Annotated in this window: 59 protein-coding genes and 1 pseudogene (2 of these 60 cut by a window edge); all 60 read right to left on the bottom strand. The window is 39.9% G+C overall.

The genetic code is table 11. The annotated features are described in order from the left end of the window. Positions 1-723: the 5' portion of an ATP synthase F1 subunit gamma gene (atpG, locus tag PHC29_03755; GenBank protein ID MDD5108608.1), read on the bottom strand. It extends 132 nt beyond the left edge of the window; 723 of the gene's 855 nt are visible here — the first part of the coding sequence; its start codon is at positions 721-723; the stop codon falls past the left edge of the window. A gap of 5 nt (positions 724-728) precedes the next feature. Beyond that, positions 729-2252 (bottom strand): F0F1 ATP synthase subunit alpha, encoded by a 1524-nt coding sequence (atpA, locus tag PHC29_03750; protein MDD5108607.1) that lies wholly within the window; start codon positions 2250-2252, stop codon positions 729-731. A gap of 1 nt (position 2253) precedes the next feature. Continuing rightward, positions 2254-2802, bottom strand: a complete 549-nt coding sequence (gene atpH, locus PHC29_03745) for an ATP synthase F1 subunit delta (protein MDD5108606.1) — start codon at positions 2800-2802, stop codon at positions 2254-2256. Next, a complete protein-coding gene (atpF, locus tag PHC29_03740) occupies positions 2799-3296 on the bottom strand; it encodes a F0F1 ATP synthase subunit B (GenBank protein ID MDD5108605.1) in 498 nt (165 codons plus the stop codon). The genes atpH and atpF overlap by 4 nt, the downstream gene beginning before the upstream one ends. Positions 3297-3314: 18 nt before the next feature. Then, positions 3315-3542 (bottom strand): ATP synthase F0 subunit C, encoded by a 228-nt coding sequence (gene atpE / locus PHC29_03735; protein ID MDD5108604.1) that lies wholly within the window; start codon positions 3540-3542, stop codon positions 3315-3317. A 15-nt stretch (positions 3543-3557) separates the two neighbouring features. Next, positions 3558-4316 carry a F0F1 ATP synthase subunit A gene (atpB, locus tag PHC29_03730; GenBank protein MDD5108603.1) on the bottom strand — a complete coding sequence of 253 codons (759 nt, stop codon included), beginning with the start codon at positions 4314-4316 and terminating at the stop codon, positions 3558-3560. After that, entirely contained in the window at positions 4313-4543 is a 231-nt protein-coding gene (locus PHC29_03725; GenBank protein ID MDD5108602.1) for an AtpZ/AtpI family protein, read from the bottom strand. The genes atpB and PHC29_03725 overlap by 4 nt, the downstream gene beginning before the upstream one ends. Before the next feature lie 137 nt (positions 4544-4680). Further along, positions 4681-5967: a glutamate-1-semialdehyde 2,1-aminomutase gene (hemL, locus tag PHC29_03720; GenBank protein ID MDD5108601.1), complete on the bottom strand. Its 1287-nt coding sequence runs from the start codon at positions 5965-5967 to the stop codon at positions 4681-4683. 1 nt (position 5968) lies between these two features. Then, entirely contained in the window at positions 5969-6430 is a 462-nt protein-coding gene (locus PHC29_03715) for an Lrp/AsnC family transcriptional regulator (protein MDD5108600.1), read from the bottom strand. A gap of 2 nt (positions 6431-6432) precedes the next feature. Next, positions 6433-6918 (bottom strand): Lrp/AsnC ligand binding domain-containing protein, encoded by a 486-nt coding sequence (locus PHC29_03710; protein MDD5108599.1) that lies wholly within the window; start codon positions 6916-6918, stop codon positions 6433-6435. Continuing rightward, positions 6890-7918, bottom strand: coding sequence for a radical SAM protein (locus PHC29_03705; GenBank protein MDD5108598.1), 1029 nt, complete (start codon positions 7916-7918; stop codon positions 6890-6892). Before PHC29_03705 ends, PHC29_03710 begins: the two co-directional genes overlap by 29 nt. 1 nt (position 7919) lies before the next feature. Further along, entirely contained in the window at positions 7920-8918 is a 999-nt protein-coding gene (gene hemB, locus PHC29_03700; protein ID MDD5108597.1) for a porphobilinogen synthase, read from the bottom strand. Next, positions 8915-10066, bottom strand: coding sequence for a radical SAM protein (locus PHC29_03695; protein ID MDD5108596.1), 1152 nt, complete (start codon positions 10064-10066; stop codon positions 8915-8917). Before PHC29_03695 ends, hemB begins: the two co-directional genes overlap by 4 nt. Before the next feature lie 27 nt (positions 10067-10093). Then, the gene (gene cobA / locus PHC29_03690; GenBank protein MDD5108595.1) at positions 10094-11617 is read right to left on the bottom strand and encodes a uroporphyrinogen-III C-methyltransferase; all 1524 of its coding nucleotides are present in this window, start codon (positions 11615-11617) and stop codon (positions 10094-10096) included. 4 nt (positions 11618-11621) lie between these two features. Further along, a complete protein-coding gene (hemC, locus tag PHC29_03685) occupies positions 11622-12542 on the bottom strand; it encodes a hydroxymethylbilane synthase (protein MDD5108594.1) in 921 nt (306 codons plus the stop codon). After that, positions 12502-13569, bottom strand: coding sequence for a glutamyl-tRNA reductase (hemA, locus tag PHC29_03680; GenBank protein MDD5108593.1), 1068 nt, complete (start codon positions 13567-13569; stop codon positions 12502-12504). The genes hemC and hemA overlap by 41 nt, the downstream gene beginning before the upstream one ends. Continuing rightward, entirely contained in the window at positions 13560-14246 is a 687-nt protein-coding gene (locus tag PHC29_03675; GenBank protein ID MDD5108592.1) for a bifunctional precorrin-2 dehydrogenase/sirohydrochlorin ferrochelatase, read from the bottom strand. Before PHC29_03675 ends, hemA begins: the two co-directional genes overlap by 10 nt. Positions 14247-14256: 10 nt before the next feature. After that, a complete protein-coding gene (locus PHC29_03670) occupies positions 14257-15243 on the bottom strand; it encodes an FAD:protein FMN transferase (protein ID MDD5108591.1) in 987 nt (328 codons plus the stop codon). 26 nt (positions 15244-15269) lie between these two features. Next, positions 15270-15674, bottom strand: coding sequence for a biopolymer transporter ExbD (locus PHC29_03665; protein ID MDD5108590.1), 405 nt, complete (start codon positions 15672-15674; stop codon positions 15270-15272). Beyond that, positions 15671-16288 carry a MotA/TolQ/ExbB proton channel family protein gene (locus tag PHC29_03660; GenBank protein ID MDD5108589.1) on the bottom strand — a complete coding sequence of 206 codons (618 nt, stop codon included), beginning with the start codon at positions 16286-16288 and terminating at the stop codon, positions 15671-15673. The genes PHC29_03665 and PHC29_03660 overlap by 4 nt, the downstream gene beginning before the upstream one ends. A 64-nt stretch (positions 16289-16352) precedes the next feature. Further along, positions 16353-16691 carry a hydrogenase maturation nickel metallochaperone HypA gene (locus PHC29_03655; protein MDD5108588.1) on the bottom strand — a complete coding sequence of 113 codons (339 nt, stop codon included), beginning with the start codon at positions 16689-16691 and terminating at the stop codon, positions 16353-16355. Next, positions 16684-17022, bottom strand: coding sequence for a 4Fe-4S binding protein (locus PHC29_03650; GenBank protein MDD5108587.1), 339 nt, complete (start codon positions 17020-17022; stop codon positions 16684-16686). The genes PHC29_03655 and PHC29_03650 overlap by 8 nt, the downstream gene beginning before the upstream one ends. A 2-nt stretch (positions 17023-17024) precedes the next feature. Further along, positions 17025-18110, bottom strand: coding sequence for a nickel-dependent hydrogenase large subunit (locus tag PHC29_03645; GenBank protein MDD5108586.1), 1086 nt, complete (start codon positions 18108-18110; stop codon positions 17025-17027). Further along, positions 18097-18456: an NADH-quinone oxidoreductase subunit C gene (locus PHC29_03640; protein MDD5108585.1), complete on the bottom strand. Its 360-nt coding sequence runs from the start codon at positions 18454-18456 to the stop codon at positions 18097-18099. The genes PHC29_03645 and PHC29_03640 overlap by 14 nt, the downstream gene beginning before the upstream one ends. Continuing rightward, the gene (locus PHC29_03635) at positions 18453-18839 is read right to left on the bottom strand and encodes a GNAT family N-acetyltransferase (protein MDD5108584.1); all 387 of its coding nucleotides are present in this window, start codon (positions 18837-18839) and stop codon (positions 18453-18455) included. Before PHC29_03635 ends, PHC29_03640 begins: the two co-directional genes overlap by 4 nt. Positions 18840-18953: 114 nt before the next feature. Further along, positions 18954-19367: pseudogene (locus PHC29_03630) on the bottom strand (NADH-quinone oxidoreductase subunit B family protein). A 1-nt stretch (position 19368) separates the two neighbouring features. Further along, complete coding sequence (locus PHC29_03625; GenBank protein ID MDD5108583.1) at positions 19369-20223, bottom strand: NADH-quinone oxidoreductase subunit H; 855 nt, start codon at positions 20221-20223, stop codon at positions 19369-19371. Next, positions 20220-22103, bottom strand: coding sequence for a proton-conducting transporter membrane subunit (locus PHC29_03620; GenBank protein MDD5108582.1), 1884 nt, complete (start codon positions 22101-22103; stop codon positions 20220-20222). Before PHC29_03620 ends, PHC29_03625 begins: the two co-directional genes overlap by 4 nt. Positions 22104-22160: 57 nt before the next feature. After that, positions 22161-23603 carry a glutamate synthase subunit beta gene (locus PHC29_03615; protein ID MDD5108581.1) on the bottom strand — a complete coding sequence of 481 codons (1443 nt, stop codon included), beginning with the start codon at positions 23601-23603 and terminating at the stop codon, positions 22161-22163. Then, the gene (gene gltB, locus PHC29_03610; protein MDD5108580.1) at positions 23596-28122 is read right to left on the bottom strand and encodes a glutamate synthase large subunit; all 4527 of its coding nucleotides are present in this window, start codon (positions 28120-28122) and stop codon (positions 23596-23598) included. Before gltB ends, PHC29_03615 begins: the two co-directional genes overlap by 8 nt. After that, positions 28119-28550, bottom strand: a complete 432-nt coding sequence (locus PHC29_03605; protein MDD5108579.1) for a helix-turn-helix domain-containing protein — start codon at positions 28548-28550, stop codon at positions 28119-28121. The genes gltB and PHC29_03605 overlap by 4 nt, the downstream gene beginning before the upstream one ends. 110 nt (positions 28551-28660) lie before the next feature. After that, the gene (locus PHC29_03600) at positions 28661-30856 is read right to left on the bottom strand and encodes a glutamine synthetase III (protein ID MDD5108578.1); all 2196 of its coding nucleotides are present in this window, start codon (positions 30854-30856) and stop codon (positions 28661-28663) included. Positions 30857-31053: 197 nt separating this feature from the next. Then, positions 31054-31395, bottom strand: coding sequence for a P-II family nitrogen regulator (locus tag PHC29_03595; protein MDD5108577.1), 342 nt, complete (start codon positions 31393-31395; stop codon positions 31054-31056). 90 nt (positions 31396-31485) lie between these two features. Then, positions 31486-32712: an ammonium transporter gene (locus tag PHC29_03590; GenBank protein ID MDD5108576.1), complete on the bottom strand. Its 1227-nt coding sequence runs from the start codon at positions 32710-32712 to the stop codon at positions 31486-31488. A gap of 365 nt (positions 32713-33077) precedes the next feature. Then, the gene (locus PHC29_03585) at positions 33078-33419 is read right to left on the bottom strand and encodes a P-II family nitrogen regulator (GenBank protein ID MDD5108575.1); all 342 of its coding nucleotides are present in this window, start codon (positions 33417-33419) and stop codon (positions 33078-33080) included. A gap of 90 nt (positions 33420-33509) precedes the next feature. After that, positions 33510-34736, bottom strand: coding sequence for an ammonium transporter (locus PHC29_03580; GenBank protein MDD5108574.1), 1227 nt, complete (start codon positions 34734-34736; stop codon positions 33510-33512). Positions 34737-34751: 15 nt separating this feature from the next. Continuing rightward, positions 34752-35552, bottom strand: a complete 801-nt coding sequence (locus PHC29_03575) for a hypothetical protein (GenBank protein MDD5108573.1) — start codon at positions 35550-35552, stop codon at positions 34752-34754. Positions 35553-35874: 322 nt separating this feature from the next. Beyond that, positions 35875-36423, bottom strand: coding sequence for a sigma-70 family RNA polymerase sigma factor (locus PHC29_03570; GenBank protein ID MDD5108572.1), 549 nt, complete (start codon positions 36421-36423; stop codon positions 35875-35877). Between the two features lie 208 nt (positions 36424-36631). After that, positions 36632-37279, bottom strand: coding sequence for a DedA family protein (locus PHC29_03565; protein ID MDD5108571.1), 648 nt, complete (start codon positions 37277-37279; stop codon positions 36632-36634). Between the two features lie 31 nt (positions 37280-37310). Further along, positions 37311-38033 (bottom strand): GAF domain-containing protein, encoded by a 723-nt coding sequence (locus tag PHC29_03560; protein MDD5108570.1) that lies wholly within the window; start codon positions 38031-38033, stop codon positions 37311-37313. 15 nt (positions 38034-38048) lie between these two features. Further along, positions 38049-38207, bottom strand: coding sequence for a hypothetical protein (locus PHC29_03555; GenBank protein ID MDD5108569.1), 159 nt, complete (start codon positions 38205-38207; stop codon positions 38049-38051). Continuing rightward, complete coding sequence (locus tag PHC29_03550; protein MDD5108568.1) at positions 38204-38701, bottom strand: hypothetical protein; 498 nt, start codon at positions 38699-38701, stop codon at positions 38204-38206. Before PHC29_03550 ends, PHC29_03555 begins: the two co-directional genes overlap by 4 nt. A 4-nt stretch (positions 38702-38705) precedes the next feature. Beyond that, on the bottom strand, positions 38706-39875 hold the full coding sequence (locus PHC29_03545; protein ID MDD5108567.1) for an aminotransferase class I/II-fold pyridoxal phosphate-dependent enzyme: 1170 nt from the start codon (positions 39873-39875) through the stop codon (positions 38706-38708). A gap of 85 nt (positions 39876-39960) precedes the next feature. Continuing rightward, a complete protein-coding gene (locus PHC29_03540; protein MDD5108566.1) occupies positions 39961-40446 on the bottom strand; it encodes an Lrp/AsnC family transcriptional regulator in 486 nt (161 codons plus the stop codon). Between the two features lie 14 nt (positions 40447-40460). Then, entirely contained in the window at positions 40461-41177 is a 717-nt protein-coding gene (locus tag PHC29_03535) for an NAD+ synthase (protein MDD5108565.1), read from the bottom strand. Positions 41178-41277: 100 nt separating this feature from the next. After that, a complete protein-coding gene (phoU, locus tag PHC29_03530; GenBank protein MDD5108564.1) occupies positions 41278-41946 on the bottom strand; it encodes a phosphate signaling complex protein PhoU in 669 nt (222 codons plus the stop codon). A 61-nt stretch (positions 41947-42007) separates the two neighbouring features. Next, on the bottom strand, positions 42008-42766 hold the full coding sequence (pstB, locus tag PHC29_03525; GenBank protein MDD5108563.1) for a phosphate ABC transporter ATP-binding protein PstB: 759 nt from the start codon (positions 42764-42766) through the stop codon (positions 42008-42010). Continuing rightward, on the bottom strand, positions 42763-43509 hold the full coding sequence (locus PHC29_03520) for a phosphate ABC transporter ATP-binding protein (GenBank protein MDD5108562.1): 747 nt from the start codon (positions 43507-43509) through the stop codon (positions 42763-42765). The genes pstB and PHC29_03520 overlap by 4 nt, the downstream gene beginning before the upstream one ends. Continuing rightward, on the bottom strand, positions 43503-44351 hold the full coding sequence (gene pstA / locus PHC29_03515) for a phosphate ABC transporter permease PstA (protein ID MDD5108561.1): 849 nt from the start codon (positions 44349-44351) through the stop codon (positions 43503-43505). The genes PHC29_03520 and pstA overlap by 7 nt, the downstream gene beginning before the upstream one ends. Next, the gene (gene pstC, locus PHC29_03510) at positions 44351-45214 is read right to left on the bottom strand and encodes a phosphate ABC transporter permease subunit PstC (protein ID MDD5108560.1); all 864 of its coding nucleotides are present in this window, start codon (positions 45212-45214) and stop codon (positions 44351-44353) included. The genes pstA and pstC overlap by 1 nt, the downstream gene beginning before the upstream one ends. Continuing rightward, on the bottom strand, positions 45214-46065 hold the full coding sequence (locus tag PHC29_03505) for a phosphate ABC transporter substrate-binding protein (protein MDD5108559.1): 852 nt from the start codon (positions 46063-46065) through the stop codon (positions 45214-45216). The genes pstC and PHC29_03505 overlap by 1 nt, the downstream gene beginning before the upstream one ends. Positions 46066-46203: 138 nt before the next feature. Continuing rightward, on the bottom strand, positions 46204-46860 hold the full coding sequence (locus PHC29_03500; protein MDD5108558.1) for a DUF2490 domain-containing protein: 657 nt from the start codon (positions 46858-46860) through the stop codon (positions 46204-46206). Positions 46861-47116: 256 nt separating this feature from the next. Beyond that, positions 47117-48223, bottom strand: a complete 1107-nt coding sequence (locus PHC29_03495) for an ATP-binding protein (GenBank protein MDD5108557.1) — start codon at positions 48221-48223, stop codon at positions 47117-47119. A 2-nt stretch (positions 48224-48225) separates the two neighbouring features. Then, the gene (locus PHC29_03490) at positions 48226-48918 is read right to left on the bottom strand and encodes a response regulator (protein ID MDD5108556.1); all 693 of its coding nucleotides are present in this window, start codon (positions 48916-48918) and stop codon (positions 48226-48228) included. A 149-nt stretch (positions 48919-49067) separates the two neighbouring features. After that, on the bottom strand, positions 49068-49742 hold the full coding sequence (locus PHC29_03485) for a 4Fe-4S double cluster binding domain-containing protein (protein MDD5108555.1): 675 nt from the start codon (positions 49740-49742) through the stop codon (positions 49068-49070). Between the two features lie 74 nt (positions 49743-49816). Beyond that, positions 49817-51730 (bottom strand): tRNA uridine-5-carboxymethylaminomethyl(34) synthesis enzyme MnmG, encoded by a 1914-nt coding sequence (gene mnmG / locus PHC29_03480; protein MDD5108554.1) that lies wholly within the window; start codon positions 51728-51730, stop codon positions 49817-49819. An 80-nt stretch (positions 51731-51810) separates the two neighbouring features. Then, positions 51811-54135: a vitamin B12-dependent ribonucleotide reductase gene (locus tag PHC29_03475; GenBank protein MDD5108553.1), complete on the bottom strand. Its 2325-nt coding sequence runs from the start codon at positions 54133-54135 to the stop codon at positions 51811-51813. Positions 54136-54274: 139 nt separating this feature from the next. After that, positions 54275-55300: a LacI family DNA-binding transcriptional regulator gene (locus PHC29_03470; GenBank protein MDD5108552.1), complete on the bottom strand. Its 1026-nt coding sequence runs from the start codon at positions 55298-55300 to the stop codon at positions 54275-54277. Between the two features lie 15 nt (positions 55301-55315). Continuing rightward, positions 55316-56470: a hypothetical protein gene (locus PHC29_03465; GenBank protein ID MDD5108551.1), complete on the bottom strand. Its 1155-nt coding sequence runs from the start codon at positions 56468-56470 to the stop codon at positions 55316-55318. 54 nt (positions 56471-56524) lie between these two features. Further along, on the bottom strand, positions 56525-57671 hold the 3' portion of the coding sequence (locus PHC29_03460; GenBank protein ID MDD5108550.1) for an ROK family protein. It continues 86 nt past the right edge of the window; only the last 1147 of its 1233 coding nucleotides appear in the window; the start codon falls outside the window, past its right edge — the gene reads right to left on this strand; it ends in the stop codon at positions 56525-56527.

Genomic DNA, 57671 nt, shown 5'->3' with positions numbered 1-57671 from the left:
GGAAATAGTCCTGGCGGCATGTTCAGAAGTAAACGCCTCTAAAAAAACCAGGCGCATTTTAACCAAAAGATACTGCGGGACCAAATCCTCAAGCAAGCTCTCCAAATCCGGTTCACTGATATATTCAATTGGTTTTTTTTCTTTTGCTTCGATAGCCAGAAGGCGCTCAATAGTTGCCTTCTGGACGATAGAATTCTCAAAATACGTATAGGCCAGATAAATCGAGTTGGCCTTGCCGCTTAAGAACAACTGAATGAATTCCGTGGCAATCTTATCGGAAGTACTCTGCGCAAATTTTGCGTTTTGCCCTAAGTATGAATTTATAATTTTTACCGGTTTATTCCTAAAATAACTTAACCCCTTCTGGCCCAACAGAATTAGCTTCACCTTATCTAAACCATGTTTACTCAGAAATTCTTCGACAACACGAAAAATATTCTGATTATATGCTCCGCATAAACCGCTATCGGAAGTTATCACGCAAAGCACAATATCCCCTTCCAGAGAGCTTTGATTAAAATATCGCAGTAAAGACCCCTGCGATAAAACAGCCAGGTTATGCATAAGGTTTTCAAACCTCAATGCATATGGCCTTAAAGCAAATAACGCATTCTCGCTACGGTTGAGCTTGGCAACAGAAACCAGCTGCATGGCCGCAGTTACCTTTCTGGTGTTTTCCACGCTACGAATACGATTTTTTATCTGTTTTATAGGTTGCGGCATAATCTCTAAGGATTAGTTGAAAATGTTTGTTTAAAATCAGTAATCAAGCTATCTAATTTACTCTTTAGGCTAGCATCTAAATCATTTTTAGAATCTATTTCCGCCAAAATTCCGGAATATTTCTCATCTATAAATTTATAAAGTTGGCTCTCGAATCTCTTCACTGTTTTGGCCGGCAGCCCATCCAGGTACCCATTGGTACCGGCGTAAATAATAATTATCTGTTTGGCTGTTGAAAGAGGCTCATACTGGGATTGTTTTAATGCCTCGACCATTCTTTCTCCGCGGGTTAACTGAGCGCGTGTAGTTTTATCCAAGTCAGTGCCAAATTGCGTAAAGGTTACTAGCTCCCGGTACTGCGCAAGATCAAGCCTGAGTTTCGAAGCCACCTGGCGCATAACCTTACTCTGCGCCTTGCCTCCCACGCGCGAAACTGATAGACCCACATTTACCGCAGGACGTACACCGGCATAAAATAAATCGCTTTCCAGATAAATCTGGCCGTCGGTAATTGAAATCACATTGGTTGGGATATAACTTGAAATATCTCCGGCCTGAGTTTCGATAATGGGAATAGCGGTAATGGAACCGGCGCCTAATTCATCATTCAATTTTGCGGCGCGTTCAAGCAGCCGCGAATGCAGATAGAAAATATCACCCGGGTAAGCTTCTCTTCCCGGCGGCCGCCTTAGAAGTAATGACAACTGCCGATAAGCCTGGGCATGTTTAGAGAGATCATCATAAATTACTAAGACATGTTTTCCCGTATACATAAACTCTTCAGCCATGGCACAAGCAGCATATGGGGCCAAATATTGTAAACTCGCGGAAGCACGGCTAGAAGCGCTAACAATCGTAGTATACTCCATTGCCCCGTATTTTTTAAGAACTTCGCTTACTGCCACCACGCTGGATAATTTCTGGCCGATAGCGCAATAAATACAATAAACATCTTTGCCTTTTTGATTAATAATTGTATCGATAGCAATCGCGGTTTTTCCGGTTTGCCGGTCTCCGATAATTAGTTCGCGTTGGCCGCGGCCGATAGGAGTCATAGTATCAACAGCCTTAATCCCTGTCTGTAACGGTTCCTTAACCGGCTGCCTTTCTACTACATTGGGAGCGCTAGATTCCAGAGGCCGAAATTTCTGCGTATTGATCTGGCCTTTACCGTCGATTGGCTTGCCTAAAGCATTCACCACTCTACCGACTAAAGCCTCCCCAACAGGAACTTGGACGATCTTGCCTGTGCGCTTAACAATATCCCCTTCACGGATATTTTTATCCGGATTATCCGTGCCAAAAATCACTACCCCAACACTATCCTCCTCCAGGTTTAAAACCATACCCATAATATTATCGGAAAATTGCACTAACTCCCCCATCATTACATCATCCAGCCCGTAAATACGCGCAATCGTATCCCCCACCTGAATAACTGTACCGATAGACTCGGTGCGCAGGCGAGTCTTATATTTTTCCAACTCTTTTTTAATTATTGAAGTAACTTCTTCGGGTTTTAAAACCATCTTAATTTATCCTTACTGTAGAAAGCTTCTCCCTCAAACCCTCAAGGCATTTCCTTACCGAACCATCAATAATGGTATTGCCTATAACCACCTGTACCCCACCCAACAAACTACCGTCTAAATTTATATAAAACCTTAAATCCTGTTTAAACCTCTTCTTCAAAGCAAGCTCTATCTTTTTAATCAAATCTAAATCTAACGGAAAAGCGGTTTTAAGCAAAACATCAACCTGGCCTTGATGGGCGTATTTTACGCGCAGGTATTCGGCGACATCTAAAAAGATGTCAAAACGTTTTTTATCAAGAAGAAGCTTTAAAAAATTAAGCATCTCACTGGCAATACCGTCTTTGATTACTCCATCGATAATCAGGCACTTTTCAACGTAAGAAATTTCCGGATTATCCATTAGCTGGCTAAATCCGGGATTATCGCGGATAATATTTTTTACAGCCACCAAATCCTCTAAAGCCTTCTTTTGCCCGCAATTTGCCTTAGCAAAACTAAAGAAAGCCTCAGCATATCTACTCACTACCGCTCTATCTTTTATCATTCTACTTTCTCAATTTCTTTAATAAAATTTTCCACTATTTTGCGGTCACCTTCTTCAGTTAACTTTTCCTGAATAAGGTTCCTGGCCGCGCTCAAGGCGATATCCACAATCTTATCCCTGAGCTGCTCCTCTACTTTAGAAACCTCGTATTTTACCTGATTACGCGCATCAGTAAGGATATCCTGAGCATCCTCATGTGCCTTTTTACGCATTGAAGAATTTATTTTTTTTCCTTCTTCAATAGCCTCATTAATCTTTACCTGTGCCTGGTTTTGAATTAAAACCATCTTTGATTCATAATCCGCCTTGATCTTGGCAATTTGGATTTTGGTATCTTCTATCTCTTTAAGTTCAGCGCTGATTCTTTCCTTACGCTTATCCAAAAGGCCTAGAATTTTTTTCCAGGCAAAATGCCTGAGTAAAAATAATAGCAGAAAAAAACTTAGGATCTGCGCAAAAATCTCACTTGCGCTGAGCATCTTCAATAGTTCCACTTAACTATTCCTTCCCGATTATTTCCCTGCGTACATAAAAGCGAAAACCAAAACATAGATGGTGATTGCTTCAATAAAAGCGCAACCGATAATCATGTTCATCATGATTTTATTGCTCGCTTCCGGCTGCCTGCTAATACCTCCCAAAGCCGCAGCCACAGCAATACCTAAACCGATTGCCGAACCAAATGCCGCTAGCCCCAACGCTAACGGAACACCTAAATCTAACGCTGCCTTAAAATCCATATTACTCTCCTCCCTCTACTGTATAGCTTCCTCTTCATGAGTTAATACAAGCGCAAAATATATTGTGGTTAACAAAGTAAAAACTACTGCCTGCACTATGGCCGTTAATACCGCCATAGACATATTAAAAAATAGGAGCGGCAATCCTTTAATTCCAAAACCAGAAAGTAAACCAATGAGAATCTCATCTCCCCAAATATTTCCCCGCAGACGTAAAGATAGGCTTAAAGGCCGAATCAACTCCGTAATAATATGCAAAAATAACATGAATAACGGCATAATAATTGTAACGGCTAAGATCCCGCGCGGTTTACCAGCCAAATGGTCCAGATAACCTAAAAAACCTAATTCCTTTACCGCAGTATATTGCACATAAAAAAATACGCATAATGACAAAGCCAGAGTCGTAGACCAGCTGGCAGTTGATGCCTTCATAAACGGAATCAAGCCAGTTAGATTCATAAAAAGAATATAGATAAATAATGTTCCGATAAAAGGAGTATATTTTCTACCCTTAGGCCCAAGTATCCCGCAGACAAAATCATTAAGGCCTCCTACAAATACCTCAGCGCAATTCTGCAGGCGGCTACTAGGGACTAAATTATTTTTTCTACTGGCAAAATAAGCTAAAACACCTAACAGTAGAACAACAATCAGGGAGTAACTGACATGTTCCCAAAGATAAATATATTTAAAAAATGAATTTGCGGGAAACCTCTGCGCTAATACGGCAAAGATATCCGGTAACTCCGGCATGTTAATATTGTGACTCATCTCTTAGTTGTCCTGGCTACAAGCCTTATGATCCTGATCGCTTCCATTATACCTACTACCAAACCAAAAACAACACTTACCAACACTACATGTGTAGACAAATTAAATTTCTTTTGTAAAAAATCCCCGACAAAATAACCCGAAAGCGGCCCCGCCGCCAGCATAAACGGGATAAAAGTGGCAAAACCAACTGTTTTTACCTCTTTATAAAAATCTTCCTTGCGCATAAGCTATTGATAAAAAAATTGACGTCTTCTATCCAATATCGGATTTAGGACGTCTACGTTTTATTAATTACTACTGCCTCTTTGTAGAATTGTTTTAAATTATATCACAAGTTAAATGCTTGTCAATTATTATGTTCCTAAAGTGCACGCCCCACTGCCCTTAAAGTATTTTTAATATCGCAGGCTGTATGTTTTATGGAAATAAAATTAGCTTCAAACTGCGACGGAGCCAAGTAAACCCCTTGCTTGAGCATATTCCGGAAAAAACAAGAAAACCCGGGTAAATTGCACCTAGAAACATCATCATAATTCCTAAGTAGCCTTCTATTTGTAAAAAATAAAGTAAATAAAGAACCTGCCCTTTGTACCGTTACCTGAACTCCGGCTTTAGCAATAATTTCTTTTAGCCCCAGTTCAAAACTTAAGCTCAATTGGTTTAAACTATCATAAATCTTATTTTCGCTCAATATTTTAATAGTCTTGATCCCTGCTTCTACCGCCACAGGGTTACCGGACAATGTCCCTGCCTGATATACCGGCCCGTCCGGAGAAAGAAAATCCATTATCTCTTTCCTCCCCCCGAAGGCGCCTATCGGAAAACCTCCTCCTAGGATCTTGCCCAATATCGTCAAATCCGGCCTGACTCCGGTAATCTCCTGCGCTCCTCCCAAAGCAACGCGAAAGCCGGTAATGACTTCATCAAAGATTAACACAATATTATTTACCCGTGTAATTTCCCTTAATTCTTCTAAGAAACTCTCTTGCGGCAGAATAACTCCCATATTTGCCGCAATAGGTTCAATAATCACGCAAGCAATATTATTCTTATAGCGTTTTACCGCAATTTTTACTTTATCGATATCATTAAATGGCAAAACAATAGTATCATGCACGAAACTTTTATTTACCCCTGCTGAAGAAGGAGCCCCAAAGGTGGCACAACCTGAACCAGCAGCAACCAAAAGGCTGTCAAAATGCCCGTGATAACAACCTTGAAATTTTATTATTTTCTCTCTACCCGTATAACCGCGGGCAAGGCGCAAAGCAGACATTGCGCCTTCAGTGCCGGAAGAAGTAAATCGTATCTTCTCAATAGAAGGATAAATTTTATTGATTAATTGGGCAAGCTCAGTTTCTTTCCGAGTGGGAGCTCCAAAACTTGTGCCTTTTTCAAGAGACTGCTTAACAGCTCCTATCACTCTTCTATCAGCATGGCCTAAAATCATCGGCCCCCAAGAAAGCACATAATCTATGTATTTATTATTATCGACGTCGTAAATATAGGCGCCATTGGCTTTTTTAATAAACAACGGGCCCATTCCTACCGCTTTAAAAGCACGCACGGGGCTGTTTACTCCACCGGGGATGAACTTTTTTGCTAAATTAAAACAGGCCTTTGATTTTTTAAGTATTAAATTTTTCACATTAATAATTAGCTGCAGTTTTTTTGTATTCTTCCGAAGAAAACAAAACATTATAACCTTTACAGCCTATTCTTCTATGAATACCTTTAACCACATTCAAACACTCTTTTTTAGAGCTAGCGTGAATCATTGAATAAAGGTTATAATTCCAACCAGGCGCCTTTTTTCTCTGATAACAATGGCTGATTTGTGGAAAGCTAGCCATTAAACTGCCCGCTTTATTAAGGCGTTCCGACGGAATATTCCAAACTACCATCGCATTATATCTGAGACCTATTTTTCTATGGTTAAAACTCGCACAAAATTTACGCAAGAGATTGTTTGCTTTATAAAACCTCAGCCTCCTAAGAAGAACCTTTTGTTTTATACCAAGTTTACAAGACAATTTTCTGAAAGGCTGCTTAACCAACGGAATATCCTGAGAGATTAAACTGATTATACTTTTATCGAGCTTTGAAAGCATTTTTATGAATTTTTTATCGGAAACTTTACATCAATTTTAAATATCTTTATTACCGGAAATTCCGAAATCTTCCTAATCTCACTATCTTCCTTGAGCTCAGTTATAATTTGGGCGATTCTCTTAGTATCCCGAGCAATCAAAGTAAACCAAAGGTTATACTCGCCATCCCTCTTGTAATTATGAGTAACCTCGGGATACAAATTTATCCCCTTGGCAACTTTTTCAATATATCCGGAAGTAATTTTTGCGGCTACTAAAGTAGAGACAAAACCAATCTTACGGGGGGAGAAAACCGCGCTTATTCTGCGAATTACGCCTTGTTTTTTTAATGCAGCGATTCTTTTTAAAAGATAATCCTCTTTAATATCCAATTTATCAGCTATAACTTCCCAAGGCCTCTCCATAAAAGGAATATCCTCCTGTAAACAATTCAAAAGACGCCTGTCCAGTAAACTTAATTTACTCCTTTGCCTTTGGTATATAGACACAATACGGCTCCTCTTCTAAATAATCTTTGGATACGGCATAGGCCCTGGCGCGGCATCCTGCGCAAACTGTCCTGAATTCACAGATACCGCATTTACCTTTATATTTAGAGAAATCACTTAAATTATTAAATACTTCCGATTCTGCCCAGATTTTCTTAAACTCCTTTTCCCTTACATTACCGCATTTTATATCTAAATACCCGCAAGGCTGCAAATCTCCGGTATGCGAAATAAAACAAAAACTTACTCCCGCCATACATCCCTTGCCGGTTAAAGAAACGGCAGGTTCAAGATGCTCCTGTAGTAAAATACGGTTTAGATGCGGAGCACAGGTAATCTTTATCTCTAAAGTTGATTTATCCTTCTCTTTAGCCAGCCTCTTAAGCGTCTCTTCGTATTCCGCCGCCGACAACTCTTCGCCTATCATACCCTTAGCGCGGCCTGTAGGTACAAGCAGGAAAATATGATGCGCTTTAGCACCGAGCTTCTTGGCCAAATCCATAATTTGAGAAAGTAATTTAATGTTGCGCTTGGTAACCGTGGAATTTATCTGAAATTCAAGGCCGGCTTTCTTTGCCTTGGCTAGGCCCTCACAAACCTGCTTAAAGGCCCCAAAAACCTGCCTTAAATTATCATGAGTAGCCGCATCAGAGCCGTCTAAACTTACAGAAATTCTTTTTATACCCACCTGTATAATTTCTGCGACATTCTCATAAGTAAGCAATGTTCCATTGGTCGCCAAAACCATCCTTAAACCTTTTTTCTTCCCATATTTGGCAATCTCAAAAATATCTTCTCTTAATAATGGTTCCCCTCCGGTAAGAATTATGATTGGATTATTAAAAGACGTAATCTCATCTATCAATTTAAAGCATTCATTTGTAGTCAACTCATTGTCATACGGCCCATATTTGCTAGAAGCGCGGCAATGGCTGCAGGCTAAATTACACCTACGAGTAAGCTCCCAGGCAATCATCCTTAGGGTACTTGAATTATTCATTTTAAATCATGGGGACGGTTCTCTTCGAGAACCGTCCCCATTGTTTTAGCCATCTGGCCAGATCCTGAGCATAGTAAGAAATAATTAAATCGGCGCCTGCGCGCTTAAAACCCGTCATAGTCTCAAGTAGCACTTTTTTTTCATCAAGATACCCTTTAACTGAAGCGGCTTTAATCATCGCGTACTCACCGCTTACAGAATAACAGGCAAGCGGAAATTTTAATTCCTTTTTAATCCTATAGATTATGTCCTGGTATCCTAATGCCGGCTTTACCATCAGCATATCCGCGCCCTCCTGGATATCAAGTTTGGCCTCAAGTATTGCTTCATCAGAATTATAATAATCCATCTGATAGGTTTTCCTATCGCCAAATTTAGGAGCTGACTCAACCGCGTCCCTGAAAGGGTTATAAAAACTAGAAGCGTATTTTACCGAATAAGCTAAAATCCTTACTTTCGGATAATTATTTCTTATCAACACTTCTTTTATCGCTCTGACTTGCCCATCCATCATCGCGCTAGGAGCGACAGTATCTGCGCCTGCGCACGCATATGAAAGAGCAATCCTACTTAACATTTTTACTGTTTGAACATTATCAACGTAAGAATTTTTTATAATTCCGCAATGGCCATGCGTTGTATATCCACACATACAAACATCAGCAATTACATTCAATCTCGGAACAGCTGTTTTAATTGCGCCTATTGCCTCTTGCACGATTCCTTTTTTGTCGTAAGCTACAGAACCAATTTTATCTTTATGCGCGGGTATGCCAAATAAAATTATTGATGGTATCCCTAAACTATAGATTTCTTCCGCTTGTTTAACAACTTGCTTCAAAGAAAACTGATAAATTCCCGGCATTGACTTGATTTCTTTTTTTTCTAAAATGCCTTCTTTCACAAAGATAGGCATAATCAAATCTTTTGCCGATAACTCTTGCGTTTCACGTAATTTCTTACGTGTTAGCTCATTTTTTCGTCTATCTCTCAAACTCATCTGTTTAAAACTTCTTCTTCAGTCAGATAGCAGGCAGGATCCTCTTGCCAGAGATCACCGTAAAATGCCTCAGAACGCGCCCGAAAATTTCCAGCGCATATATTCTTAAAATTACAACGGCCACATTTACCTTTTAAAAGCTGTAGGCGATTTCTTAAATTACGCAGTAATTGGTTGCTCTGGTCCATCCAGATTTCGCTAAACTTCTTCTGCTTAACATTGCCAAGAACATGCTCTCTCCAGAACTGATCCGGATGCACATTACCTAAATTATCCACATTGGAAATGCCAATTCCCGATTTATTACCACCATTAATCTTAAGCAGCTCTAAAGCTCTTTGCGCTCTTTTGAGATCATCTTTAATTAACTTCATATATAAATAAACACCATCGGCGTGATTATCCACGGTTAATATCTCCGTATTAGTTTTAGAAAGCCCTCTGCAGCGAGCAAAAATCAAATCCATGGTATCGCGCGCCTCTTGATGCGTTAGATCATCATCAATCATCGCGCTTGCTCTTCCGGAATAAACCAGATGATAAAAACAAACACGAGGAATATTCTCCGCTTCAACTAAATCAAAGATACCGGAAACATCTTTAAAATTATACTTATTGATGGTAAAACGCAACCCCACACGCACATTATTGGACAGGCAATTCCTTATGCCGGATAAAGTTTTCTTAAATGCGCCTTTTTGCCCTCTAAACTTATCATTGATTGATTCTAAACCATCCAAACTTATACCAACATAAGAAAATCCGGCGTCTTTGACTCTTTTAACAATATCATCGGTGATTAAAGTGCCATTGGTTGAAATTACCGTGCGTAGGCCACGCTCTTTGGCATATTTTCCCAGCTCAAATAAATCCTCACGGATAAATGGCTCGCCTCCAGAAAACAAAATTACCGGGACGCCAAAAGCAGCCAGGTCATCAATAAGTATTTTTGCCTCCTGCGTGGTAAGCTCACCGGCACCAGGGGATTTTTTGGCATCAATATAACAATGAATACATTTTAAGTTGCAGCGGAGTGTAGAGTTCCAAACCACAATCGGACGATTTGTATCTGCAGGCTTCCCCTTTTGGTAGCGTATCTCATCATAAAACCCAGCTTTTTCGCAAAGTAATCTCGTGCAGTTAATCATCTTATTTCTTATAACCCTATTTCCCGATTAGCCTGAAAACTGTTTCCTTTTTGTTTTTTGAATCGACTCTACTAAACCATCAATTGTATAAACCATTGCTTCTTGATTTACTTTTAAACCATATTCTCGGATAGTCGTAGATGTAACCGGGCCGATGGAAGCAAGGCAGACGCCTTTAAGCAGGCTGCGGTAATCTTTACCCAGTAACTCCATAAAATTCTTCACACTTGAGGAGCTGGTAAAGGTAACTAAACCTACTCCCTGCTTTAAACATTCTTTTAATTTTGGCGCGCTCTTTTTTTCAACAAGAGTATCATATAAATCAATTACTTTGACCTTAAATCCCAGTTTTTTAAGCCCATCCGGAAGCACATCGGGCGCCTGTTTTGTACGCAGTATCAAAGCGCTACCACTTTTTAATTTAATATCATTAAAATGTTTGACAATTGCCTTAGCGCAGAATTGTACGGGTACGTAATCTGCTCTTATCCCTATCCTAACCAATGACTTTGCTGTCTCAGAGCCAATCGCACAAACCTGAGCCCTTGCGAATATTCGGCTATCTTTACCAGTTCTCTTTAAGAATTCCGTAAATTCCGCAACACCATTTTGACTGCTAAAAAATACCCAATCGTATTCATTCTGCGAAAATGCTTTCTGTAGCTGAATATCAGCTTTAAGAGATACAATTTTAATTACTGGAATTTCAATAACTTCAGCGCCTAAGTCGATTAATTTCTCAGAAAGTAAACTTGCCTGTTCTCTGCTGCGCGTAACCAAAATTCTCTTGCCTAATAACGGCTTTTTCTCAAACCAGTTTAAATCTTTTCTGAATTTAACCACCTCGCCAACTACAATTATTGCCGGCGGAGTAATTTTGCTTTCTTTAGCCAACTGCACAATATTTTTTAGGGTCCCGGTAATAGTTTTTTGTTTTCCAGTTGTCCCCCACCTGATTATCGCAACAAGCGTTTTAGGCGGCTTTCCATTCTCAATTAATTTCCCAATTATTTTCTCTAAATTACCTACGCCCATTAAGAAAACCATTGTACCCAATCCTTGAACAAGAGCTTCCCAATTAATATTAGAATCTTTTTTTTTAGGGTCTTCATTACCAGTAATAAACCCAACAGTAGAATTTTGGCTCCTGACTGTAAGCGGAATACCGGCATATGTGGCAACTGCAATTGCGCTGGTTACTCCCGGTACAATTTCAAAATCTATTTTTCTCTTCTTCAAATAAAGCGCTTCTTCCGCTCCCCTGCCAAAAATTAATGGGTCTCCGCCCTTAAGCCTCACGACTACCTTATGCATACGCGCTTCTCTTACAAGCAGTTGATTGATTTCATCTTGCGGCAAAGTATGGGCGCCGGATTTTTTACCTACATATATTAACTTACAATTGCTTTGCGCATTTTGAAGCAGATTGGAATTAACCAAATAATCATAGATAATACAATCAGCCCGCTTGATCAACTGGAGGCCTTTAACAGTAATTAATTTCGAATCACCCGGCCCAGCTCCTGTTAGATATACTTTTGGCTTAAGCATGTTTTTAGCCTATTCTTTCAAGAATATTTTTTGCCCCGTTAACAAGTAATTTATCCGCCAGAGCCAATCCCAAACCCTCTCCATCTTTCTTGTCTCCGGAAATCTTATCTTTTATTGCAACTTTACCATCCAGGGAAAACACACCGGCATTAATAATTATTTTATCCCTCTCTATTTGCGCATACACCCCTATCGGAGCATGGCATCCGCCTCCTAATCTAGACAACACTGAGCGTTCCGCGTTAATACAAAGATGCGAGAGCTCATCATCCAACGTTTTTACTATTTCCTCTATATCCATTCTACCTTGCAAAATCTGGATTCCTAAAGCGCCCTGGGCAGCCTGGGGTAAAACTTCTTCCAGAGGAATAACCGACATCGATAACTTAAGCCCCAGCCGCTTTACTCCGGCATAAGCTAAGATAATTGCGCCGTAGAAACCATCGTTTAATTTGCGAATACGGGTGCCTATATTGCCCCGTAGATCGATTATGTTTAAATCCGGCCTAAGATGTAAAAGCTGGGCACGACGGCGCAAACTACTTGTGCCAACCTTACTATTTTTAGGAAGAAACTTAATATTATATTCATCTTTGGAAACCAAAATATCACGTAAGTCTTCTCTTGGCGTAACCGCTGCTATTTTTAAACCTGAGGTTATCTCAACGGGTAAATCCTTCATACTGTGTACTGCCAAATCAATTTCACCTGCTAATAAAACTTCTTCAATCTCCTTGGTAAATAAACCCTTATCCCCGATCTTATCCAAAGATAAATCCAAAATCTTATCACCGGTAGTCTTAATAGTTTTAATTTTTATATCCAAAAGCGGGTATTTTTCTCTTAACAGATCTTTTACGATATTTGCCTGCACCAGCGCCAGCTTACTTGCGCGCGAACCTATAATCAAACTCTTGAGCACCATATTTTATGTTTTCCTTTAACCACCAATCCATAAAGGCCTCGGTGGAATTATCAATAATCCTGTCGCAAGTATCTAATTCGTTCTTTCTTAAAGATATATTCTGCTCAATAATTTTTTGCAAGTCATCGATATTATAGAGATAAACATTATCAATTTTACTTACCTCTGCATCTACATCGCGCGGCACTGCCAAATCAATAATAAAAAGCGGCTTCTGTTTTCTCTTAGGCATGAAGCCTAGCATATCGTCTTTATGGATAATACAATACGGGGCGCCGGTAGAAGTAATAACTATATCCACATCTCCTAATCTCTCTTTAAAACTATCAAAGCTAACCGCGGTCGCGGAAAATTTATCGGTTAGAATTTTCGCTTTATCTAGCGTGCGATTGGCAACCAGTATATTTTTAATCCCGCTTTTCTTTAAATATGAAACTAATTGCTCTCCAATTAGGCCTGCACTAATAACCAAAGCAACTTTACCGTCTACCCCCCCCAATATCTTTTTTGCCAACCTTATCGCAGCTGAACTCACTGAAATAGCTCCACGTCCAACAAGAGTATCGCTGCGTATTTTTTTTGCGGTGTTCAACGCCTTCTCAAATAACCTGTTTAATATCTTGCCAGTAGAGCGGCTTTCCCTGGCATCCTGGTAAGCCTTTTTAACCTGGCCTAATATCTCCATTTCTCCGATAACCATGGAATCAAGGCCCGAGGAAACCCTAAATAGATGCTCTATTGCCTCTTTATCCCTGTAAACATAAAACATACCTTCATAATCGGCAAGGCGCAAATTATGGAACCTACTTAAAAAATCTTTGACTGGGCCGATAAAATCTTTTTTCTGGCCAACCACCACATATATCTCCATCCGGTTACAAGTAGATAGGATTAAGTTTTCCGACAAGGCCCCCTGCCCCTTAAGCATCCGGTTAACTTCAACAATCTGCTTAGACGAAAATGAAAATTTTTCCCTAATCCCCACCGGAGCCATCTTATGATTAATACCTATAACTGCTAAATCCACCCCACACCTTCTTTCTTGCTCATAACCCCCTTAGCTCCTAATAAAATCTTTAAACCTTTCTTTATTCTCTTTCTTGCTTTCTGCTCTTTATTTTTTTTAAGAAGGCTTAGTATTTCCGGTTGTAACATCCTTTTAAAAAGGAGGTTTCTGATTCGCGGGTTTTTTATTTCTTTCAAAGCCTGAGGACGGATATCCTTCATCAAACGCAATAATTTAGCATATTCAGAACCAAACCTCTGTTGGATATCCTGCCGGATTTTTTTGGCTAGCGCCGGACTTACCCCATTGGTGGATACGCTTATAGTCAAACTTCCTCTTCTTAGAACCGAAGGCAGAATAAAATTACAATCCTTAGGCGAATCTACCACATTAACTAAGATATTTTTTCTCAGGCAATAAGCGCAAATCCGAGCGTTTAATTTTCTATCGCCAGTAGCGGCAATCACCAAAAACGCGCCACACAGATCCTTTAAATCAGCTCTTTTATTCTTAAATACAATTCCCTTCTTCTCAACTAATCTTCTCAGCTGCGGCGCTATCTTTTCACCAATTACCCAAACGCGCCCCCCATATTCTAAAATTCGCTTAGCCTTACGGAACGCAACTTGCCCGGCGCCAATTACCACGCATTTTTTATTCCTTAACGCCAGATTTACAGGATAATATTTAATCATCATTTTTACGGGCTTATTTGTTAATTTTTAATTTATCTTCAGAATAGATCATCTGGCCGTCAGTAGTAATAATAACCGCCCGCAGATCCTTAATCTTATTGAGCTTCTGAATTCCTTTTTGGACCCCCAAAATAAAGGGTATCTTTGCCCAAGCCTGCGCCAAGACAGGATCCTGATGAATAACTGTTACACCGGCAACCCCCTCTGTAGGATATCCTGTTACCGGATTAAATATATGATGATACCGCTTTTTATTTTCAATAAAAAACCTTTCATAGTCTCCTGAACTGGCTACAACTTGATCCTGTGCCTCTATATACCCTAAGATATCTTTACCGCGGGGATTCTTAATCCCTATTTTCCATGGCGTAATTACATTTTTTCCTAAAACATATACATCGCCTCCCAGATCAATCAATGCAGAAGTTATCCCATTATCTTTTAAGACCTTTGCTGCCTCAGCCAACGCATAACCTTTGGCGATCCCGCCAAAATCGATTCTTACGGCCTGATCATCTTTATTCAGTTCTCCATCCTTAAATAAAAGGTGCTGGTAACCAACATGGCGCAGGCATTCTTTAATCTCTTCATCCTTGGGGATACGCAAAGACTTTGCGTAAAAACCCCAGAGCTCCGACAATGAAGCAACAGTAATATCAAAGGCGCCGCCAGAATCCTTACTTATTTCCAATGATCTCTTTATCAAACCGATAATTTCCGGATCAGTTATCGGCTGGCTTTTTCTGTTAAAAGCATAAACCGGACTTTGAGGATTAATCGGATTAAATTTTATGTTTATCTCTTGCATCCGGATAAAAGCTAAATTAATTGCTTTATTAGCGATATCCTTAGAACCTAAAGCTGTAATCGTAGCATAAGTACCCATCATCAAGCGGGTTTTTTTCTCCGTATGGAATATACGTAAGTTAACCTGCTTAATACTCCAGAACCCCAAACAAATCAAGAGTGTAACGCCAAATATCTGAAATAATTTTTTCATTATTAAAAAGGTGAGAGGGTATTAATCTATTCGGTTTTAGTGGCAATATTCAGATTTTTAATACCAAGCTCGTTGAATATGTCCAAAAGGCCCACAATATCCTTAAACCTGACCATTCTATCCGAAAATAAAATTACTTCTAGAGATGGATTAAGCTGATGAATCTTGGCGACCTCTGCCTTAAGGCTTTTGCGCAAAATAAGCTTATTATCAAGATAAATTAAGCCTTCGTTGGTCAATGTAATACTAATCTGCCGGGTTTCCTGCACTGGCCCTCCTGTGGCTGAACTAGGCAGATTAACCCGGATATTAGACTGCAGGATAAGCGGAGTTGTAATCATAAATATAATCAAAAGCACCAGGATTACATCCGTAAACGGAGTAATATTTATTTCGGCGATCAGTTTTTGTTTACCGGCAGGAGGCCTCATTTTTTTATCGCGCTAAGCAGGTCCATGGTTTCAGAAGCAGCCAACTCCATGTCCTTGATAAAAGAATCGATCTTTTTCATGAAATAATTGTAGGAGACAACAGCAGGCACAGCCACACAAAGGCCGGCTGCGGTGCAAGCCAACGCCTCCGATATTCCGCTTATTACCACGCTTATTCCTCCTGAACCGCTGGCGGATATATCATGAAAGGCGCGAATAATACCTAGAACTGTCCCAAATAAACCTATGTAAACAGCCACGCTGCCGATAGTGCCAATTATGGCGGTAAAACGCTCAAGTATTGTAGTTTCGATAATAATTTGGCGCTCCATATTATTGGAGATTTCTTTTTCGCTGCAATCAAAAAAATTTATTCCGGCATAAACCACCTTGGCAAAAGGGGCGTTTGCCTGCTCACAGCTTTCCTTAGCCGAATTCAAGTTTACTTTTTTAACCTCCTGGCGGATTTTTTGCATAAAATCCTCACGCTTGAGCCTGGATTTATTGCGGTAAAAAATAATTCTCTCCAAGATTATCGCAATTGACAATACCGAAGAAGCCAAAAGCACAACCATAGTAAAGCCACCGACCTTAATTAATCCCCATATATTCATAATAGAACCTCCTACTTACCAAAATAAGCATAAAAATAACCGTTATTGGGATAATATAGCACAACTAAGATTTAAATACCACTTTTTCGATATGTATCTGTTGGTTTACTGCAGAACGCAAAGCCACCTCAGAGCATTTCGGGCAGGAAAAATTCTTATTTATCCATTCAAAATCTAAATTACATTTGGGGCAATATAATTTTGTTTTAACCAGCCGTACAGACAATTTGGCTCCTTTTAACCGGCTATTCTTCTCCCTGACTTCCTCAAAATAAAGTTCAATTGAACCCGGATCCAGACCGCTTGAATCGCTAACAGACAAAATAATCTCAACAATTTCTTTTTCTTTGCTTGCGGCTAAGACGCCCTTAATAACCTCCTCAATAAGATGATACTCATGCACGCCTAAAAACCTCCTCTGTCCTGGTTTGAGTAGAAGCAGAATAAGTGTTTTCCATAAACAGGCATTTTACCGGACAAACATCTACACAATAGCCGCAGGAAACGCAGCGTAACCGGTCAATCTTCCATTCTTTGTTGTCCTTAGTTACCAGGATGGCCTGAGCAGGGCATTTTCTCTGGCACATACCGCAATATATACACCTATTTATATCAATAGTAATACTGCCGCGCGTAAACTTATAATAAGTTTTAGGAACAAAAGGATAGCGGAAAGTTACCGGCCTTGTGCACAAACTCTTCAAAACCTTTTTTGCCATCACGAATATCTTCATTCTTATCGCTCCGTACAGCTTATACAGGGATCAATGGTTAAAACTAAAATCGGCACATCCGCCAGCTGGCAACCCGGTAATAATTTAACCATCGCAGGCACATTGGCAAAAGTAGGAGTGCGCACTCTCAGGCGCTGGAGGAACCGCGATCCGTCTGCCTTAGCATAATAAATGACCTCCCCCCGCGGCTGCTCAGTGCGGGCAAAAAATTCACCGTTTGGCGTGCCGGTTACTTTAACCTCAATAGCCCCCGGCTCAATTTTTCCGGCTGCCTGTTTGATCATATCAATAGACTGAAAAATTTCCCTTATCCTTACCAGGCAACGGCTATAGCTATCGCCGGCTGTCTCAGTTATCGGTTCAAAATTAATCTCCTTATAAGCAACATAACCTAATTTACGCGTATCTAAACTTACTCCGCTAGCCCTGAGGGTTGGGCCGACCGCCCCTAAAAGATAAGCGTCTTCCTTGCTTAATATCCCCACCCCCACTAAACGATGCTTAACGGAACTGTCGTTTATAAAAACATCTGTAATCTCCCTGATTTCTTTGGCGTAATTTTCTAGTTTTAGGACAATTTCTACCAGTTTCTCAGGAGAAATATCTTTTCTTACTCCGCCGATTTTAGCCGACCCAAAGATTACCCTGCCGCCTGTAGTCTCTTCGATAATATCCAGGATTTTCTCTCTTAATCTCCAGGTGTGCATAAAGAGCGCTTCAAAACCAAAACCATCAGCCATTAATCCTAGCCACAAAAGATGGCTGTGAATTCGCGAGAGCTCCGACCAGATTAAGCGCAAGTAATTTGCCCTCTTAGGAACCTCTACCTGCATAAGTTCTTCAATAGCGATGCAATATGTCAAGCCGTGGATAAAACTACAGATACCACAAATCCTTTCAGCAACATAAACAAAATCAATAAAATCCCTTTTCTCAACTAATCTCTCAAGGCCGCGGTGAATAAAACCTAACGAAGGAATTGCCTCAATTACCTTTTCATCCTCAACTACTAGATCCAAATGAATAGGCTCAGGCAACACCGGATGCTGCGGTCCAAAAGGTATAATTGTCCTCTTAGGGCTGTTCATTTTGCGGATTGAATCCTCTCTTTATGGAAGTGCGATAAAAATTGCCTTTATAGTCTAAAGCAATATCCTTAAACCTTACTCCGAATAAATCATGAATTTCGTTTTCGTATAAAAAGGCACACCAATAAATACTGCTTATACTGGGAATCTCAATATCTAGGTCCGTTAATTTAACCTTAAGGTTAGTAAAATGGTAATTTTTATCAAAGGAGTAATTTAGTTCTAGGCAATCAGGCAGTTTAGTACAACCAACCTGCACCAAACGGAGCCCGGATTTACAAAGATTCTCAGCATAACTTAACAAATCCTTAATCTCAATATTAATTAATTTTTGCTCTTCAATCATTTCAGCTCTTCCTTGATTAGCTTCTCCATAAAAACCCTGTCGCGCAGTTGCGAAACATGCTCCCGCTTAAATATTTTATATCCTAACCTCTGGTGAAAATAAATATTACGTCTGCTCTTATGTCCGGTAAATACCTCAAACCTTGCAGCCTGCGCAAAATAAGCTTCAATTTTATGCATCAGTTTTCTACCCAGTCCATAATTCTGATAACTAGGATGCACAATCAAACGCCCAATATGGCAAGTATTCTCTTCCATATAAGCGCGCACAGAACCCACGGCCTTATCATGCATTACACTTTTTAGAAAAACCTTATTTTTAAAATCGCTCTTTATCTCCTCAAGGGTTTGGGTTAAGGGAGAGAGGCTAAAATCATTATAGATTTCAGCTTCGCTTTGATAAGCTAATTTTTGTAAATTCAGTATCTCCTGGGCATCTTTAATATTGGCTTCGACAATAATTAATTCTCCTTTACCGCCTGAAATCTGTTGAAACTTCTTATGTTTTTCCTCCAGAATCTTTAATCCCCGGACCACTCCGTCAATAATTGCCTCCGGCCTCACCGCGCAACCGGGAACATAAACATCTACGGGAATAATCTTATCCACTCCTCCGGATACATTATAACATTCTCTAAATACCCCTCCGGATGTAGCGCAAATACCTAAAGCAAGAACTATTTTTGGCTCAGGCATCTGGTGGTATATATTCTGAATTACTTCCTTATTTTGCTCGTTAACCGAACCGGTAACTAAGAATATATCGGCATGCTTGGGATTGCCGGTATTGATTATTCCGAAACGCTCCAGGTCATAAACCGGAGTAAGGCAAGCCAATACCTCTATATCGCAGCCATTACAGCTTGAAGCATCATAATGAATAACCCAAGGTGACCTTTTTAAATATGACATTTTATTTAGGTAGAATAAACAGCGCTAAAATGTTCCCAAAACCAAAAATTACAGTTATCAACCAACAACTTAACAAAGCCAGCTGCCATTTTACCCTGGCAAAAGTATTATCAATAAGAATAATTAAAAAATACGCAAATAAACTTAAAGCCAATCCTGCAAGCGGCCGATGAGCAAAGAATAGATAAATAAAACCTAAAATCAGCATATTTTCATACCAATGTGCCAGCTCAATCATCGCCAGCGCCTTTCCGGAAAACTCCGTGGTAATCCCTTTAACCAACTCCTGATGCGCATGATGCGAAGTAGATAAATCAAAAGGTGATTTCCTAAACTTCATTGCTAAAACGTACAACAAACCAAATAAAATTCCTGGTAAATAAAAAATTAACGGCCTCCCAAAAGAAACGATATCGGAAATATAAAAACTGCGCGTAACCATATACATACCCACGGCAGTTAAAATAATGATCGGCTCATAAGCCATCATCTGCAGTAATTCTCTCTGGGCGCCAATAAAGCTGTATGGTGAGCTGGCTTTAAACCCGGCGAGAACAAAAAATATCGCTGCCAAGGTAAAAGCAAAGATTACAAGCAATATATCTTTTCCGGTAAAGAAAATAGCTCCGGTAAAGATTGCCAGAACCAAAAAAAACCCAATGTAAAAATTCTGAGACCTTCTTACCACCAAATTTTCTTTCTGAACTAATTTTAAAATATCAAAAAACGGCTGTAGGATCGGCGGGCCGATCCTGGACTGCATGCGCGCGGTAATCTTTCTGTCTAATCCGGACAAAAGGCCTCCGATTAAAGGAGCAAAAATTAAATATAATATGATATTCAGGAATATATTCATAGCAAAGACAATCCCAGCATGGCGATTACTAAAACAATACTGATAATCACTCCGAATTTAAGTAATTTTTTCTCGTTAAAATAATCTTCTAGGTAATAGTTATTCATCGACATACTCTTGATTGCCCCGGCAGAACCGCGAAACTCGACATTACTATTGATATTTGCCCCGCCTAAATAGGCATCCACTACCTTTACCCGCTTTCCGTAATTGATAAAACTCAAAGGAAAAAGCAAAACCATCGCTAACATAATGGACATAATCTCAATATTTCCGCGGCTCATCGTAATTGTGCGCGCGTAAATCTCAAGGCAATACGGCTCAATTAAAAAAGAGGAAACCAGCGGGAAGAAACCGCAGATACTAATCGTTAATACCGATAATGCTCCCAGCGAAAACCATTGGCTTCTGCTAATTCCCTGCTCAATTTCATTCTTATGTTCGGCAACAATAATGAGTTTTCCCATCCATTTTACCCAGAAGAAAAGGGTAACTGAACTTCCGAAAACTACAAATATAACTAGCAAAGGATTGTAGTCCACCAACGCCTTAAGCGCCGCCCATTTACTGATTAACATGCCAAAAGGAGCCAAAAACATGCCTGCCATACCAATCTGCAGCATAATAGACAGCTTAGGCATAGTAATAATCAAACCTGACATATTTTCAATATTACGGCTGTGAATCTTATGCTCTACAGTCCCCACGCAAAGAAACAGAAGACACTTAGCGATAGCGTGAAATACAATCAGCAAAATTGCCGCCCACATTGCTTCATATGTGCCGATACCGGCGCATAAAACAATTAATCCCAAATTGGCAATAGTGGAATAAGCCAGAATCTTTTTGGCATCGCTCTGTGAAACAGCTGAAAATGAAGCAACCAAAAAAGTTATCCCCCCGATTAATGCCAGGACAAAACCCGCCATAGTCCCCTGTAAAACCGCAGCAAACCTTAAAATTATATATACCCCTGCTTTTACCATAGTGCTGGAATGTAACAATGCCGATACCGGAGTAGGAGCAACCATCGCTCCCAATAACCAAGAAGAAAAAGGCAGCTGCGCAGACTTAGTCAACCCGGCAAAACAAATTAACATTACCGGAATCAAAACCCAAGCCTTACCTAATAACATTACTTTATTCAACTCAATACTTCCTGTTGTCCTGTAAAAAATTATGATTGCTGCCAAAAATGCCAGGCTCCCTAAAAGATTAAATTCTAAAGCAACAAAAGCATTATTTCTTGACTCCTGCGTCTTCTTATACCCGATCAGCAAAAAAGAACAGATTGTAGTAATCTCCCAAAAAAAGTAAAGCCAAAGGAGGTTATTGGAAAAAATCACCCCAAACATCGCAGAAAGAAATACAAAAATAACAAAAAAGAAGAAGTTGCGCCTGTCTTTAATCTCTTTATGATAATCACGGTGAAAATCACCCATATACCCGATAGAATAAACACAAATTAAACTGCCAATAATCCCCACTATCAGGGACATAATAATCGAAAATTTATCTATGAACAGGTTATTCTCTACAATAACTTTGGCGCCGTAGGAATACTCGAAATAAAACATCAGGGCTGCTTGAAATAAAATAAACAGGGCCACCCAGGCGCGTTTAAATTTTAACCCTAAATATAAAATATAACCGGCCAAAACCCATTTCGTAAAAAACATAATCTTATCAACCAGATACGACTGTGCCTTAAAATATTGGATGCTTTGATGAAAGGTGCTTATCAACAAGCAAATCGCTATCGCAGAGATAGCCAGAGCAGACAATTTGACTACCGCATTCTGAAACCTTTGCCCTTTTAACAGAAGCAGAATTACAGATGTGCATAACGGAAATATGATTAAAAACGCTAATAGGTACAAACTTCTCTCCTTGTATTTTCCTGATAGTATAACTCAAAATTAGAAAAAACTCGAATTTTATAACATCGGTAGGCTTGAGTTACCCGTAAGGTATTTATCCATATAGTGGGCAGCGCGCCGGCCTTCAGCGATTGCCCAGACAATCAGGGATTGGCCGCGGCGCATATCTCCACAAGCAAATACACCTTGCTTAGAAGTCATAAAATTATTGCCGGTCTTTACGTTTTGCCTTTGATCTAGATCTAATTTAAACTCCTCAATTACGCCTTTTTTCTCAGGATGCAGAAAACCTAAAGCCAAAATTACCAAATCTGCCTCAATTTCAAACTCTGACCCCTTTACTTCATGTATAAGCGGACATCCCGAAGCGTCTTTATTCAACTCAACTCTTACACATATAAGCTTCTTAACTTTTCCATCTGCGCCGATAAATTTTTTGGTTAATATCGACCAATCCCTTTGCCCCCCTTCTTCATGGCTGGTAGAAGATTTAAACAGTAAAGGATACTTAGGCCAAGAATAATCGCTAGTTCTGCAGGTAGGCGGTTTGGGCATAATTTCAATCTGCATAACGCATGATGCACCCTGGCGATGAGCAACTCCTAAACAATCTGCTCCGGTATCCCCTCCGCCGATAACTACCACGCGCTTAGCCTTAGCATCAATCAATTTATCATCTGGAATATATTCTCCTTTTACCCTCTTATTAGACTGAATTAAATAATCCATGGCAAAATTGATTCCCGAAAGATTCCTACCCTCAATATTTAATTCCCGCGGCGTCCGTGACCCACAGGCAATACAAACGGCATCAAACTCCTGCAATAATTTTTTCGCGGATAAATCTACGCCTACAAAAACATTCGTTTTAAATTTAATCCCTTCTTTTTCTAAAATCTTTACCCTACGATCAATTATTTTCTTCTCCAATTTAAACTCGGGAATACCATAGCGCAGGATTCCTCCAATAGTATCGTCTCTTTCGAAAACTACAACCTGATGACCAGCGGAATTTAACTGGTCGGCGCAAGCAAGGCCGGCCGGGCCTGAACCAACAATGGCAACTTTTTTTCCTGTCTTTTTTTTGGGGATCCTCGGTTTGATTAATCCAGACTTAAAAGCATATTCAATGATACCCAGCTCATTTTCGCGGATCGTTACCGGGTCATCATTGATCCCTAAAACACAGGAATATTCGCAAAGCGCAGGACAGATCCTTCCGGTGACTTCAGGAAGGTTATTGGTAGCTCTCAGTAAATTAAAAGCCTTCTCCCATTGATTATGGAAAACAAGATCATTCCATTCCGGTATATAATTCCCAATAGGGCATCCGCAATGGCAAAAAGGTGTGCCGCAATCCATGCAACGCGATGCCTGCTCCTTGCTCTGAGATTCAGTACGCAGCAAATTAACCTCGGCGAAATCTTTTACCCTTTCGCAAACCGGCCGGTATATACCTGGCTGCCTTTTAACCTTTAAAAAACCCTTAACATCACCCATCAGTATATTCTCCCAAATCAGCTTTCTTAAGAACTTTTCTCTCTTCCAATATACGCTTATATTCTAAAGGCATAACCTTGATAAAAAGATTTGCATACTTATGGAAATTAGCAAGGACCTCTTTTGCTTTGGGGCTCTGCGTATATTTGTGGTGATTAAACAACAATTTTTTGATTGTTTCTATATCCTGAGCATCTATCTTTTCTAAGCCGACCATTCCCAAGTTACATCTTTTCTTAAAATCGCTACTTTCATCCAGACAATAAGCGATCCCGCCGGACATTCCGGCTCCAAAATTCCTACCGCATTTGCCCAAAATAACAACCCTTCCTCCGGTCATATATTCACAACCGTGATCACCTAATCCTTCAACAACCGCGTTTAACCCGGAATTCCTAATACAGAACCTTTCTCCGGCAACCCCTCTGATATAAGCCTCTCCGTTAATTGCACCGTAAAAAGTAGTATTACCGATAATAATATTTTCATCCGGTTTATAGTCAACCAATCTATCCGGATAAATTATAATTTTTCCTCCTGATATCCCTTTACCCACATAATCATTGGCCATACCCTCAAGAGCAAAAGTTATCCCTTTAGCTAAAAAAGCCCCGAAACTCTGTCCGGCTACACCTTTAAAATTACATTTAATCGTATCTTCGGGCAGCCCGCTTTCGCCAAACCTTTTGCAAACCTCTCCACTTAACATTGCTCCTGTGGTACGATTTACATTTTCAATCAACTGCTCTATATGAACGTTTTGTGATTTCTCTAATGCCGGCATGGATAATTCTATAAGTTTTAAATCCATAATTTTATCGATACCATGATCCTGCTCTTTACAATAATGCGTAATTACCGATTCAGGCACCTGCGGTTTAAAAAGAATTTTAGAAAAATCTATTTCCTTTGCCTTCCAAGGTAAAATCTCCTGATTTAACTCTAATAAATCAACCCTTCCCACCATATCCTCTAATTTCTTTATGCCTAAAGAGCTCATAATCTGGCGCAGCTCATTGGCAATAAAAATAAAATAATTTATAATATATTCCGGCCTGCCGGTAAATCTTTTCTCTAAAACCTCATCTTGGGTAGCAATCCCTACCGAGCAATTATTTAAGTTGCAATGCCGCAGCATTACGCACCCTAATACGATTAATACCGCAGTGCAGAAACCAAACTCCTCAGCGCCAAGTAATGCAGCAATAGCTACATCGCGTCCGGTACGCATCTGACCGTCGGTTTGCAAACGAACCCTACTTCTTAAATCATTTAACACCAAAGTCTGATGAGTTTCTGAAAGGCCTAGCTCCCAAGGAAGACCAGCATATTTAATCGAGCTCAATGGAGATGCCCCGGTACCACCGTCCTGGCCTGAAATAAGAATCATATCCGCATGCCCCTTTGCCACGCCAGCAGCTACTGTACCTACACCAATTTCAGAGACCAATTTTACGCTAATGCGCGCTCTAGGATTGGCATTCTTCAAATCAAAGATAAGTTGCGCTAAATCTTCGATTGAATAAATATCATGGTGGGGAGGAGGTGAAATTAAAGTAACTCCCGGAGTAGTATAACGAGTCTTGGCAATTATTGCGCTTACCTTATGCCCAGGAAGCTGGCCTCCCTCGCCGGGTTTTGCTCCCTGAGCAATTTTAATCTGGATTTCATCGGCATTAACTAAATAAGTTGTAGTTACGCCAAACCTACCAGAAGCAACCTGCTTAATTGCGCTTCTAGTGGAATCGCCGTTTGGTAAAGGAGTAAAACGCGATGGATCTTCTCCCCCTTCTCCGGTATTAGACTTTCCCTTCAATTTATTCATAGCAATAGCAATTGTTTCGTGTGTAGCGCGGCTAATCGAACCAAAACTCATTGCTCCGGTAGCAAATCTTTTTACAATCTCTTGGACCGGTTCAACTTCATCTAAGGAAATAGGTTTTTGTGTTTTAAATTTCAGTAAGCTTCTTAAAGTGGTAGGATTTTTTGACTGATCATTAATTAAGGCGGCAAACTCCTGATATTTCTTGGTATTATTATTGCGTACCGCATCCTGCAAAGCAGTAATACTATCCGGATTCCAGAGATGAAATTCTCCGTCGCGCCTCCACTGGTAAAGGCCGCCTGTTGCCAAGTAATCCTGCCCTTGAGGCCTTTTCGGAAATGCCCCAGTATGGCGCATAATAGTCTCTTTGGCGATTACACCTAAAGATGCACCGTTAATCCTAGAAACTGTACCAGTGAAATATTCATCAATCACACTTTCACTTAATCCCACCGCTTCAAAAATCTGGGCACCGCGATAGCTCTGTAAGGTTGATATACCCATTTTAGAAAGGACCTTTAAAATCCCCTTATCTACTGCCTTTATATAATTATGCTTGGCCTTTTTTGTATCCAGGTCAAGCTCTTTATCTTTAACCAAGCTCTCTACTGCTCTAAAGACTAAATACGGATTAACACAGTCTACTCCGTAGGCAAAAAGCAAGGCAAAATGGTTTACTTCGCGGGGCTCGGCACTTTCCAAAATAATACTGATCTGTGTACGCAAAGAACGCCGCACTAAATAATGGTGCAGCGCAGAGACTGCCAAGAGGCTTGGGAGGCTAGCATAATCTTTATTGACCCCTCTATCGCTTAAAATAATAAAACTATAACCTGCCTTTATGGCGGATTCGGCTGCCTGAAATATTTTTTTAAGCTCCTTGGAAAAATTAATTTTTTCGTCCGCTTGAAAAAGTAACGAGATAGTTTTAGTTTTAAAGCCATTCTTTTTTATTCTTCGTATTTTCTCAAGCTCGATATCGCTTAAAACCGGACGAGCCACTAATAATTTATGGCAATGATCCTCTCCGTCGCTTAAAATGTTCTTTTCCGGGCCCAGGTAGCTGGCCAAACTCATTACCAACTCCTCGCGGATAGGGTCAATCGGAGGGTTAGTTACCTGGGCAAACAATTGCTTAAAATAAGAAAACAAGAGTTGCGGCTTGGCTGAAAGCACAGCATGCGCAGTATCATTACCCATCGAGCCCACCGGCTCCTGGGAATTTTCAGCCATTGGTTTAATCAGTGTTTTTAAATCTTCACGCGTATAGCCGAAGGCTTTTAACTGCGTTAAAGTATCAGCCTTATCTTTTTTGGGGGTTTTCTCCGCCAAAGTATCTAACTCCAATATATTTTTCTTAACCCATTGCTCATATGGCCTCTCATGCGCGAGCTCTTTTTTTATCTGGCTATCTTCAATAATTCGCCCAGCTTTTGTATCGATAAAAAAGGCCTTCCCTGGTTCAAGCCGTCCCGAATGAAGAATATTAGAAGGTTTAATATTCAAAACTCCTACCTCAGAAGCCATAACCACAAAATCATCTTTAGTCACAATATAGCGGCAAGGCCGCAATCCGTTACGGTCAAGAACTGCGCCGATAGAATCGCCATCAGTAAACGCAATCGCTGCCGGTCCGTCCCATGGCTCGATAAGACAAGTATGATATTTATAAAAAACCCTCACATCCTGACTGAGCATATTATTCTGCTCCCAGGCAGCTGGTATTAACATCGAGATTGTATGCACAAGGCTTCTACCGGATAAGGTTAAAAGCTCAAAAACATTATCCAGGATCGCTGAATCACTACCGCCTGCAACGATTACCGGTAAAATCTTCTTTAAATCTTTGCTGAATAATTCACTCTTTAAAAAACTCTCTCGGGCACGCATCCAATTAATATTTCCTCTTAAAGTATTAATCTCGCCATTATGGGCAATAAATCTAAATGGCTGGGATAAATCCCAGGTAGGAAAAGTATTGGTCGAGTAACGCGAATGCACCAGGGCTAAAGCGCTTTTAATCTCCTTGGAACTTAGATCTAAAAAGAAACTTTCTACCTGATGCGGCATAAGCAGGCCCTTATAGATAAAGGTTCGGCTGGACAAACTTGGAATATAAAAAAAAGGTTTTTGTTTTATCTTAGAGGCACGGATAATATTTTCAACCTGCTTACGGATAATATAAAGTTTCCTTTCAAAAGCTAAAACGTCAACTATATTTTTATTGCGGCCAATAAAAATCTGTTCAATTTGCGGCTGAGTATCTTTTGCGGTTTTTCCAATATCCTGATTATTAACGGGAACCTTGCGCCAGCCTAAAAATATCTGGGCCTCATTATTAATAATATTCTCAAATGTTTCTTTGCAAAATTTACGCTCTAAGGCATCCTGCGGCAAAAATACTAATCCGGAAGCATACTTACCTTTTTGAGGCAGGCTAATATTTTCTTTTTTACATACAGAAACAAAAAATTCATGCGGAAATTGAATAAGCAAGCCGGCCCCGTCTCCGGTTTTAGGATCTGCCCCGGTTGCGCCGCGATGAGCAAGACGCCTTAGGACTTCCAGGCCTTGCCTGACAATATCATTGCTCTTATTCCCTTTAATATTACAAACAAACCCAACGCCGCATGAATCATGTTCAAACTGCGGGTCATATAAACCTTGTTTTTTCGGTAAATGCGTATATCTCATATATTTGTTTTCCACCTATCTGCATTAATGCTCAATTTTTTTATTTTTGCCCGCATGGTATTGCGATTTATTCCCAAAATGCGCGCTGCCTTTAGTTGATTGCCTTCACAACGTTCCAGAGTTTGTTCAAGCAAAGGCTTCTCTATTGCCTCTAAAACAGATTTATAAAGTACCCCTTTTTTTTCAATAAACAAAGAATTTTCCAGCTCTATTACTTTATCTTTAATAAAAGCCAGATCCCTTATGCAGTCTTTCTTGACTACTCGGATTACATCATTTCCAGATTCACTTCCGGATAAGGCGTAACCTTCCTGCTCTAACATTTTAGTCAAGGCCTCTTTAGCCTTTAATTCATCTTCTGTGATAAGTATAGTAATCATAAATTGCCTAAACTTTATGCATGCCTGGCGATAAAAAAAGACGTTCACTTTGGCAAAAAACAACCTTGGCCATCATGAACGTCTATGTTCTTTTTGTTATAATTTAGGCACTACAATGTGCCTAAATATACAAGTAAAAATAAGGTTATTTTGGTAACCTATTTTATAAACAACATTTCGCGATACTTAGGTAAATCCCAGGCATCATCGGAGACCACGCATTCAAGCTGATCAACATGCTTTCTAATGTGCTCCATCAAAGGCTTAAGTCCCTCAAAATAAAGCTCTGCGCGCTTCTCATTGCTTACCTTACTGGCCTTCTCAAGCAGCTTAATCATTTCACCGACATTCCTGCGTACATAATAAATCTTGGCAACTATTTCAGCCAAATGCTCCTTCTTATCCTTTAACGCCGCAACATCAACTTTTAAACCGGCATCCTTCTGTAATTTTACTAGCGCATCCAAATTTAACGCTAACAATTTTTCATATTCATAACCTGCCGGGACTACTGAGGCATTGACCATCTCATTTAAAGTATTGGCCTCGATTTCAAGGGTCAGGTTATACATGTGGATCCAGATATGGTAACGGGCGACCAGTTCTTCTTTGGAAAAAACTTTATATTTCTCAAAAAGAGCAATATTCTCTTTTTTGGTTAGAGCCTCTAGCGACTCATAAGTCGAAGCAATATTCGGCAATCCACGCTTCTTGGCTTCCTTAATCCACTCCTCTGCATAATTATTCCCCTCAAAACGAATATCTTTAGTCTCTTTAACGATCTTAGAAATTACCAAGAGTACCGCAGAATTAAAATCCTTCCCCGTAGACGTGGCCCGCTTAATGCTATCCGCAACATAATCCAGACTTTCAGCAATAATCGTGTTAATTACCGCAATAGGTGTTGAGATGTTTTGCGATGAACCGACGGCGCGGAATTCAAACTTAGCGCCGGTAAAAGCAAAAGGCGAGGTACGATTACGGTCAGTTGTATCCTTATTAAACTTAGGCAAGCGGGCTAACCCCAAATCAATAATATCGGCTTTGGAAACCTTAGATTTAACCCCTTTCTCAATCATATTCAGAATAGAGGTAAGTTGCGCGCCCAAGAAAACACTAATGATTGCCGGCGGAGCTTCATTGGCGCCCAAGCGGTGCTCATTACCGGCTAGAGCAACGGAAGCACGCAGGAGATCGGCATGCAAATAAACTGCTCTTAAAACCGCAGCCAACACTGCTAAAAACTGTAAATTATCTTCAGGAGTCTGCCCAGGATTAAGCAGATTATTACCTAAATCATCCGCCAGCGACCAATTTAGGTGTTTTCCGCTTCCGTTTATGCCGGCAAAAGGCTTCTCATGTAAAAGACAGACCATACCATGCCTTAAAGCAACTTTTTTCATCAACTCCATAAGTAGCTGATTGTGGTCAGCGGCTATATTTGACTCTTCAAATATCGGAGCAAATTCATACTGATGCGGCGCAACCTCATTATGCCGGGTCATTACAGGAATTCCCAACTTATAGGCTTCAACAGCCACTTCAAACATAAAATTAACTACACGTTCTTTAATCGTGCCAAAATATTGATCCTCTAACTGCTGCCCCTTAGGTGACGGCGCGCCAACCAAAGTACGGCCGGTCATAATCAAATCCTGGCGTAAATTATAATAGTTTTTATCAATTAGAAAATATTCCTGTTCCGGCCCACAGGTGGAAAATACTTTCTTTACATCTTTACGACCGAAAAGCTTTACCAATCCTATAGCAGCATTATTTAATGCTTCATCTGAACGTAAAAGCGGTAATTTTTTATCTAACGCCTCGCCATGGTAAGAAATAAATATCGTGGGGATACATAAAGTTTTACCAAGTGTACTTTCAATAATAAATGCCGGGCTTGAAGGATCCCAGGCAGTATAACCTCTGGCTTCAAAAGTCGCGCGAATTCCTCCTGAGGGAAAACTTGAGGCATCCGGCTCACCCTGGATTAATTTATTGCCTGAAAATTTTTCAATTACTTTTCCCGGAGCAGTAATAGAGATGAAACTATCGTGCTTCTCTGCAGTCAGGCCGGTCATCGGCTGAAACCAATGCGTATAATATGTGGCGCCTTTGGCCATCGCCCAGTCTTTCATGGCACCGGCAATCTCATTCGCCTGTTCCATGGTAATGGTCTTGCCCTCAGACATCCAAAGCTTAAAAGCTTCAAAGGTAGGCTTAGAGATATGCTTCTGCATAGTTTCGGTGTTAAAAGTATTTTCTCCAAAATAAGAAGAAACCTTTTTCGGAGAATCAATTTTTTCCAAGTCAGTGCTCTTAATTTTAAATAAAACCTTCTGTCTTATGCTCATTTTCCCCCCCTTGCACATTAAAAGAATATTGGATTTATCTTACCACAATCAGCAAAAATTAAAAGAGGCATTCTCTAATACACCAGAACGCCTCTGTTCTCTAATTACAAGTAAAAAAGAATCATTTCTGGTAACTTCAATCTTCTTAAAAACCAGGTGACGGTTCTCTTAAGAAAGAGAACCGTCACCTGGTTTTCCTACCCTATCGCCACTGCCCCGCGTTCTTCAGTGCGGATACGGATGCATTCTTTAAGATCGAGGACAAATATTTTTCCATCTCCGGTTTCACCGGTTTTGGCGCCTTTAACAATTGCCTTGATTGTCGGTTCAAGATAATTATCGTTTACGGCAATCTCAAGGCGGATTTTTCGCAGGAGATTCCCGGTTTCTTTAGAACCGCGGTAGACTTCAGTGATACCTTTCTGGCGGCCATGGCCTAAAACTTCGCTTACGGTAATCAGGTTTACTTCTACCTTATACAGCTCCTCCTTTACTTCTTCTAGCTTATACGGTTGAATTATAGCAATCACTAGTTTCATATTATCCTCCTTTGTAAACTCTAGCTCTAAGTTTTAAGTTATAAGCTGTAAGCTTAAAACTTGCCGCTTACGGCTTATGGCTTAGAGCTTTCATTCAAGTATCGTATATGCCCTCTCACGATGCTGGGTAAGGTCAAGACCGACCAGCTCATCTTTCTCACTTACACGCATCCTAAAGAAAATATCTACGAGCTTATAAATAATAAAAGTAGCAATAAAAGTATAGCTTACTGCAACCGTAACCGCCAATAATTGTATAAGTAACTGCTTAGGATTACCATATAATAAACCGTCCGCTCCTGCCGGATTTATTGCTTTAGAAGCCAATACCCCGGTTAAAAGCGTACCCAGTATTCCTCCTACGCCATGCACGCCGAAGGCATCCAAAGAATCATCATAACCAAACCGCGGTTTAGTTACTGCAACCGCGATAAAACAAATTATACTGGCAGCAATACCGATAATAATTGCTGAAATCGGGCTTACAAATCCCGAAGCAGGAGTAACAGTGGCAAGCCCAGCAATCGAACCGGTTACAATACCAAAAACCGTAGGTTTGCCATTACGTATCCACTCCAAGAACGCCCAGCTTAAACCGGCTGCGGCTGCAGCAGTATTAGTAGCAATAAAAGCGCTTACTGCAATTCCATTTACCGCCAAAGCGCTGCCGGCATTAAAACCATACCAGCCAAACCATAAAAGCGCAGTTCCTAAAACTACAAAAGGGAGGTTATGTGGAGACGGTGTATGCTCCAAGTTCTTTCTTTTACCAATGATAATAGTAGAAACTAAAGCTGCAATTCCGGCGCTAGTATGCACAACAATACCTCCGGCAAAATCAAGCACGCCAAGGTTTCTAAGCCAACCTCCTACTCCCCAAATCCAGTGACACAAAGGATCATAAACAAAGGTTGCCCAAAGTAGGGTGAAAACTAAGAAAGCCGAAAACTTCATCCTTTCGGCAAAAGCACCAATAATAAGCGCTGGAGTTATAACAGCAAACATCATCTGAAAAACCATAAATGCCTGATGCGGAATAGTCACAGAATAACCCGCATAAGGAGCTGCCCCCACTCCGTTTAAACCAAACCAACTAAGGCCTCCCCAAAACCCATTTCCTGGAGCAAAAGATAGGCTATAACCAAAAATTATCCATTGTAAAGACAACAGACATAAAGCAACAAAACATTGCATTAAAACGCTTAAAATATTCTTGCGCCTGACCATGCCTCCGTAGAAAAAAGCAAGGCCGGGAGTCATCAGCATTACAAACGCCGCCGACATCAGAACAAACAACGTATCCGCTTGATTAATCATCTCACCTCCCATAAATAGTTTCTTCTCTTAAACCCCATTTCCCGATTGGGCTGGAAACTGTTTCGATTAATTTGCTCAACTGGATAACCAATTGCGTAAAAATAGGGTAAGTAAATTCCGCCATAATACATGGCGGATTCGCCACGATTTCTGGCGAAAAAAAAGCGCCTTTACGGTTATTTTATAAACCGTATTGGCGCTTACATTGCGCTTCTTCAATATAAACACTACTGTGTGCTTATATTAATCTATAATAGTACAAGTAAACAACTACCTGTTTTGGTAACTTAAATTAAATTTTGCGAAGCAAAATTTATCCTGAGTCCACAATAAGCTTTTATCTACAGACGAAGGATCTCTAATTCCTACCCTATCGCCACTGCCCCGCGTTCTTCAGTGCGGATACGGATGCATTCTTTAAGATCGAGGACAAATATTTTTCCATCTCCGGTTTCACCGGTTTTGGCGCCTTTAACAATTGCCTTGATTGTCGGTTCAAGATAATTATCGTTTACGGCAATCTCAAGGCGGATTTTTCGCAGGAGATTCCCGGTTTCTTTAGAACCGCGGTAGACTTCAGTGATACCTTTCTGGCGGCCATGGCCTAAAACTTCGCTTACGGTAATCAGGTTTACTTCTACCTTATACAGCTCCTCCTTTACTTCTTCTAGCTTATACGGTTGAATTATAGCAATCACTAGTTTCATATTATCCTCCTTTGTAAACTCTAGCTCTAAGTTTTAAGTTATAAGCTGTAAGCTTAAAACTTGCCGCTTACGGCTTATGGCTTAGAGCTTTCATTCAAGTATCGTATATGCCCTCTCACGATGCTGGGTAAGGTCAAGACCTATAGCTTCTGACTTCTCATCAACCCTAACCCCAATAAAAATATCCACTAATTTATAAATAATAAAGGTTACAACTCCTGTATAAACAATGGTTACACCTACAGCTAAAGCCTGTGTCAGGAATTGTTTAGGATTACCAAAAAATAACCCATTGGCTCCAGCAGGATTAATCAGCTTAGAAGCAAATAATCCTGTAGCTAACGCCCCCCAGATTCCTCCTACACAGTGTACGCCAAATGCATCCAAAGAATCATCATAACCAAAAAGCGGCTTGATTACAGTCACGGCAATAAAACAAACTACACTCACCAATAAACCAATAACTATAGCTCCAATTACACCCACAAAACCTGCTGCAGGAGTAATCGCGACTAAGCCTGCGACTGCACCAGAACAGACACCAAAAATGGTAGGCTTTCCATTATGCATCCATTCGATCAAAGCCCAAGCTAAACCCGCAGCCGCTGCTGCGGTATTAGTTACCACAAACGCATTTACCGCTAAGCCGTTTGCCGCTAACGCACTGCCGGCATTAAAACCAAACCAACCAAACCACAAAAGCACTGTGCCTAAAACCACAAAAGGCATGTTATGCGGCGTAGGAACATTTTTATCCAGGTTACTTCTTTTACCTAATACGATTGCCGTAACCAAAGCTGCAATACCGGCATTGATATGCACAACCGTACCTCCGGCAAAATCCAAAGCGCCTAAATTTCTTAACCAACCACCCATTCCCCAAACCCAGTGGCATAAAGGATCATAAACAAACGTTGCCCAAAGCAAAGTAAAAATCAAAAACGCGGAAAATTTCATCCTTTCGGCAAACGCGCCAATAATCAAAGCCGGTGTAATTATGGCAAACATCCCTTGAAAGACCATAAACGCTTGATGTGGTATTGACCCTGCGTAGTCCGCGTAAGGCTCTAAACCTACTCCATTTAAACCCATCCATTGTAAACCTCCCCAAAATCCATTTCCCGGATGAAAAGATAGGCTATAACCAACCAAAACCCACTGAAGGCTTAAAACACACATGATAATAAAACATTGCATCAAAACACTTAAAACATTTTTGCGCCGCACCATGCCTCCGTAGAAAAAAGCAAGGCCGGGAGTCATCAGTAAAACAAGGGCTGATGAAATTAAAACCCATGCTGTATCACCTGAATTCATTTGGCTCCTCCTATGTTAAAAATCAACATCTAACTGAAACGTTACGGTATTTTTTGAATTCGGATTATTATAAACATCATATGCAAGTATCGCTACGATATTATTCGTAAACTTCCAGGCAAATCCGTAATTAAGCGCGCCGTAAGATGACTGCGTTCCCTGATAATCCACACATAACCAAAGCCTGTCACTTATCTCTGAAATCGTGCGTTCCCAAGCAATCATCGGCCCGGAATTATCACGCTCTCCATTTTTATCCCGCAAAGTCCTGCCATTACCGTTAAAATAACCGACAGAGAACCTACCTAAATTAAACTTACCTATAGAAGCAGTTTTTGCTGCCCTCAAGTACCAAACATTGTTATTGGTAAAATTATGCTTATAACCCATATCATATACACCGATTGCAAATGCAGGCATATAGTTAAAATAGGCGCTTTCAGGTACGCCGAATTTAAAATGAAAATATACCGGCCACTTGTCCAGTATGGAGCCAAAACCCTTTTTGTAATCAAAACCAGTCTCTGCCATTATTTTACCTAAAGGCGACCAAAATTTACCTAAAAAGTTATCTTCCGGCTTATTGGATAACAAACTAAAAGTTGGTCCATAAACTTGTTGAACATAAAGCTGATTATCATTATGATCCCTGCTCTTAACCGGCGTGTAGTTATCTACGGTTAAATGGATCAAACCATAAGGTTGAATATCGGTTGAAGGAGCCCAAATAAGCGTTGAAGGTGTTGCATAACATACAGAGAACAGAAAACAGAGGACAGAAAACAGAAAAAACAAAATCATTGATAATTTTCGCATTTTTCTCCTTTTTATTATTATGCCCGTGTTGCGCTTAAATTGCTTTTAAAAACAAAAAGCGCCTTTCTAAACCCCTCTCAGTAACACCCCGCGCTTATAAGGAATTGCGCGGGTGTGCCCTTGTTGGGCAAAAGACGCCTGCGTCTGGTTAAAACAAAAAAGGCGCTCTATTTTCATAGAACGCCGTTGTTTAAATCTTACACTTCAATGTGTTTTACATTACTACAAGTAAAGAATAACTAAATCTGGTAACCAAATTAAATTTTGCCAAGCAAAATTTATCCTGAGTCTACAATAAGTTTTTATCTAGAGACGAAGGATATTATCTATCTAAATGTTTTTTTGCCTTAGCTCTAACTTTTTGCATCATCTTAACTACGCTAACATGAGATATCCCCATACGATTACCTATATCCCTGGTAGTTAAGCCCTGGCTAAAATAAGCAAGCAGCTTTTTCTCTCTTGGGCTAAAACCGTTATTTTGGATATTTTGCGCCAGAAACTTATTGTGTAAATCTTCCCGGCAATCAGGACAAGACCAAAATTTACCCAAAATATCCTCTATGGTTGATTTCTCATTCGTGCTCAGGTGAGTATCAATACTAATAATATTGGAATACTCATTTACTTTTCGAATATGGTTCCTCAAGTGAAAATAACACCCCTGTAAAATATAGCTATCAGTTTTATCGTTAAGTTTCCCTTTTAAGAAATTACTCCAAAGGTGGATTGAAGCCTCTTGGTACAGATCATCATGGTTAAAGGAACGGTAGCGTCCGTTTAACTTATAGGCAATCCGCTTAATTGTTGGCGATAATTTATGATACAGCTCCTCAAAACTCATTGCTATTCCTTTTTTCGTTAGCAGCAAATTATACTTAACTTGTCGTGGGACAGTCCCTACTAGATATACTAATCTCCCGTACAATAAAAAACGTCCTCACCCTTTTATCGGGTAAGGACGCCTTAGTCCTGACCAACAAAAAGCCTCCTAAGCAAACCTAACCGCCTAGAAGACTTCTGTGTCTTTTACTACAACGCTGTAATCTAATTAAAGCATACCATACCTTTTACTACTGTCAAGGTAAATTCTTTTTTCTTCTCGCTTTAATAAATTCAACTATAACCGGTATTATCGAGATACTAATAATTAGTAGCGTAACTACAGAAAAATTTTCTTTCACAATAGGAATATTTCCGAAATAAAAACCTCCAAACACAAAGATTGCTACCCATAATATGCCCCCTATTACATTATAGATAAAGAATTTGGCATAATCCATACGCACGATACCTGCGATAAACGGAGCAAACATCCTTACTATAGGTATAAACCTGGCTAAAATAATTGTTTTGCCGCCATACTTTTTATAGAAATGGTGGGTCCGGTCCAAATGTTCTTTCTTAAAAAAAGGGATGTGTCTAGCGGAAATCAGCCGATTTCCTAAATATTTCCCGATAGCATAATTGACACTATCGCCTAAAATCGCCGCAAACATGAGAATTCCGGACAAAACAAAAGGATTAAATGTTCCTTGGGCGGAAAAAGCGCCTAACACAAAAAGAAGCGAATCCCCGGGCAGAAACGGCGTTACCACAAATCCGGTCTCCGCAAAAATAACCCCAAAAAGTATAAGATATGTCCACAAACCGCACTGCTGGATTAAAACACTAAGGTAGGTATTAAAATGAAGTAATACATCGATTAACTTTGGGAAAAATTCCATGAATTGTAAGCCAGCTCAACCTCTCCTATAACTACCTCTTACCTCTAATATCTTTAGCTAGAATTATGGCTTCTGCCACTTCACGCATGGATTTACGCATATCCATGCTTTGCTTTTGAATCAGCCGATAAGCCTCTGAAGGCAAAATATTAGCTTCCTGAGACAGAATATCCTTTGCCCGTTCGACTAATTTACGGATGGTAAGAGCCTCCTCTGCGGAGCGCGCGCGTAAATCAAGCTCTGCGTTTTCAATAGCAATGGCTGCCTGATTAGCCAAAGCCGTCAGAAGATCCAATTCATGCTTGGAAAATTTATGCTTTTTAGAAGTATAACAATTAAGCACTCCAATAACTCTTCCCTTGACTGCCAGCGGAACGCAGGCTAAAGAACAAAGACCCTCTTTTCTAGCAATATCCTGGTTCAGGTAGCGCGCATCGGTCTTAATATCCAAGATACACATCGGCTTGTTCTCCTGTGCCACCGCGCCGGCTATCCCCTGGCCTAAACGGATATTCGGCTTCTTATTATATGCCTCGGATATTGATTGGGTAGCTTTAACCACCAGCTCTTTTTTCTCCGGGTCAAGCAGCATTAAAGAAGAAATTTTAGAATTCATAATTTCAGCGGTAACCTGCACCACTAAACGTAAAATTTCCTCCAAATACATTCCCGAGGTAAGCAAATTCGCCACTTTTGAAATAGCCTCGATCTGTTTTACGTATATTTCATAATTTTCCTTCTTTTTCACCACCATCTATTCTCCTAATATTTAAGATTCCCTTAGCTTCTGCCTAATTTTTCTAATTTTTACCGAAGAAAAATTATTTAAAAACTTATTCATTTCATAAAGCCACTCTAGCTTCTTTTTTACAGGAATACTTATGAACCTGAGAATACGTTCATCTTCACTCTCCCATTTAAAAATCATGCGTTCACCCTTAATCTTTTTATCCGCTTTAATGCGTCTATATCAAGCTTATCAACAATACGTCCCGCTTTTTTTTTCATTTTAATCAAACCATCAATTGATAACAATGGTATTCTTATGCTCCCGCTCCTAACCCAAATAATATCATTTCTTGCTTCTCCAAAAGTAAACGGCGCCTCTATTATTATATCGACTTCCTCAAAACTACTATTTTTATAGAAATTCACCGCTTTTAAATTCTTCTTTCGTATTAAATATTCTCTAGTTTTTTTATCAGCTATCTGAATCCAATCAATAGGTTGTTTGCTGCGGTAATTGTTTCTTTTCAGAATAATTAAACAATTCTTAAGATTATCCTCGCTCATTTCAAGCATTATATCCAAATCAGCAGTACTTCTTAAGGCCCCATGCAAATTAACAGCAATACCGCCGATAACGATATATTGAATTTTATGTTTTTGAAATTCACGTAAGATATCTTCATAGATGAACATTTTACTACCTAGGTTTAAGTTTTATTTTATCCAAGAATCTCCTCACGCGAACTAAAGCTTCTTTTAAATTATCCATACTAGAAGCATAAGAGATTCTAATATAACCTTCTGCGCTTGTACCAAAAGCCGTGCCTGGAACAACCGCCACCTTTTCTTCTTCCAGCAGCTTGCGCGAAAATTCAATTGAACTTAATCCTGTACTTTTAATACAAGGAAAAACATAGAAAGCCCCTTGCGGCCGAGAACATTTTAATCCTAAAGAATTTAACTCAAATACCATAAGCTCTCTCCGGCGATTATATTCGCGTTTCATCTGCTCAACTGATCTTGCGCCGCTAATCAAAGCTTCTGCCGCTGCCATTTGGCTGGTAATTGGCACGCACATAATCGTATACTGATGAATCTTGGTCATCGCCGCGATAATCTCTTTCGGGCCGCAAGCAAAACCCACCCGCCAGCCGGTCATCGCATAGGATTTGGAAAATCCGTTAAAATAAACCGTATTTTTCTTTGCTCCAGACAAAGTCGAAAAAGCAACATGTTCAAAATCGTAGGTTAAATCGCCATAAACCTCGTCGCTGATACAAAGTATTTTATGCTTCAATAAAACTTTATTTATCTCTTCTAATTCCTTACGCCGATAAGAAACTCCAGTAGGATTAGTGGGATAATTCAAAACAATTCCTTTGGTTTTCTTATCAATATGTTTTTCCAAAAGTTTAGGGGTAATTTTAAAACCATCTTTGGAAGTATCGATATAAATCGGAGTACCCCCTGCAAGCTCTGTAATCGGCCCATATGAAACATAACTTGGCTGTGGAACCAGTATTTTATCACCGGGGTTAATTATCGCCCGCATGAGCAAATCCAAACCTTCACTAACTCCTACCGTAATTAATATTTCTTCATCCGGGCAATAATCTAAACCATATTTATTTTTTAAAAAACGGCTGATCCCCAAACGCAGTTTATACAACCCCTTATTTGAGGTATAACTGGTAAACCCCTGCTCCAGAGAATAAACTCCCGCTTCACGAATCTGCCAAGGAGTAACAAAATCCGGCTCACCTACGCCCAAAGATATAACATCCTTCATCCCAAGCACTAAATCAAAGAACGCCCGAATTCCGGATGGCTGCATAACTTGAACTTTTTTTGAAATAAGATCTTTCATTTTTTATAGGCCCTAAAAACTAAGCCATAAGCTTTAAGTTATAAGCTGTAAGCTTAAAACTTACCGCTTACAGCTGACAGCTTGTTTAATAGGATATCGCTATCCTCTTATTCTCCGACTTCTGCTTCAGGATTACTCCGTCTTCCTTGTATTTCTTTAATAAAAAATGTGTCGCTGTGCCGCGCACATTTTCTAAACAGGAAAGCTTCTCTGCCACAAAATTGGAAACCGTATGCAAATTCTTACCTTCTACAACCACCAGTAAATCATATGTGCCGCTGATTAAATAACAGCTAGTGACCTCAGGAAACGAATAGATGCGCTCGGCAATCTTCTCAAAACCCAGATCCTTCTGCGGAACGATATTCACTTCAATTAAAGCCCTAACCTCAGATTCATTATCTCTAACCAAATCCTTGTTAATTACTGCCTTATATTTTAAAATTGCTCCCTCTTTTTCGTATTTCTTAATCGCTTTTTTAACGTCCTCAGGCTTCCTGCAGGTCATCTTGGCAATATCTTCTATACTTGCCCGGCCATCTTTTTCTAAAATCTCTAAGATCTCATCCATTCTGGCTCCTCCAGCTAAATGCGGCAAATATCCGCACCTTTTCGTTTATGCTCTGAATTTTTGTACATTCTTTTTACCTTGTTAATTTTACTGCTACCAACAATCTGTTTTCGATTATTACAAAACCTATCTAAGATATCATCCAGTTCATTATAAGTTATCCCCATCTCTCCTTCATCAGTCTGCCCCTGCCAAAGCCCGGCAGTAGGCGGCTTGGTAATAATATTTTGCGGTATCTTCAACTCCTGCGCAAGTTGACGCACCTGGCGCTTGAATAAATCCGCAATCGGTAAAATATCCACTCCGCCGTCGCCATATTTGGTGAAATACCCAACCATAAGTTCAGATTTATTTCCTGTTCCGCATACTAAGTAATTTAGCTTATTAGCAAAATAATAAAGCGTGCTCATACGCAGGCGGGGCTTAAGATTCCCTCTGGCTAAGCCTCCTGCCTGAGGCAGAACTCTTAAGAAATCATTATATACGCCGCAAAGGTCTACCAGCTTTGATTTAAGATTAAACTTCCTGGCAACTAATCGAGCATCCTTTAGATCCTGTATATTACTATTACAAGGCATAAATAGGACCAGCATATTATTCTTACCTACTGCCTCTTTACACAAAGCAGCCACTACGGCAGAATCTATCCCTCCGGAAAGCCCCATCACAATACCCTTGGCCCCAGAATCCTTAATCTGTTTCTTGATCCAGAAAACAATTTTATTTTTCATGCACCTAAACTCCAAGAAATATTATTTTGGTTATATTCAAGAGATAATGAAAGGATTATATACCACTAAATAGAGAGGGTCAAGAGGATAAATTAGCCGACTATTTTAGTTCTTCAGGATGATGCTTAACTACCTTTGCCTCAACCATATAAATTACATCTTCGGCAATGTTAGTAGTATGGTCGCAAATACGCTCAAGATAACGGGCAATAAGTATCAACGCCACAGCTCGGTCTGCAGTTTTAGCATCGCGCGCCAGATATTCACTAACCAATTCATCCTGCACCAAATTACGTAAACGATCGGCTTCTGAATCCGCCAAAACTACTTGACGGGCTAAATACGCATCCCTTTTGACAAAAGCATCAATCGCATCATGCACCATGTTTTGTGCCACCTGGGAAAGCTTAGGAATATCGACTAATGGCTTAAGTAAAGGTTTATCAATCAACCCTAAAGACTTTTGCGCAATATCCAATGCTATATCGGCAATACGTTCAAGCTCGTTATTTATCTTCATCCCGGTTGTAATATACCTTAAATCGCCTGCCATCGGCTGGTAGCGGGCAATAAGATCGATACATTTCTCATCTATGGCCAACTCAAGTTCGTCAATTTTATTATCGGTATCAATTACTTCCTGAGCCAGGTATTTATCACGGTTTTTCAATGACTCAATAGATTTAAAGATTGCCTCCTGGGCAAACACCGCCATCTTCAAAATCTCTTTATGCAATTCTTTTAATTCTTCGTCTAGATGTCTTAACATTAAGTACCTCCTGTTTTCCCATTGTTATTCCCGCGAAAGCGGGAATGACATAGTTAAATCTTTAACCGTAACGGCCGGTAATATAGTCTTCTGTTTTCTTGTCTTTTGGCCTAGTAAAAATATCTTCTGTTTTAGCAAACTCAACTAACTCGCCTAAAAGCATAAAACCCGTATCATCGGAAACACGCGCTGCTTGCTGCATATTGTGTGTAACAATTATTATAGTATAGTTATTCTTGAGTTCACGCATTAATTCTTCAATACGGCTGGTTGCCTGCGGGTCAAGCGTAGAACATGGTTCATCCATCAGTAAAATCTCAGGCTTTACCGCAATCAATCTGGCAATACAAAGCCGCTGTTTCTGTTCCAGCGATAAACTAAGCGCTGATTTATTAAGCTTATCTTTTAATTCATCCCATAAAAGAACGGATTTCAAACTACTTTCGACTACCTCATCCAGCTTTAATCTAGTCAACCCTTCAGCATGTACTTTCTGGCCAAAAACAATATTTTCATAAATAGATAGGGGAAACGGATTAGGCCGCTGAAACACCATTCCCACTTTCTTACGTAATCTCACCAGATCAGTTTTATCCGAAATTATATTCTCCGCATCAATAATTACCTCTCCTTTTACGCGTACACCTTCAATAAGGTCGTTCATCCGGTTAAATACCCGTAATAAAGTCGACTTACCACAACCCGAAGGCCCGATCATCGCGGTAATCTGATTTTGGGTGAAATGCGCGTTTACATTTATAAGCGCTTGAAAATCACCATACCATAAATTCAATTTATCTACCAAAATATCCGCCATTATCCGAATTTCCCTCTGATATATCCATCCGTACGCTGGTCACTTGGCACAGTAAATATTTTCTCTGTTTTATCCAGTTCCACTAGCTCACCTAATAAGAAGAAAGCTGTGCGATCACCGACTCTGGCTGCCTGCTTAACATTATTAGTCACCAAAACTATTGTGTAGTCTTTCTTCAGCTTAACAATCGCCTCTTCAACTTTAGCGGTTGAAATCGGATCCAGTCCGGAACACGGCTCATCAAATAAAATTACCTCGGGGCTAACAGCCAGCGTCCGGGCAATGCAAAGCCTCTGTTGCTGGCCGCCAGATAATTTAAAAGCTGACACATCAAGCCTGTCCTTAACTTCTTCCCAAAGATATGCTTGTTTTAATGAACCCTCAACAACCTCAGATATCTTATTGCGGTTTTTCTCTCCATGCATTTTCACACCATAAGCCACATTCTCAAAAATGGACAAGGGTAAAGGTAGAGGCAAAGCAAAAACCATTCCCACTCTTTTACGTAAACCTTCAATATCTATTTTTCTTATATCTTCTTGATCAAACTCTAAACTTCCACCCATTTTAAAACCCGGATGTAAGTCATTCAAACGGTTGAGCATACGCAGAAAACTTGTCTTTCCGCTATTGGACGGACCGATTACACTCAAAATCTCATTATCCTCCACCTCGATGTTCACGCCTTTTAAAGCATGAATCTGCCCAAACCAAATATTCAAATCTTTAGCTTTAAATTTCACCATTTCTTTTTCTTCCTGAAATTGTAACGAATAATTATAGCAACCAGATTCATAAACAAAACTAAAGATAACAAAACTAAAGCCGTGCCATAACGTATTTTTTCATCTACGTTGGGCACTTGAGTTGAAATTACATATAAGTGATACGGTAAAGCCATTGCCTGATCAAAAATAGATTTGGGAAGCCGTGGTAAATAAAAAGCAGCCACAGTAAAAAGAATCGGCGCAGTTTCCCCTGCTGCACGGCCTAAGCCAAGAATAGTACCAGTCAGAATTCCGGGTATTGCATTGGGCAAAACTATATGCCTTATAGTCTGCCATTTACTTGCGCCTAATGATAAACTTACCTCACGAAATGATTGCGGTACACTTTCCAGTGCTTCCCGCGATGTAGTAATAATTATCGGCAGAATCATTATCCCTAAAGTAAGGGAGCCGGATAAAATAGATGCCCCAAATTTTAAAAAGACAACAAAAAGCGCCAAACCAAATAAACCGTAGACAACTGAAGGCACACCGGAAAGATTCACTATTGCCAGCTTAATTATGCGGTTAAGTATGTTATCTTTGGCATATTCGCTCAAATAAATTGCTGCAAGTAAGCCTATAGGAAGTGCAAAGATTATGGCACCCAAAACTAGGTAAAAAGTTCCGATAATTGCCGGAAAAATACCTCCGGCACGCATTCCCAGGCGTGGAACATCCAATAAAAACTGCCAGTTAATTGCAGGCAGGCCTTTCTGAATAATAATTACCACAATCAGGCCAACAGGTACGACGATTAAAAGTGTTGCCAGAAAAAGAAAAAAGAATGCGATTCTTTGTGATCTTTGCGTATTACGCATCAGTTCCTTTTATGTAAAAATAGGTCTGCAGTAACATTGATAATAAAACTCATAATAAATAAAACTATACCGATAGCAAACAAGGCAAAATAATGTTCGCTGCCTACAACTGCCTCCCCCATTTCAGCGGCGATAGTAGCAGTTAAAGTACGTACCGGGACAAAAATGCTTTGCGGAATAACCGCTGCATTTCCGGTAATCATCATCACCGCCATAGTCTCACCGATTACGCGGCCTATACCAAGCATTACCGCAGCAACAATCCCTGAAGAGGCAGCCGGAAGCAAAACCCGATAAATTGTCTGCCAATGTGTTGCCCCTAAAGCAAAAGCACCTTCTTTATAACTCTTGGGCACCGAGTATAAAGCGTCTTCAGCAATTGAAACTATCGTCGGCATAGCCATAAAAGCTAAGATTATTGCTCCTGACAAAGCAGTAAGGCCTGTAGGCAAATGAAAAGTAGACTTTACCCATGGGACTAAAGTTACCATACCGATAAAGCCTAAAACTACACTGGGAATTGCAGCTAATAATTCGATCCCAGCTTTTAAAATTTCTTTGATTTTTAATGGGGCAATTTCGGCAATATAGACCGCACAAGCCACTCCTATAGGAATAGAGATAATTGCTGCTCCTAAAGTTACGATTAATGAACCCAATATTAACGGTAAAATCCCTAATTGCGCAGGCTCAGAAATGGGATACCAATTTTTACCTAAGAGGAAATTAAATGGAGTAACGGATTTAAATACCGATAGCCCTTCCTTAGCCAAAAATAAAAATATTAAAATTACAAAAAATATGGAAGCTAACCCTGAAATCAGGATTAGCTTCTCAATAATAAATTCTTTTAGCTTACGCATTATTTAACCGGCACAAAATCAGTTTTTGCTACAATCTCCTGTCCTTCTTTAGAAAGCGTAAAATCCAAAAACTTTTTCACTAACCCTAAAGCTTCTCCATTAGTATAAAGATACAAAGGCCGCGATATAGGATATCTGCCTTTCACCACGTTTTCTATTGTCGGCATGATATATTCGGATTTTTCATCTTTGGCAACCAAAATAACTTTCTGCTTAGGGCTGATATATCCCATACCATAATATCCTATTGCATTTTGATTCTGTGCTACTTCGTCTGCGATTGCCTGGCTTGATGACATAAGCAATGCACCAGGCGCAAATTCTTCAGGGCCTTTTTCATGGCCGCCTCGCAAAACATGCTCTTTAAAAAATACGTGCGTACCGGAGTTGATTTCCCTGGATAATATGACTATAGTTTTATCTTCCCCTCCAACTTCCTTCCAGTTTTTTATAGTACCCATAAATATTGCACGAAGCTGTTCTATAGTAAGTTTACTTACGGGATTTTTCGGGCTCACGACTACAACAATCCCGTCTAAAGCCACAATGTGCTCAACTGGTTTTACTCCTTTATTTTCGGCAAGCTGAATCTCTTCTTTTTTCATCGAGCGAGAGCACTCAGCAATATCACATGTTGAGTTAATAAACGCGGCTATTCCTGTACCTGAACCACCACCGGTTACTGCCACAAAATCTTCGGAATTTTTTTCCATATATTTCTCTGCCCAGGCTTGAGCCAGATTAACCATAGTATCAGAACCTTTAATCTGAATAGAATTTTTATCATTTCCAGCAAACGCCGAAGCCGTAAACATAAGTACGGCTAAAATAAATAAATCCTTTTTAAACATTTTAAATCCTCCATTTATCTTTACTGTATATTATACCTTATTTATACCAAACCAATGTTAAATCTACGTAAAATTAAATGCGCTATAATTTTTTAACATACGGGCGCATTTATCCTAAAGCGTTAGCGAAAGATCTTTTTAGAACACAAGCTTTAACTTAGTTCCCAGCACATTTGTATCTGTCCACTTCAGGCCGCTTTTTGTGGTTCTGAACATGTAATAGATTTCACCTTTGAGGTTTTTAGTTATACTCATTGTCAAACCGGCAGTAGACCTGCTTTCATTTAGCCTTTGTCCATCATCAAAAAGGATAAATAATTCCTCAGCAACAAACGGTTGAAATTCTAACTTGGTGAATTTCCACGGCGCCTTCACGGTAAGCTTATTGCGATACCTCCAGGTATCATCTTTATAATCAAAATGGTTATATTCGAGCCGGCTGCGGTCATCATATTTAAACCCTGCAAATTGGTTAGTAAAAGTAGCAGCAACATAAGGCTCATTTTCAACCAAAAATTTACCTTTGCTTTTATTAAGAACATGCCTGTATCCACCACCTATACTCCAATATTTATTTAGATTATAGAATAGCCCCAGATCATAATGCTGATAGTAAAAATCACTTGCATTTTCCCCCCAGCGAAACTCCTGTTCAAATACAAGCTTTAGATCTTTCTTAAGTTGCATCTCTTCCACATCAGTGTTCCAAATTTGAAAATCACCATCATCATAAGCATGGGCGTTAACTGATAAAAACAAAACCGCCCCTATCGCAACCAAAACTATCCTTTTCATATTCTCTCCTATTAAATAACTTGTTAATTTTAAATTCTGTCAATATACAGAATATCCCCAATAACACTAACTCGTTAAACATTTCACCTCCTTCCTTTTTAACTCTAAAGATAGTATAAAAGGAGGTAGTTAAATCCGCTTCAAAGGCAGGTAAAATGTAAGTAAAACTAAATGCGCCAATTATTTTAATTAGAGGCGCATTTATCCTGAAGAGCCCTAGATATGACCGAAGCGACGAAGGATCTCACTAAGAAAACTACCTTGGAAGTATAAACCAAAACTTCGAGCCTATTCCTTCAGTACTTTCAACGCCAACATTACCGCCATGCAGCTCGATAATATGCTTAACAATAGATAACCCAAGCCCGGTGCCTCCAAGCTGGCGCGAGCGGGCTTTATCTACACGATAGAAACGCTCAAAAATACGAAGGATATCTTTTGCAGGTATTCCTGGGCCGGAGTCCTCGATAACAATCTTTATCTTGTTTACAGGTTCTTCAGAATAAATCTTCACAAAGCCTTTTTCTTTATTATATTTAATAGCATTATCAATTAAGTTGGTAAATACCTGTTCGATCTTGCTCTTATCAGCGATGATCTCTAAGCTTTGAGGTAATTTATAATTAATTTCTATTTCTTTCTTTTTGGCCTGAGAATTAAACCCCAATATAATTTCATTAATAAGCCCTAACAAATCAAATTTATCCCTTCTTAATTGCATCTGCTTTGATTCGATATGCGAAAGATCAAGCAAATCATTAATCAAAGTACTAAGCCTATCAGCGTGATCATTAATTATCTTTAGGAAGTTAACGCTATTCTCTTTATCGTTGATGGCACCCTCTAAAAGAGTCTCCACAAAGCCCTTTATAGAAGTAAGAGGAGTTTTTAATTCATGTGAAACATTGGCCACAAAATCCCGGCGCATGTTTTCCAGGCGCCTTATCTCGGTAATATCATGTATAACCATAAGGCAGCCACTTGTTGCTTTAGATTCAAAGATGGGCGAAGCGTTCACCTGAAATACTTTCTGCATCGGCCAAATAAGAGTTAACTCTTTAGAGATATGTTCCCCTTTTTTTAAAACCAAAGCTATAATCGCAGCAATATCATTATTAGGAAACACCTCCAGAAAAATCCTGCCTTGCGCACTGCCCTGAGAGATATTAAAAATATCTTCAGCTGTCGGATTAAGCCAAAGGACACGCGTATCCCTATCTACCGCGATTACCCCTTCAACCATGCTATTTAATATGGCATGTATGCGGTTGTTCTCGTTTTCTAGAATGTTAATGCGTTTTTTGAATGTTTCTAGCTGAGAATCTAACTCAAAGATCTTCTTTTTTAGGTGGGAATTGAACAAGTTTAATCCTCGGTTTCAAAACGGTAACCGTAATTCTTAACTGTTATAATATACTTGGATGCACTTTTTAATTTTTTACGTAAAGTGCGGATATGCACATCCACTGTGCGTGTTTGAATCTCCATGGCATGATCAAAACCCCAGATAGTGTCCAAGAGATAATCACGTGATAAAACTCTACCTTTGGCTTTAAGCAGGGTTTTTAAAAGCTCAAACTCTTTTGAGGTTAACTCAACCGGTTTATCCTTAACGTTCACGGAGATCTTGGCAAAATCTATTTTTAAATCTTCTACTTGAAATATTTCAGGGAGCTTTTCTTTTTCAGTTGCGCGGCGTAAAACCGCTTTAATGCGCGCAATCAGCTCGCGCGGGCTAAATGGTTTAGTAATATAATCATCGGCACCCAGCTCTAGCCCTACCACTTTATCCGATTCCTGGCTTTTTGCAGTAAGCATAATTATCGGTATGGAACCGGTCTTACTTTCCTTCTTTAAAGCCTTACATACCTCCAAACCATCCATACCCGGAAGCATTAAATCCAGCAAAATAAGATCCGGATGCTGGCGCACAGCCAAATCTAGAGCATCCTCTCCATCTCTGGCATCAATAACCTTAAACCCTTCTTTTTCAAGATTATACCTGAGCATCTTAACAATATCTTTTTCGTCTTCAACAATTAATATTTTTTCTTTCATTTTTTAATTGTTCAGCTCAGCCCTTGGAATTATCTGTGTCATTGCGAGGAGCGATAGCGACGAAGCAATCTTTTATTAGATTGCTTCGTCCGCCTTCGGCGGACTCGCAATGACACCGACGGATACTTCCGAGAACTAAGCTGTTACTGTTAATTTCTCTTGCCTTTACAAACATTCACACATATTCCGCAGACAAACTGTTCAGCTTGACGCTGTTTTTGAAAACTTTTGAGTTTTTCAAAGCATTTAACATGATCAAAATCAGCAGGATTATCCTGAATCGCTCCTGACGGGCATACCTCAACACAACGCCTACACTCACCGCAGTCTTTTTTGTTTGATTCATCTATTTTTAGCGGAATATTGGTCAATACCGAAACTATACGGAATTGGCTGCCTAATTTTTCATTCACCAGAAGATTATTCCTGCCGATCCAACCTAAACCTGCTAAAACACCTAATTTTCTATGCGAGAGATGCCCAACATTTTTTTCCCAATCGATAATTTGTGTCGCAGGAACAGCCAAAGCCAAAAAACCCTTTTTCTGAATTATATTACATAATCTTAATGCTATATGATCCAAAAAAGAATTGACTATTTTGTAATGATGAAAATATAATTTAGTAGGCACGATATCTATTTCAGATAATACTGCTCCAGAAAGCATAACTCCCAAACAAATAGCGCTCTGTAAATTCTGGGATATTTTAGGAGAAAGCTTAAATTCCTCCCTTACCTTACTTATATCAGCAACTCCAAAAAGGTCTATGCCTTCATCGAGACAAAATTTCTCTAGCTCTATATAATTTTTTTCTTTATCCATTGCCTTTTCTTATAACAATCAAAATTTCGAAATTAATCGTGTCATTGCGAGGAGCGACAGCGACGAAGCAATCTTTAAAGATTGCTTCGCTCCCTTCGGTCGCTCGCAATGACACTCGTCGCTGAATTCCGAAAGCTGTTACATTTTCGCAAATAAACCATCAAAAGAGATACGGCTGCCGGGGTTACTCCTGAAATACGCGACGCCTGCCCCAAGTTAAGCGGTTTAAATTTAGCCAGTTTTTCTCTTATCTCCAGGGATATTCCAGACAAACTGCTATAATCAAAATCTTGCGGCAATTTAATTTTTTCTAGATGCTCAAACCGTTCTACATCTTTAAGTTGCCTCTGGATAAATCCAGCATATTTTACCTCGATTTGAATCTGTTGCCAAGCAGATTCGGGTATACCTGTTTTTAATTTATGCATCTTCTTTAAATCTTTGATCGTTATTTGCGGCCGCTTCAATAATTTTTCTAGGGTTACCAATCTTAGATTCTTCGCCTCGCCGCCTAAAGCGGCGGGCTCAGAATGGCCAACAGGACAATTAATCCGCGTTTTTCTTAAAAATTCCATCCCTTCTTTAATGCCATCCGCTTTCTTTTTTATTTTACGATAAACATTTTTTTTCACCAACCCCAACTCAAAACCTACTTTTCCCAGGCGCAAATCCGCATTATCTTCACGGATAACCAGACGATATTCTACTCTTGAGGTAAACATCCGGTATGGCTCAAGAGTCCCCCTAGTAGTTAAATCATCAATTAATACGCCGATATAACTGCTTGCGCGGTCCAAAATTAGAGGTTCCTTATTTTTTAAACGTAAAGCCGCATTAATTCCGGCAACCAATCCCTGCGCGGCTGCTTCTTCATAACCGGTTGTGCCGTTAATTTGGCCAGCCAAATAAAGATTTTTAATTAGCTTTGTCTCCAGAGTTGGGAAAAGCTGCGTGGGGTCAACTACGGTATGTTCAATACCATAACCAAAACGGATAACCTTTGTTTTCTCTAAGCCCGAAATAGAATGCAAAAGTTTAAGCTGCGCATCTTCAGGCAAACTGGTAGATATGCCATTAGGATAAATTTCATTAACCCCTAAACCTTCAGGTTCCAGAAATACCTGGTGGCGTTCTTTGCCTGCAAATTTAACAATCTTGTCTTCAATTGAAGGGCAATACCTAACGCCTGTAGCTTTAATTATCCCTGCATAAAGCGGCGAGCGATCAAGGTTAGCGCGAATTATCTCATGAGTACTCTTATTGGTATAAGTGATGTGGCAAGGAACTTGTTTTTGTTTTATTTGTTTGGTTGAGAATGAAAAAGGCTTAGGGATTAAATCACCTTCTTGGATTATCAGATTAGAGAATTCAATTGTACGCTTATCCAGGCGCGGGCAGGTTCCGGTTTTAAAACGTAATAGGTTAAAACCTAGGCTTTTTAAATTATCCGCCAGGCCTATAGAAGCACGCTCATTGATACGCCCGGCACTAAAATGTTTTAATCCTATATGAATTACACCATCTAGGAATGTTCCCGGGCATATAACTACACTTTTAGAACGAATCTTTTCATTATCCGTAATTACCCCCAAAACTCTGCCATCTTCTACAATTAATTTTCTTACCTGCGCTTCTTTTACCGTTAAATTCTTCTGATGTAAAACTATTCCACGCATATAACGGCTATATCTGTGCATATCAATCTGGGCCCGCGATGACTGAACAGCTTGGCCTTTGGAAGAATTAAGAATACGAAATTGAATTGCGCAGGCATCGGTAGCAATACCTATTTGTCCGCCTAAAGCATCAATCTCTTTTACCAACTGGCCCTTACCTACTCCACCGATAGCCGGATTGCAACTCATCCTTCCGATAGAATTAATATCCAGAGTAAGCATAAGGGTTCTAGCGCCCATACGGGCGCACGCCAGGCTTGCTTCAATACCGGCATGGCCGGCACCGATAACGATTACATCAAAATTTTTCATGGGGATATTGAAAAACAAGGGGGGCAATTCTATTTTCCTACTCAACTAGACGGCAGAAAAATAGAACCGTCCCCTAGATTTTAGCACTTAGAATAACCGCAGCCGTGGCACTTAACACAGCCTTCCTCGTGACGCAAAGCACCTCCACAATCAGGACACATGCCGACGATATTTACCTGCTCATCTAAATCCGATGACTGTAGCTGGTCATCATGTGAATGCTTCATAGGAATAGTCACCGATTCTGATGATACAATAACAGCTGGCTGCGTATTTATAAGGCGCCGCTCGATAACCCGGGCAATAGCATCAGCGCAAGAAAATATTCTCTGCCCTTTTTCCCAGGAAGGAGATGGACAGCGAATATTACGCAATTGCTCAATAATAGATTTTACTTCAATGTTGGCGCGAAATGCCAAAGAAACTAGGCGTCCGGTTGCTTCCAGCTGGCTGGCTGCGCAGCCTCCGGCTTTACCCATCTGGGTAAATAACTCAAACGGTTTACCGTCTTCATCGATATTTATAGTTACGTAAAGATTGCCACAACCGGTCGAAACCTTAGTAGTCGTACCGATAATTACTTCCGGACGCGGACGGGGGGCAATCTCTTTCGCACGAGCGAACACTTGGCCTTCCGATAGGCCAAGGTGTTTTGCCTGTTCTTCTTGCTTCTCTTTAGGCTTACCAACATTTAATACCTGCTCTTCACGGCTCCTGTCACGATAAATAGTTATGCCTTTACAGCCTAAATCAAATGCCATAATATAAGATTTTCGTACTTCCTCAATAGTTGCTTCATGCGGAAAATTAATTGTTTTGCTTGTGGCATTATGCACATATTTCTGAAAAGCTGCCTGCATACGCACATGCCACTCCGGAGCAATATCATGGCTAGTTACAAAAACTCTGCGCACATCTTCAGGAATCTCTTTAATATCTTTTATGGACGCGCTCTCAGCAACCTTCTCCATAAGCTTCAAACTATAGAATCCCCTCTGATGGGCAACCTGTTCAAATAGTGGCTCTACTTCCACTAATTTATCATTATCCATAACTTTGCGATAATATGATAACGCAAACAAAGGCTCGATTCCCGATGAACATGGCCCGCCAATGATACTAATGGTTCCGGTAGGAGCAATGGTAGTCAGCGTAGCATTGCGCATTCTGGTCGAACCGTCTTTTCTATCATAAATACTTTCTTTAAAAGCAGGAAATACACCCTTCTTTTTCCCTAACTCCAAGGATTTTTTATTTGCTTCATCTAAAATAAATGACATTACTTTTTCAGCCAAATTCACAGCCTCTTCGCTATTATAAGGAATATTCAGGCGAATCAATAAACTCGCCCAACCCATAACCCCTAAGCCGATTTTACGGGTAGCCTTGGTAGCCTGCTCAATTTCCGGAAGAGGAAATTTATTTACATCAATTAAATTATCCAGAAAATGTACGGCTAAAGATGTAACCTCTTTTAACCTGTCCCAATTAATTTCACAACGCGTACCAACCTTCTTAAACATCTGGTCTAAATTTATCGAACCCAAATCGCAACTTTCATAAGGCAAAAGCGGTTGTTCGCCACAAGGATTAGTACTTTCAATTTCCCCTAATTTTGGAGTAGGATTATATTGATTAATACGGTCAATGAAAATAATTCCGGGCTCGCCATTTTTGTGCGCCTGTTTTACGATTAGATTAAATACATCCTTACTATTGATTTTCTGCACCGGCTTATGCGTGTGCGGATCAATCAAATCATAATCTTCGCCGCGAGCAAGCCTACGCATAAACTCATCAGTAATGGCAACGGAAATATTAAAGTTAGTAATATGATTATTATTCTCCTTGCAAGTAATAAACTCCATAATATCCGGATGGTCGACGCGCAAGATCCCCATATTTGCCCCGCGTCGGGTTCCCCCTTGTTTGACCGCCTCAGTTGCCGCATCATATACACGCATAAATGAAATCGGCCCGCTTGCTACGCCACCTGTAGTTTTAACTACGGCATTTTTAGGGCGCAGGCGAGAAAAATTAAAACCTGTGCCGCCGCCGGATTTATGAATAAGGCTAGTGACCTTCAAGGTCTCAAAAATCGACTCCATTGAATCTTCAATGGGAAGGGTAAAACAAGCTGAGAGTTGCCCTAATTCTTTTCCCGCGTTCATTAAACAGGGAGAATTCGGCAAAAATTCTAAATTAACCATCATCTTAAAAAATGAATCCGTAAGAAGCTTTAGCTCCTGCTCTCCTGCCCCGTAAAGTTTGTCCGCAATAGCAATAGCGCCTGCTACACGAACGAACAACTGCTCCGGGGTCTCGATGAGCGAGCCCCCCTGGTCCTTGCGTAAATACCTGCGCTCAAGAACCTTGACGGCATTGGGGGATAATTTTAAATCCATTTTTCACCTCGAATAATTAGGAAGATTAGTGATAAATTACTTAAGCAATATAACAAAAGTGATATCTATTGTCAACAAAAAATTTTACAATATATGGTATAACCATTTATCATAATATACTACTGATTGTAGAAAAAGTTTATCTGCCGACAAGAGATTTGCAGGACTCTCGAATAACTAATTCTGCAGGAAGCAGAATTTTTTTTGGAGAATTTTTATTTACAGCAATCAGACGGTTTAATTCTTTAACGCTTTCTTCAGCCATGCGGATTAAGGGCTGGCGAACAGTAGTAAGCCCAACCGGGCCATAGAGCCCGGAAGGATTATCATCAAAACCGACAATCGATAAATCATCCGGAATCTTTTTTCCTAATTCGCGAGCTACTGCCATTACCTCCAGCGCCATAGCATCAGAGGCGACAAATACAGCAGTTGCCGGGTCGGCCGCTTTAATCAACTTCTCAGCCGCGCCTCTTGCTGCTCCGCGGGAATAATCAGTTTGAAATATATAATCTTCCCGCACCTTAATATTATTTTTTTCTAGCGCACGCTTATAACCCTCCAAGCGTTTTGCCGCTGCCTGAGTCATTATATCTCCGGTAATATGCGCTATCTTTTTATGTCCCAGTTCAATCAAATAATTAACCGCGCTCTCTGCCCCTCCAGCATTATCAATGGCAATACAAGAAACATTCAGATCATCCACATAATAATTAATCACAACGCTAGGAATACCCTTGGCTAGAGCCTCTTCTAACTGAGCGCGATTACCGATAATATCAGAAAAAATTATTCCGCCTACCCCGCGTAAAGCTAGCGGAGTGCGTGAATCAGTTAAATGTAAAAGTAAATCTAATTTTAAAGCTTCACACATTGTGCCTACCCCACGGATAAGCTCCAAGGCATAAAAAGAATAGAATACTCCTTCATAACGGGGAATAACCAAGGCCACAACATTGCTCCTGCCAGTTGCCAGGCGTTGCGCGAAAATAGACGGCTGGAATTTTAATTCACGGACCGCATTCATCACTTTTATGCGATTAGCTTCTTTAACGGTTCCGATTTTATTGATAACCCGGGAAACGGTAGTTATGGATACTCCGCTGGAACGAGCAACATCTACGATAGAAACATTTTTGGAAGGAACTTTTTTGGTACGAGTCATTTGTATAAAGACAAACTATTTAATATTATCACCAATTCTTAAAGGTACATTAATCCTTTTTATATCACAAGCAGAAATACTATCCCTTGTCTGAATCACTACAAGCGCTCCTATTTGTTTACCTGCGCGGTAAACATTAAACATATCTCCAACCTTAACCCCGCTTGAAGAACCCAAATCTACAACCACAAAATTATTATCCGCATTTATTGCCAGGATTTTACCGCTGGATGCCGGAGCTTGTGCCTTTCCGGGAGAAGATGAAGACTTTACCACTATTGCCGGCAATTCAACGGATTCCTTTTCTCTCTCTAAAACCGCAGGCTTGCCGCTTTTTACCGCGTCCAATTCACTTTTAAGAGAATCAATCTGAGATATCTTATCGGTAAGCATTGTATCCATTTCACTCAAACGTTTCTCCACCGTAGCTTTACTATCCTGAAGGCCCTGAACCTTCTGATCCAAAGCTATTTTACGGCTGGTTAAACTCTTTAACTGCCGGCTAAAAGCCTCATTTTCGGCCCTAAGTATTTTAAGGGTATCCTGGATTCCTGTCTTATCATTCTTTTCCCGTACTACCTCTTGAGATATACTATCAAGGAGCTTCTGATTATAATCAAGCTGCCTTAAAAGATCCTTCTTTTCATTATGCAGGCTATTGACATCCATCTCTAAAACGGCCTTTTGCCTCTGCAACGCCTCGTTACTAATCTGCAGATTCCTTAAATCCACTCTTATACTAGCTAGCTGCATCTCCAAATCTGTTTTTGCTTTAAGTATCTGGCCCCAATATGCATCATTATTTTCCGGAGCTGAAACCGCTGGCGCTTGAGTAACAACCATTTCTTGCTGACGTTGGCTTTGTCTTTTTAGTTTCTCAATCAATTCATCTCTGTCCTTAGTGGCCGTATCATACTTTTTTTGTAGGTCGCTAAGCGCATCAACACCTTTATCTCTTTCAGCCTTAAGAGACTCAATCTTACCTTGGTTAGCCCTTAAATCATTCTCAAGCTGGCTGACTTTGCTAAGCATGCTAGTGTTTTCAGTCTTTAAATCAGCATTTTCCCTGACCAATACCTGCTGCTTACTATTTACCTGTACAAAAAGAAAAAGGCATATTACTGAAAAACCTATCAGGCCGATAATGATAAATTTTGTTTTTTGTTCCATAATCCCCCCTGTTATAGCTTTGGCTAGTAGAAGCCAAACCATCCGCCTTGCGGCTTATAATTGGGCGAATACTCTTTCTAAAACCAAACTTGCCGCCCCCATTGCCACGGCATTCTCTCTTAATTTGGAGTAAATTATTTTTAAATCATTTGCTACTTCTCGAAAAGCCCAATCCATAACCGTACTTCTTACCTTGCTTAAAAACTCTTCACCTGCCTCCTCAAAACCTCCGCCAATAATCACTACCTGAGGATTAAGTAGATTTACTAAATAAGCAATTTTAATTCCCAATCTTTTAGCTGCACCTTCTAGTGCCGTCGATGCTACCTGGTTCTTTAGCCGACTAGCGGTAAAAATACTTTTAAAATCCAGATTCTCTATATTGGTTGATGTAGTTTTAGAAAACTCTAAAGCTTTTGATTTATCTTTCAGTAAGATATCCTTCACCTCATCAACTATCCCTAAGTCCATATCCCAACGCTTAACAAAACAGGGAGCCCCACTTACACAGCTAAAGAGATCCTGTTCTTTATAATTATATACAGAAACCTCTCCAGCATATCCTTGGGCGCCGCGATAAAGTTCTCCATTAATCATAATACCGCAGCCAACTCCAGAAAACATATAAATAATATTTTTGTAAGTTTTCCCGAGATTCAGCCAATTTTCGCCAAAACAGGCGCTGGTTGCGTCATTTTCAATTAAGGTTGGTAGGTTAAATTCTCTTTCAATTAATCCCTTCAAAGGAAGATCTACTGAAGCATAGGTATAATAATGATCCATTTTTTGAGGCCAGTGGATAGAGCCATCTCTCTTATTGATTAATCCGGCCACACCGATGCCAATACCTTTTATATTTTCAACATACCCTTTAGAGCGCCTTAAAATCTCACGCACAATTTCTAAAAGGCACTCAGATACTTCTCTGACTGAAGGTTGCGGACGGGCAATTTGGGTCTTAGTAATAATGTTGCCTTTTAAATCCACAAGAAGTCCGACCATATTCATTAAATTTAACCCCACCCCTATTGCGTAACCTGCGCGGGGATTTAAATCTAACAATACCGGCCGCCTGCCGCCTTCAGATACATCGAGCTCCTTTTCATAAACAAGATTATCTTTGATAAAATTATCGATGTAATTAGAGATACTTACGATATTTATGCCCATTTCTTGCGAAATATCAGGACGGCTTATGGGC

The sequence above is a fragment of the Candidatus Omnitrophota bacterium genome, from assembly GCA_028712255.1.
Lineage (GTDB): Bacteria > Omnitrophota > Gorgyraeia > Gygaellales > Profunditerraquicolaceae > UBA6249.
Note: the sequence above shows the minus strand (reverse complement) of the source record. Positions and strands in the feature narration are given on the sequence as shown.

Coding starts and splice junctions, on each gene's coding strand:
- atpA (MDD5108607.1), bottom strand. CDS start 2,252: ATGGTTTTAAAACCCGAAGAAGTTACTTCAATAATTAAAAAAGAGTTG.
- atpH (MDD5108606.1), bottom strand. CDS start 2,802: ATGATAAAAGATAGAGCGGTAGTGAGTAGATATGCTGAGGCTTTCTTT.
- atpE (MDD5108604.1), bottom strand. CDS start 3,542: ATGGATTTTAAGGCAGCGTTAGATTTAGGTGTTCCGTTAGCGTTGGGG.
- atpB (MDD5108603.1), bottom strand. CDS start 4,316: ATGAGTCACAATATTAACATGCCGGAGTTACCGGATATCTTTGCCGTA.
- PHC29_03725 (MDD5108602.1), bottom strand. CDS start 4,543: ATGCGCAAGGAAGATTTTTATAAAGAGGTAAAAACAGTTGGTTTTGCC.
- PHC29_03715 (MDD5108600.1), bottom strand. CDS start 6,430: ATGCTTTCAAAGCTCGATAAAAGTATAATCAGTTTAATCTCTCAGGAT.
- PHC29_03705 (MDD5108598.1), bottom strand. CDS start 7,918: ATGAATAATTCAAGTACCCTAAGGATGATTGCCTGGGAGCTTACTCGT.
- hemB (MDD5108597.1), bottom strand. CDS start 8,918: ATGAGTTTGAGAGATAGACGAAAAAATGAGCTAACACGTAAGAAATTA.
- PHC29_03695 (MDD5108596.1), bottom strand. CDS start 10,066: ATGATTAACTGCACGAGATTACTTTGCGAAAAAGCTGGGTTTTATGAT.
- cobA (MDD5108595.1), bottom strand. CDS start 11,617: ATGCTTAAGCCAAAAGTATATCTAACAGGAGCTGGGCCGGGTGATTCG.
- hemC (MDD5108594.1), bottom strand. CDS start 12,542: ATGGTGCTCAAGAGTTTGATTATAGGTTCGCGCGCAAGTAAGCTGGCG.
- PHC29_03675 (MDD5108592.1), bottom strand. CDS start 14,246: ATGATGATTAAATATTATCCTGTAAATCTGGCGTTAAGGAATAAAAAA.
- PHC29_03670 (MDD5108591.1), bottom strand. CDS start 15,243: ATGAAAAAATTATTTCAGATATTTGGCGTTACACTCTTGATTTGTTTG.
- PHC29_03665 (MDD5108590.1), bottom strand. CDS start 15,674: ATGAGGCCTCCTGCCGGTAAACAAAAACTGATCGCCGAAATAAATATT.
- PHC29_03660 (MDD5108589.1), bottom strand. CDS start 16,288: ATGAATATATGGGGATTAATTAAGGTCGGTGGCTTTACTATGGTTGTG.
- PHC29_03650 (MDD5108587.1), bottom strand. CDS start 17,022: ATGAAGATATTCGTGATGGCAAAAAAGGTTTTGAAGAGTTTGTGCACA.
- PHC29_03645 (MDD5108586.1), bottom strand. CDS start 18,110: ATGAACAGCCCTAAGAGGACAATTATACCTTTTGGACCGCAGCATCCG.
- PHC29_03640 (MDD5108585.1), bottom strand. CDS start 18,456: ATGATTGAAGAGCAAAAATTAATTAATATTGAGATTAAGGATTTGTTA.
- PHC29_03625 (MDD5108583.1), bottom strand. CDS start 20,223: ATGAATATATTCCTGAATATCATATTATATTTAATTTTTGCTCCTTTA.
- PHC29_03615 (MDD5108581.1), bottom strand. CDS start 23,603: ATGGGTGATGTTAAGGGTTTTTTAAAGGTTAAAAGGCAGCCAGGTATA.
- gltB (MDD5108580.1), bottom strand. CDS start 28,122: ATGAGATATACGCATTTACCGAAAAAACAAGGTTTATATGACCCGCAG.
- PHC29_03600 (MDD5108578.1), bottom strand. CDS start 30,856: ATGAGCATAAGACAGAAGGTTTTATTTAAAATTAAGAGCACTGACTTG.
- PHC29_03595 (MDD5108577.1), bottom strand. CDS start 31,395: ATGAAACTAGTGATTGCTATAATTCAACCGTATAAGCTAGAAGAAGTA.
- PHC29_03590 (MDD5108576.1), bottom strand. CDS start 32,712: ATGATTAATCAAGCGGATACGTTGTTTGTTCTGATGTCGGCGGCGTTT.
- PHC29_03585 (MDD5108575.1), bottom strand. CDS start 33,419: ATGAAACTAGTGATTGCTATAATTCAACCGTATAAGCTAGAAGAAGTA.
- PHC29_03580 (MDD5108574.1), bottom strand. CDS start 34,736: ATGAATTCAGGTGATACAGCATGGGTTTTAATTTCATCAGCCCTTGTT.
- PHC29_03575 (MDD5108573.1), bottom strand. CDS start 35,552: ATGCGAAAATTATCAATGATTTTGTTTTTTCTGTTTTCTGTCCTCTGT.
- PHC29_03565 (MDD5108571.1), bottom strand. CDS start 37,279: ATGGAATTTTTCCCAAAGTTAATCGATGTATTACTTCATTTTAATACC.
- PHC29_03560 (MDD5108570.1), bottom strand. CDS start 38,033: ATGGTGGTGAAAAAGAAGGAAAATTATGAAATATACGTAAAACAGATC.
- PHC29_03555 (MDD5108569.1), bottom strand. CDS start 38,207: ATGATTTTTAAATGGGAGAGTGAAGATGAACGTATTCTCAGGTTCATA.
- PHC29_03550 (MDD5108568.1), bottom strand. CDS start 38,701: ATGTTCATCTATGAAGATATCTTACGTGAATTTCAAAAACATAAAATT.
- PHC29_03545 (MDD5108567.1), bottom strand. CDS start 39,875: ATGAAAGATCTTATTTCAAAAAAAGTTCAAGTTATGCAGCCATCCGGA.
- PHC29_03540 (MDD5108566.1), bottom strand. CDS start 40,446: ATGGATGAGATCTTAGAGATTTTAGAAAAAGATGGCCGGGCAAGTATA.
- PHC29_03535 (MDD5108565.1), bottom strand. CDS start 41,177: ATGAAAAATAAAATTGTTTTCTGGATCAAGAAACAGATTAAGGATTCT.
- phoU (MDD5108564.1), bottom strand. CDS start 41,946: ATGTTAAGACATCTAGACGAAGAATTAAAAGAATTGCATAAAGAGATT.
- PHC29_03520 (MDD5108562.1), bottom strand. CDS start 43,509: ATGGTGAAATTTAAAGCTAAAGATTTGAATATTTGGTTTGGGCAGATT.
- pstA (MDD5108561.1), bottom strand. CDS start 44,351: ATGCGTAATACGCAAAGATCACAAAGAATCGCATTCTTTTTTCTTTTT.
- pstC (MDD5108560.1), bottom strand. CDS start 45,214: ATGCGTAAGCTAAAAGAATTTATTATTGAGAAGCTAATCCTGATTTCA.
- PHC29_03505 (MDD5108559.1), bottom strand. CDS start 46,065: ATGTTTAAAAAGGATTTATTTATTTTAGCCGTACTTATGTTTACGGCT.
- PHC29_03500 (MDD5108558.1), bottom strand. CDS start 46,860: ATGAAAAGGATAGTTTTGGTTGCGATAGGGGCGGTTTTGTTTTTATCA.
- PHC29_03490 (MDD5108556.1), bottom strand. CDS start 48,918: ATGAAAGAAAAAATATTAATTGTTGAAGACGAAAAAGATATTGTTAAG.
- PHC29_03485 (MDD5108555.1), bottom strand. CDS start 49,742: ATGGATAAAGAAAAAAATTATATAGAGCTAGAGAAATTTTGTCTCGAT.
- mnmG (MDD5108554.1), bottom strand. CDS start 51,730: ATGAAAAATTTTGATGTAATCGTTATCGGTGCCGGCCATGCCGGTATT.
- PHC29_03475 (MDD5108553.1), bottom strand. CDS start 54,135: ATGGATTTAAAATTATCCCCCAATGCCGTCAAGGTTCTTGAGCGCAGG.
- PHC29_03470 (MDD5108552.1), bottom strand. CDS start 55,300: ATGACTCGTACCAAAAAAGTTCCTTCCAAAAATGTTTCTATCGTAGAT.
- PHC29_03465 (MDD5108551.1), bottom strand. CDS start 56,470: ATGGAACAAAAAACAAAATTTATCATTATCGGCCTGATAGGTTTTTCA.